Origin of the sequence: Streptomyces sp. NPDC052396, assembly GCF_044593195.1 — a bacterium.
Classification (GTDB): domain Bacteria; phylum Actinomycetota; class Actinomycetes; order Streptomycetales; family Streptomycetaceae; genus Streptomyces.
Genome location: NZ_JBIUAW010000003.1, coordinates 334,678 through 392,348 on the forward strand (window position 1 = coordinate 334,678; position 57,671 = coordinate 392,348).

Annotated in this window: 48 protein-coding genes (2 of these 48 only partly in view); 24 read left to right on the forward strand and 24 right to left on the reverse strand. The window is 71.7% G+C overall.

Translation table 11 applies throughout. The features are described from left to right. The 3 genes from murC to ACIHFE_RS09955 all read right to left on the reverse strand — a co-directional run. Window positions 1–1,379 carry the 5' portion of a UDP-N-acetylmuramate--L-alanine ligase gene (gene murC, locus ACIHFE_RS09945; RefSeq protein WP_400105334.1) on the reverse strand. It extends 19 nt beyond the left edge of the window, so the window shows 1,379 of its 1,398 coding nt (coding positions 1–1,379); the start codon lies at window positions 1,377–1,379; its stop codon lies off the left edge, out of view. A gap of 80 nt (window positions 1,380–1,459) precedes the next feature. Continuing rightward, window positions 1,460–2,092, reverse strand: a complete 633-nt coding sequence (locus ACIHFE_RS09950; RefSeq protein ID WP_400105335.1) for a response regulator — start codon at window positions 2,090–2,092, stop codon at window positions 1,460–1,462. Next, window positions 2,089–3,249, reverse strand: coding sequence for a sensor histidine kinase (locus ACIHFE_RS09955; RefSeq protein ID WP_400105336.1), 1,161 nt, complete (start codon window positions 3,247–3,249; stop codon window positions 2,089–2,091). The genes ACIHFE_RS09950 and ACIHFE_RS09955 overlap by 4 nt, the downstream gene beginning before the upstream one ends. 177 nt (window positions 3,250–3,426) lie before the next feature. On the opposite strand from ACIHFE_RS09955, the gene ACIHFE_RS09960 reads away from it, so the two are divergent. Further along, window positions 3,427–4,491 (forward strand): FtsX-like permease family protein, encoded by a 1,065-nt coding sequence (locus ACIHFE_RS09960; RefSeq protein WP_400105337.1) that lies wholly within the window; start codon window positions 3,427–3,429, stop codon window positions 4,489–4,491. A 32-nt stretch (window positions 4,492–4,523) separates the two neighbouring features. Beyond that, entirely contained in the window at window positions 4,524–5,207 is a 684-nt protein-coding gene (locus tag ACIHFE_RS09965; protein WP_400105589.1) for an ABC transporter ATP-binding protein, read from the forward strand. 9 nt (window positions 5,208–5,216) lie between these two features. Here ACIHFE_RS09965 and ACIHFE_RS09970 read toward each other — a convergent pair whose 3' ends face one another. Both ACIHFE_RS09970 and ACIHFE_RS09975 read right to left on the reverse strand, forming a co-directional pair. Continuing rightward, entirely contained in the window at window positions 5,217–5,687 is a 471-nt protein-coding gene (locus ACIHFE_RS09970) for an indole-3-glycerol phosphate synthase (RefSeq protein ID WP_400105338.1), read from the reverse strand. 171 nt (window positions 5,688–5,858) lie between these two features. Next, on the reverse strand, window positions 5,859–6,638 hold the full coding sequence (locus tag ACIHFE_RS09975) for a pyrimidine reductase family protein (protein ID WP_400105339.1): 780 nt from the start codon (window positions 6,636–6,638) through the stop codon (window positions 5,859–5,861). A 70-nt stretch (window positions 6,639–6,708) separates the two neighbouring features. Here ACIHFE_RS09975 and zapE point away from each other — a divergent pair, with 70 nt between their 5' ends. The 4 genes from zapE (at window position 6,709) to ACIHFE_RS09995 (ending at window position 9,913) form a co-directional block, all read left to right on the forward strand. After that, on the forward strand, window positions 6,709–7,809 hold the full coding sequence (gene zapE, locus ACIHFE_RS09980) for a cell division protein ZapE (RefSeq protein WP_400105340.1): 1,101 nt from the start codon (window positions 6,709–6,711) through the stop codon (window positions 7,807–7,809). 129 nt (window positions 7,810–7,938) lie between these two features. Further along, a complete protein-coding gene (locus ACIHFE_RS09985) occupies window positions 7,939–8,790 on the forward strand; it encodes a polysaccharide deacetylase family protein (protein WP_400105341.1) in 852 nt (283 codons plus the stop codon). A 42-nt stretch (window positions 8,791–8,832) separates the two neighbouring features. After that, window positions 8,833–9,558 carry a peptidyl-tRNA hydrolase gene (locus ACIHFE_RS09990; protein ID WP_400105342.1) on the forward strand — a complete coding sequence of 242 codons (726 nt, stop codon included), beginning with the start codon at window positions 8,833–8,835 and terminating at the stop codon, window positions 9,556–9,558. A 103-nt stretch (window positions 9,559–9,661) separates the two neighbouring features. Next, a complete protein-coding gene (locus tag ACIHFE_RS09995; protein ID WP_400105343.1) occupies window positions 9,662–9,913 on the forward strand; it encodes a BlaI/MecI/CopY family transcriptional regulator in 252 nt (83 codons plus the stop codon). Here the strand turns inward: ACIHFE_RS09995 and ACIHFE_RS10000 are convergent. The 4 genes from ACIHFE_RS10000 to ACIHFE_RS10015 form a co-directional block, all read right to left on the reverse strand. Further along, window positions 9,910–11,688 (reverse strand): phospholipase C, encoded by a 1,779-nt coding sequence (locus ACIHFE_RS10000; RefSeq protein WP_400105344.1) that lies wholly within the window; start codon window positions 11,686–11,688, stop codon window positions 9,910–9,912. The two genes, ACIHFE_RS09995 and ACIHFE_RS10000, sit on opposite strands and share 4 nt — an antisense overlap. A gap of 37 nt (window positions 11,689–11,725) precedes the next feature. After that, window positions 11,726–12,919 carry an iron uptake transporter deferrochelatase/peroxidase subunit gene (efeB, locus tag ACIHFE_RS10005; RefSeq protein WP_400105345.1) on the reverse strand — a complete coding sequence of 398 codons (1,194 nt, stop codon included), beginning with the start codon at window positions 12,917–12,919 and terminating at the stop codon, window positions 11,726–11,728. Continuing rightward, the gene (locus ACIHFE_RS10010; RefSeq protein WP_400105346.1) at window positions 12,916–14,109 is read right to left on the reverse strand and encodes an imelysin family protein; all 1,194 of its coding nucleotides are present in this window, start codon (window positions 14,107–14,109) and stop codon (window positions 12,916–12,918) included. Before ACIHFE_RS10010 ends, efeB begins: the two co-directional genes overlap by 4 nt. A 197-nt stretch (window positions 14,110–14,306) precedes the next feature. Next, window positions 14,307–14,996 carry a nuclease-related domain-containing protein gene (locus ACIHFE_RS10015; RefSeq protein ID WP_400105347.1) on the reverse strand — a complete coding sequence of 230 codons (690 nt, stop codon included), beginning with the start codon at window positions 14,994–14,996 and terminating at the stop codon, window positions 14,307–14,309. A gap of 168 nt (window positions 14,997–15,164) precedes the next feature. On the opposite strand from ACIHFE_RS10015, the gene ACIHFE_RS10020 reads away from it, so the two are divergent. Both ACIHFE_RS10020 and ACIHFE_RS10025 read left to right on the forward strand, forming a co-directional pair. Next, window positions 15,165–15,821: a DUF4142 domain-containing protein gene (locus ACIHFE_RS10020; RefSeq protein WP_400105348.1), complete on the forward strand. Its 657-nt coding sequence runs from the start codon at window positions 15,165–15,167 to the stop codon at window positions 15,819–15,821. 316 nt (window positions 15,822–16,137) lie between these two features. After that, complete coding sequence (locus ACIHFE_RS10025; protein WP_400105349.1) at window positions 16,138–17,709, forward strand: alpha/beta hydrolase; 1,572 nt, start codon at window positions 16,138–16,140, stop codon at window positions 17,707–17,709. A gap of 67 nt (window positions 17,710–17,776) precedes the next feature. On the opposite strand, the gene hemQ is transcribed toward ACIHFE_RS10025, so the two are convergent. Then, a complete protein-coding gene (gene hemQ / locus ACIHFE_RS10030; RefSeq protein ID WP_400105350.1) occupies window positions 17,777–18,499 on the reverse strand; it encodes a hydrogen peroxide-dependent heme synthase in 723 nt (240 codons plus the stop codon). Next, complete coding sequence (gene hemG, locus ACIHFE_RS10035; protein WP_400105351.1) at window positions 18,487–19,920, reverse strand: protoporphyrinogen oxidase; 1,434 nt, start codon at window positions 19,918–19,920, stop codon at window positions 18,487–18,489. Before hemG ends, hemQ begins: the two co-directional genes overlap by 13 nt. A gap of 136 nt (window positions 19,921–20,056) precedes the next feature. On the opposite strand from hemG, the gene ACIHFE_RS10040 reads away from it, so the two are divergent. The 3 genes from ACIHFE_RS10040 to pcaG all read left to right on the forward strand — a co-directional run bounded on the left by ACIHFE_RS10040 (window position 20,057) and on the right by pcaG (window position 22,602). Next, window positions 20,057–21,253, forward strand: a complete 1,197-nt coding sequence (locus ACIHFE_RS10040; protein ID WP_400105352.1) for a thiolase family protein — start codon at window positions 20,057–20,059, stop codon at window positions 21,251–21,253. A gap of 137 nt (window positions 21,254–21,390) precedes the next feature. After that, window positions 21,391–22,071: a protocatechuate 3,4-dioxygenase subunit beta gene (locus ACIHFE_RS10045; protein ID WP_400105353.1), complete on the forward strand. Its 681-nt coding sequence runs from the start codon at window positions 21,391–21,393 to the stop codon at window positions 22,069–22,071. Further along, window positions 22,072–22,602, forward strand: coding sequence for a protocatechuate 3,4-dioxygenase subunit alpha (pcaG, locus tag ACIHFE_RS10050; protein ID WP_400105354.1), 531 nt, complete (start codon window positions 22,072–22,074; stop codon window positions 22,600–22,602). 45 nt (window positions 22,603–22,647) lie between these two features. Here the strand turns inward: pcaG and hemE are convergent, their stop codons facing one another. Then, window positions 22,648–23,712 carry a uroporphyrinogen decarboxylase gene (hemE, locus tag ACIHFE_RS10055; protein WP_400105355.1) on the reverse strand — a complete coding sequence of 355 codons (1,065 nt, stop codon included), beginning with the start codon at window positions 23,710–23,712 and terminating at the stop codon, window positions 22,648–22,650. 89 nt (window positions 23,713–23,801) lie between these two features. Here hemE and ACIHFE_RS10060 point away from each other — a divergent pair, with 89 nt between their 5' ends. From ACIHFE_RS10060 to ACIHFE_RS10080, 5 genes are all read left to right on the forward strand, one after another. Then, window positions 23,802–24,458, forward strand: a complete 657-nt coding sequence (locus ACIHFE_RS10060) for a DUF3000 domain-containing protein (protein ID WP_400105356.1) — start codon at window positions 23,802–23,804, stop codon at window positions 24,456–24,458. 237 nt (window positions 24,459–24,695) lie between these two features. After that, window positions 24,696–25,355, forward strand: a complete 660-nt coding sequence (locus ACIHFE_RS10065; protein ID WP_400105357.1) for a LuxR C-terminal-related transcriptional regulator — start codon at window positions 24,696–24,698, stop codon at window positions 25,353–25,355. Window positions 25,356–25,440: 85 nt separating this feature from the next. Continuing rightward, window positions 25,441–26,715 (forward strand): HRDC domain-containing protein, encoded by a 1,275-nt coding sequence (locus ACIHFE_RS10070; protein ID WP_400105358.1) that lies wholly within the window; start codon window positions 25,441–25,443, stop codon window positions 26,713–26,715. 202 nt (window positions 26,716–26,917) lie between these two features. After that, a complete protein-coding gene (locus ACIHFE_RS10075; RefSeq protein WP_400105359.1) occupies window positions 26,918–28,132 on the forward strand; it encodes a thiolase family protein in 1,215 nt (404 codons plus the stop codon). Then, window positions 28,129–30,261 carry a 3-hydroxyacyl-CoA dehydrogenase NAD-binding domain-containing protein gene (locus tag ACIHFE_RS10080; RefSeq protein WP_400105360.1) on the forward strand — a complete coding sequence of 711 codons (2,133 nt, stop codon included), beginning with the start codon at window positions 28,129–28,131 and terminating at the stop codon, window positions 30,259–30,261. Before ACIHFE_RS10075 ends, ACIHFE_RS10080 begins: the two co-directional genes overlap by 4 nt. Before the next feature lie 141 nt (window positions 30,262–30,402). Here the strand turns inward: ACIHFE_RS10080 and ACIHFE_RS10085 are convergent, their stop codons facing one another. The 3 genes from ACIHFE_RS10085 to dxs all read right to left on the reverse strand — a co-directional run bounded on the left by ACIHFE_RS10085 (window position 30,403) and on the right by dxs (window position 35,323). After that, entirely contained in the window at window positions 30,403–31,494 is a 1,092-nt protein-coding gene (locus ACIHFE_RS10085) for a hypothetical protein (protein WP_400105361.1), read from the reverse strand. A gap of 144 nt (window positions 31,495–31,638) precedes the next feature. After that, complete coding sequence (locus ACIHFE_RS10090; RefSeq protein WP_400105362.1) at window positions 31,639–33,150, reverse strand: amino acid permease; 1,512 nt, start codon at window positions 33,148–33,150, stop codon at window positions 31,639–31,641. A gap of 238 nt (window positions 33,151–33,388) precedes the next feature. Then, window positions 33,389–35,323: a 1-deoxy-D-xylulose-5-phosphate synthase gene (gene dxs, locus ACIHFE_RS10095; protein ID WP_400105363.1), complete on the reverse strand. Its 1,935-nt coding sequence runs from the start codon at window positions 35,321–35,323 to the stop codon at window positions 33,389–33,391. A 279-nt stretch (window positions 35,324–35,602) separates the two neighbouring features. Between dxs and ACIHFE_RS10100 the strand changes: the two genes are divergently transcribed. Next, window positions 35,603–37,582 carry a putative Ig domain-containing protein gene (locus tag ACIHFE_RS10100; RefSeq protein WP_400105364.1) on the forward strand — a complete coding sequence of 660 codons (1,980 nt, stop codon included), beginning with the start codon at window positions 35,603–35,605 and terminating at the stop codon, window positions 37,580–37,582. 88 nt (window positions 37,583–37,670) lie between these two features. On the opposite strand, the gene ACIHFE_RS10105 is transcribed toward ACIHFE_RS10100, so the two are convergent. The 7 genes from ACIHFE_RS10105 to ngcE all read right to left on the reverse strand — a co-directional run bounded on the left by ACIHFE_RS10105 (window position 37,671) and on the right by ngcE (window position 46,278). Next, window positions 37,671–38,927 carry a sugar ABC transporter permease gene (locus ACIHFE_RS10105; RefSeq protein WP_400105365.1) on the reverse strand — a complete coding sequence of 419 codons (1,257 nt, stop codon included), beginning with the start codon at window positions 38,925–38,927 and terminating at the stop codon, window positions 37,671–37,673. Continuing rightward, complete coding sequence (locus ACIHFE_RS10110; protein ID WP_400105366.1) at window positions 38,924–39,712, reverse strand: ATP-binding cassette domain-containing protein; 789 nt, start codon at window positions 39,710–39,712, stop codon at window positions 38,924–38,926. Before ACIHFE_RS10110 ends, ACIHFE_RS10105 begins: the two co-directional genes overlap by 4 nt. 13 nt (window positions 39,713–39,725) lie before the next feature. Continuing rightward, window positions 39,726–40,832 (reverse strand): substrate-binding domain-containing protein, encoded by a 1,107-nt coding sequence (locus tag ACIHFE_RS10115; protein WP_400105367.1) that lies wholly within the window; start codon window positions 40,830–40,832, stop codon window positions 39,726–39,728. Window positions 40,833–40,996: 164 nt separating this feature from the next. After that, window positions 40,997–42,184 carry an ROK family protein gene (locus ACIHFE_RS10120; RefSeq protein ID WP_400105368.1) on the reverse strand — a complete coding sequence of 396 codons (1,188 nt, stop codon included), beginning with the start codon at window positions 42,182–42,184 and terminating at the stop codon, window positions 40,997–40,999. Window positions 42,185–43,017: 833 nt separating this feature from the next. Then, window positions 43,018–43,923: a carbohydrate ABC transporter permease gene (locus ACIHFE_RS10125; RefSeq protein WP_400105369.1), complete on the reverse strand. Its 906-nt coding sequence runs from the start codon at window positions 43,921–43,923 to the stop codon at window positions 43,018–43,020. Beyond that, window positions 43,923–44,840, reverse strand: a complete 918-nt coding sequence (locus ACIHFE_RS10130) for a carbohydrate ABC transporter permease (RefSeq protein WP_400105370.1) — start codon at window positions 44,838–44,840, stop codon at window positions 43,923–43,925. Before ACIHFE_RS10130 ends, ACIHFE_RS10125 begins: the two co-directional genes overlap by 1 nt. Window positions 44,841–44,847: 7 nt before the next feature. Further along, entirely contained in the window at window positions 44,848–46,278 is a 1,431-nt protein-coding gene (ngcE, locus tag ACIHFE_RS10135; RefSeq protein WP_400105371.1) for an N-acetylglucosamine/diacetylchitobiose ABC transporter substrate-binding protein, read from the reverse strand. Window positions 46,279–46,686: 408 nt separating this feature from the next. Here ngcE and ACIHFE_RS10140 point away from each other — a divergent pair, with 408 nt between their 5' ends. From ACIHFE_RS10140 to ACIHFE_RS10165, 6 genes are all read left to right on the forward strand, one after another. Continuing rightward, entirely contained in the window at window positions 46,687–50,562 is a 3,876-nt protein-coding gene (locus tag ACIHFE_RS10140) for a GH92 family glycosyl hydrolase (protein WP_400105372.1), read from the forward strand. Window positions 50,563–50,676: 114 nt separating this feature from the next. Beyond that, on the forward strand, window positions 50,677–51,558 hold the full coding sequence (locus ACIHFE_RS10145; protein ID WP_400105373.1) for an FG-GAP repeat domain-containing protein: 882 nt from the start codon (window positions 50,677–50,679) through the stop codon (window positions 51,556–51,558). 108 nt (window positions 51,559–51,666) lie between these two features. Continuing rightward, window positions 51,667–52,521, forward strand: coding sequence for an FG-GAP repeat domain-containing protein (locus tag ACIHFE_RS10150; protein WP_400105374.1), 855 nt, complete (start codon window positions 51,667–51,669; stop codon window positions 52,519–52,521). After that, window positions 52,428–52,907, forward strand: a complete 480-nt coding sequence (locus ACIHFE_RS10155) for a helix-turn-helix domain-containing protein (RefSeq protein ID WP_400105375.1) — start codon at window positions 52,428–52,430, stop codon at window positions 52,905–52,907. Before ACIHFE_RS10150 ends, ACIHFE_RS10155 begins: the two co-directional genes overlap by 94 nt. 126 nt (window positions 52,908–53,033) lie before the next feature. Next, window positions 53,034–53,702 carry a hypothetical protein gene (locus tag ACIHFE_RS10160; RefSeq protein WP_400105376.1) on the forward strand — a complete coding sequence of 223 codons (669 nt, stop codon included), beginning with the start codon at window positions 53,034–53,036 and terminating at the stop codon, window positions 53,700–53,702. Between the two features lie 183 nt (window positions 53,703–53,885). Continuing rightward, on the forward strand, window positions 53,886–54,818 hold the full coding sequence (locus ACIHFE_RS10165) for an FG-GAP repeat domain-containing protein (protein ID WP_400105377.1): 933 nt from the start codon (window positions 53,886–53,888) through the stop codon (window positions 54,816–54,818). A gap of 140 nt (window positions 54,819–54,958) precedes the next feature. Here the strand turns inward: ACIHFE_RS10165 and ACIHFE_RS10170 are convergent, their stop codons facing one another. Further along, entirely contained in the window at window positions 54,959–55,321 is a 363-nt protein-coding gene (locus ACIHFE_RS10170; RefSeq protein WP_400105378.1) for a hypothetical protein, read from the reverse strand. Window positions 55,322–55,379: 58 nt separating this feature from the next. On the opposite strand from ACIHFE_RS10170, the gene ACIHFE_RS10175 reads away from it, so the two are divergent. Next, a complete protein-coding gene (locus ACIHFE_RS10175; protein WP_400105379.1) occupies window positions 55,380–55,673 on the forward strand; it encodes a DUF1330 domain-containing protein in 294 nt (97 codons plus the stop codon). 100 nt (window positions 55,674–55,773) lie between these two features. On the opposite strand, the gene acnA is transcribed toward ACIHFE_RS10175, so the two are convergent. Further along, window positions 55,774–57,671, reverse strand: partial view of an aconitate hydratase AcnA gene (gene acnA, locus ACIHFE_RS10180; protein WP_400105380.1) — the 3' portion only. It continues 820 nt past the right edge of the window; 1,898 of the gene's 2,718 nt are visible here — the last part of the coding sequence; its start codon lies beyond the right edge, outside the window — the gene reads right to left on this strand; it ends in the stop codon at window positions 55,774–55,776.

Sequence of the window (57,671 nt, forward strand, 5' to 3'; positions counted from 1 at the left end):
AGGATCCTCGGGCCGAGGTCCGTGACATCGCCGGCGCCCATGGTGAGAACCAGGTCGCCGGGGCGGGCCATTCCCGCGATGGCCTCGGGAACGGCGGCCATGGTGTGCTCGGCGCGGACCTCGGCGCCGGCGGCGCGGGCGGCGTCGATGATCAGGGTGCTGGTGATGCCGGGGATCGGGTCCTCGCGGGCCGGGTAGATGTCCAGGACCACGGAGGCGTCGGCGAGGGCGAGCGCCTGGCCCATCTCGGTGCCGAGCTCCTGGGTGCGGGAGAAGAGGTGGGGCTGGAAGACCACCAGGATGCGGGAGCCGGGGCCGGCGGCGCCGCGGATGGCCTCCAGGTCGGCGGTCATCTCGGTGGGGTGGTGGGCGTAGGAGTCGATGACCTGGACGCCGGCCGCCTCGCCCTTGAGCTGCAGGCGGCGGCCCACGCCGGTGAACTTGCCGAGGGCGGTGGCGAGTTCGTCCGCCGGGATGCCCAGGGCGATGCCGGCCGCCAGGGCGGCGACGGCGTTGTGGGCGTAGTGGCGGCCGGGGACGGAGACCACGAAGGTGAGCTCGCGGCCCTTGAGGTCGATGGTGACCTCGCTGGTCAGGCCGCGGGGGACGACATCGAGGACCCGTACGTCCGCGTCCTCGGCCTCGCCATAGGTGACGATCTCGATGTCCGAACGGCCGGTGACGCGCGCGGTCAGCTCCCGGGCGCCGGCCTGGTCGGCGGCGATCACCAGGGTGCCGCCGGGGCGCAGGCGGCCGACAAAGGTCTCGAAGGAGTCGTGGATCTCGTCCATCGAGGCGTAGTTGGCGTGGTGGTCGAGCTCCACATTGAGGATGATCGCGACCTCGGGCGCGTACTTGTGGAAGCTGCGGTCGCTTTCGTCCGCCTCCGCCACAAAGATCTCGCCGGCGCCATGGCGGGCGTTGCTGCCCGGGCCGTCCAGGTCGCCGCCGATGGCGTAGGACGGGGCGAGGCCCAGCGCGTCCAGGGAGACGGCCAGCATGGAGGTGGTGGTGGTCTTGCCATGGGTGCCGGCCACGGCGATCGGCCGCAGGCCGTCCATCAGCCGGGCCAGCGCGTCCGAGCGGTGCACCACCGGGATGCCGCGCTCGGCGGCGGCCGCCAGCTCGGGGTTGTCCGGGCGGATGGCGCTGGAGACCACCACACAGGTGGCGTCGGCGGCCAGGTGGCCGGCGGAGTGGCCGATGTGCACCGTGGCACCGAGCGCGCGGAGCGCCTGGGCGGTGGCGGAGTCCTTGGCGTCGCTGCCCGCGACCTCGGCACCCCGCTGGGTGAGGATCTTGGCGATACCCGACATGCCGGCGCCGCCGATGCCGATGAAGTGCGGTCGTTCCATCGTGGCGGGGACGGCCGGTGCCATGTGCGGTGCTCCCTGGGGGTCGGTGGGCGTGGCTGCGGGTGAGCCACGGGTGCGGCTACAGGTGATTGTCTCAGACCGGCTCAGACAGACCGGATCAGGCCGCTCGCCAGACCCGCCGCGATGGCGGCGGTACGGCTGTCCACGCCGAGCTTGCCGTAGATATGCACCAGGTGGGTCTTGACGGTGGCCTCGCTGATGAACAGGCGGCGGGAGATCTGCCGGTTGGCCAGGCCCTCGGCCACCAGGGCCAGGATCTCGGTCTCGCGCGGGGTCAGGGCGGGGCGGCCGCCGGTGCGTACCCGGCCCAGCAGGCGGGCGGCCACCGGCGGGGCCAGCACGGTCTCGCCCCGGGCGGCGGCGTGCACCGCGGCGGCCAGTTCCTCGGGAGGCGCGTCCTTGAGCAGGTAGCCGGTGGCGCCGGCCTCCACGGCGGCCAGGATGTCGGCGTCGGTGGAGTAGGTGGTGAGGATCAGCACGGCGGGCGGGGCGGGGAGGGCGGTGATGCGGCGGGTGGCCTCCACGCCGTGCATACCGGTGCCCATCTGGAGGTCCATGAGGACCACGTCCGGGCGCGGCCCGGTCTCCAGCAGGCGCAGCGCCTCGGCGCCGTCGGCGGCCTCGCCGACCGCGGTGACCTCGGGGAGTTCGTCCACCAGGGCGCGCAGGCCGCGGCGCACCACGGGGTGGTCGTCGACCAGCAGGACGCGGATCACGGCGCCCCCACCGGCAGTACGGCGGCCACCGCGGTGCCCTCGCCGGGCGCGGACTCCACGCTGAGGGTGCCGCCCAGCTCGGCGATCCGCTCGCGCATGCCGTGCAGGCCGAAGCGGCCGGTGACGGTCCCCGGGGTGAAGCCCACGCCGTCGTCGTAGACGTCCAGGGTGATCTGGTCGCGGTGGAAGGCGAGGGTGACCGCGGCGTGCTCGGCCCGGGCGTGGCGGGCGACATTGGCCAGCGCCTCCTGGGTCAGCCGCAGCAGCGCCACCTCGGTCCGTACCGGCAGCGGGCGGGGGTCGCCGTCCAGGCGGAATGCGGCGCCCGGCAGCGTGCGCTCGGTGACCCGGCGCAGTGCCTCCGGCAGCGGTGCCCGCTCCAGCGCGGGCGGGGTGAGGTCCGCCACGAAGCGGCGGGCCTCGGCGAGGTTGTCGGCGGCGGTGCGCCCGATCTCACGCAGCCGCTCGCCCGCCGGGCCGCCCTCGGCGCCCTCGGCACCCTCCCCCGCCCTGGCCAGCAGGACGATGCTGGACAGGCCCTGGGCCAGGGTGTCGTGGATCTCGCGGGCCAGCCGCTGCCGCTCGGCCAGGCGGCCGGCCTCGCGCTGGGCGGCGGCCAGCTCGTCGCGGGTGCGCATCAGGTCGTCGATCAGGAGCTGGCGCCGGCTGCTCTCCCGGTAGAGCGCGGCATAGCCGTAGGCGGTCAGGATGGCCACCCCGGCGCCGGCCACCGGGCCGATCACCTTGGCGGTGGTCAGGCCGCCGGGCCCGGCGGCCTGGACGGCGATCACCGCGCCGGTGGCGGCGGCGATGGCGGGGTGCGCCCAGCGCACCGGCAGCAGGTGCAGGAAGAGGAAGAACAGCGGGAAGGTCAGGTAGCCGAAGCTCCGGTCCAGCAGCAGGAGCAGCAGCCACAGGGCGGTGACGGCGGCCAGCCAGGCCCGTGCCCAGGAGCCGGCCGGGCGGCGCCGCTCGCGGGCCACCCCCAGGCCGTACACCAGGCCCAGCAGCAGGCCCGGCGCCAGGGCGGGCAGCCCGGCGGTGGCCAGGCCCACGCCCAGCAGGACGTAGAACGCGCCGTGCAGCGCGTACCGCACCAGTCGCAGGGGCGAGCCGGCGGCCGGTGGGTGGGCGGTGAGCGGGCCGGGGTGGTTCACCTGATCGAGCGTACGGGTCCGGCGGCGGGCACCCGCTCCGTACTGCGTCAACCGTTCGATTGATTGTGGGGTGCACCGGACGGACGGGCTCCGGACCGCTCCTTGCCCTGATGGCGGCGGGCGCGCCACGGGCGAGGGTGGAGAGGTTGCTGTCCGAGGAGCCCGGGAGGGTCTGCGTTGTTTGTCGCGCTCCGTGACATTCGTTTCGCCCGAGGGCGGTTCGCCCTGATGGGCACGGTGGTGATGCTGATCACGGTGCTGGTGGTGTTTCTGCATGGTCTGACCGCGGGGCTGGCCCGGGAGGCCACCTCGGCGGTGGCCTCGCTGCCCGCCGGCCGGATCGTCTTCGGCGCCCCGGCCGGGGCCGCGCCCCAGGTGTCCTTCGCCAACAGCACGGTGGACGAGCGGCAGGCCGAGGCCTGGCGCACCGCCCCGGGCGTCCGCTCAGCGGAGCCCTTCGGGGTGGCCATGACCCGGCTGACCGCGCATGGCTCGGCGGCCTCGGTGAGCGTCTTCGGCAGTGCCGCGCGGCTGCGGCCGCCCCTGGTGTCGGGGGCGGCACCCGGGAACGGCGAGGTGGCGGTGGGTGAACGGATCGCCCGGGAGCATGGGCTGCGCATCGGCGAGCAAGTGACCGTGGGGGCGCGGCGGCTGACCGTCAGCGGCCTGACCGCCGACCGCAGCCATGGCCATGCGCCCAGCGTCTGGACCACCCTGGCCGACTGGCGGCAGATCACCCATCAGCCGCAGCCCACCGCCCTGGCGGTGACCGGCGACGGCCGCCCGTCCGGGCCCGCCGCCGGGGGCACCCGGGCGGCCGGCCGGGAGCAGGCGCTGGACGGGATCGACGGATATGCCGCCGAGCATGGCACGCTGCGCCTGATCCAGGGCTTTCTGCTGGTGGTCAGCGCCCTGGTGGTGGGGGCCTTCTTCACGGTGTGGACGGTGCAGCGGCGCCCGGATGTGGCCGTGCTCAAGGCCGTGGGTGCCGCCAGTGGCTATCTGGTCCGGGACGCGCTCGCCCAGGCGCTGGCCGTGCTGCTGGCGGGGACGGTGCTGGGCGGCGTGGTGGGGGCGCTCGGGGGCCGGCTGGCCGCCCGGGCGGTGCCCTTCGACCTGGACGCGGCCGGCGTGGCCGTCCCGGTGGCGGCCATGGTGCTGCTGGGGCTGGCGAGCTCGGCGCTGACCGTCCGCCGCATCACCTCCGTGGACCCGCTGACCGCTCTGGGAGCCGCCCGATGAACGCCCCTGTGAACACCTCGTCGAAGGCCCGGATGAACGCCGCCACCCACCCCCTGTGCCTGGAGTCCGTCACCCTCACCTACCCCGACGGCGACCGTCGGCTGACCGCCCTGGACGAGGTGTCGCTCCAGGTCGCGGCGGGCGAACTGGTCGCCGTGGTGGGCCCGTCGGGCTCCGGCAAGTCCAGCCTGCTGGCGGTGGCGGCCACCCTGCTGAGGGCGGACCACGGGCGGGTGACCGTGGCCGGCACCGAGGTGAGCGGGCTGAGCGCCCGGGAGCGCACCCGGCTGCGCCGGGAGCGGATCGGCATCGTGTTCCAACAGGCGAATCTGCTCCCCTCGTTGACGGCCGAGGAGCAGCTGCTGGCGGTGGCCCGGCTGCGCGGCGAGAGCCTCCGGGCCGCCCGGCCCAGGGCCCGCGAACTGCTGGAGTCGGTGGGACTGGAGAGCACCAAGTGGCATCGCCGTCCGCACCAGTTGTCGGGGGGTGAGCGGCAACGCGTCAATATCGCCCGGTCGTTGACCGGTGACCCGTCCGTGCTGCTGGTGGACGAGCCGACCTCGGCGCTGGACCATCAGCGCGGGGCACGGGTGGTGGAGTTGCTGACCGAGGTGACCCGGCGGCACGCCACCGCGACGGTGCTGGTCACCCATGACCGCGAGGTGTCCGGCTGGGCCGGCCGGCTGCTGACCATGGCCGATGGCCGGCTGCGCTGAACCGGTCGGCTATGCCTCGTCGTTGTGGGCGTAGAGCTTGAGCACCGGGACGCCGACCTTGTGCCGGGCCCGGGAGGCCCAGTCGCGGTGGAAGAACTCCTCCACCAGGTGCGGGGCGGTGAGCACGATCACCTCGTCGGCATGGGTCTGCTCGACCACCGAGCGCAGCAGGTCCAGCGGATGGTTGTCGATGATCTGGCCCACCGCCTCGCTGCCCGCGTCCCGCAGGGCGCGCAGCGAGTGTTCCAGGGCCAGGGCGGCCGGCCGCAGCGCCTCCTCCCCCTCCGGCTCGTCCGCCTCGTGCACGGCCTGTTCCAGTTCGCCGAGCGCCACATCGTCAATGGCCCGCAGCAGCCGGTCCTCATTGCCTCTGGGCTGCATCAGCACCACGAACGACAGGGTGTCGTCGTGCAGGCCGGTGACGAACTCGACATCGGTCGCCGACAGCGGCTGCTCGATCATCAATACGCTCGTGAACACGGTGGAAGCCCTTCTCCTCCGTGGGCCACCGGCCCAACAGAAACCATCCTGCGTGTGCTCCCCATGAACCGGCTCGTGCACCCGGATTGTTTGTGTCCCGCGCTCTCGGGGGAGCGTCAGAGTCAATTCTGCCCGGCGGGCAGAAAGCGGAACAGGGAATTCCGCCGATTGTCAGATCCTTCGGTAGGCGGTGAAGAGGAAGCCCTCCTCCTCCAGTACCGAATGCAGCGCAAACCGCTCGGGCACCAGCAGCGGCGGGCCGCCGGCGACCCTGGGCGCCTCACCCGCGGCGATCATCGGGGCCAGCGACAGGCACATCTCGTCCAGCACCCCGGCGCCCGCGAACTGGCCCAGCAGCCTGGGCCCGCCCTCGGTGAGCAGCCGGGTCAGCCCGCGCCCGGCCAGCACGGCCGGTATCCGCCGGACGTCCACCATCCGCCCCTCGCCGCACACGATCACCTCGGCACCGCTCGCCCGGGCCTCGGCCACCCGGTCCCCGGGCGCGGCGGCGCCGGTCAGCACCAGGGTGGGCACCAGCGGGGAGGTGAACAACGGAAGGCCGAAGTCCAGGTCGAGCCCGGCGCTCACCACCGCGATCACCGGCGCGGGCCCCTGGCCGCGCGCCGCACGCGCCGCGGCGAACGCCTCCCGGGCCCTGGCCGGCCGGTAGCCCTCCTGCCGCACCGTCTCCGCGCCCACCACCACCGCGTCGGCCAGGCCCCGCAGGGTGCCGAAGATCCGCATGTCGGCCGGGCAGGACAGCGGCTGGGAGCGGCCCTCGTGGTGGGCGGCGCCGTCCAGCGAGGAGACCATATTGGCGCGCAGCCAGCCACGGCCCTCGGCGGTGGTCCCGGGGTAGGCGTAGGCGTCCGCCAGTTCGTCCAGCCCCCATTCGCGGTCCTCGAGGTCGGCGGCGGCGGCAGAGGCCGGGGACGGGAACAGGCGTCGCATGGCGGCAGTGTGACATGCCTCGCCCCGCTCCGGGCGGCGGGTCCGCTATTACGCACTACCCTGGAGCGTTGTGTCGTCCTCCACCGCATCACCCGCAGCAGACGCCGGATCCCTGGACCAGGGACCGATAGCCCTGACCTCGCGCGCCCCCCAGGTGCCGGCCGACCGGCTGGTCGCCGAGCTGGTGCCGCCGCCGCGCTTTGACTCGGTCCGGTTCGACACCTACCTCCCCGACGCCAACCAGCCCAGCCAGGCCGAGGCGGTGCGCGTCCTGGACTCCTTCGCGGGCGGCCTGGGCGGCCCGGCGGCCGACGGGGCCGGGCGCCGGCGCTGGTTCCGGCGCGAGCCCAAGGCCGTCGCGGCCCCGGGGCCGCGGGGCGTCTACCTCGACGGCGGCTACGGCGTCGGCAAGACCCACCTGCTGGCCTCGCTGTGGCACGCCACCCCGGCGCCGGCCGAGCGCAAGTCCTTCGGCACCTTTGTCGAGCTGACCAACCTGGTGGGGGCGCTGGGCTTCCAGCAGACCGTGCAGACGCTCAGCGGCCACCGGCTGCTGTGCATCGACGAGTTCGAGCTGGACGACCCGGGCGACACGGTGCTGGTCTCCAGCCTGCTGGCCAAGCTGGTGGAGGCGGGCGTGGCGCTGGCCGCCACCTCCAACACGCTGCCCGGCAAGCTGGGCGAGGGCCGGTTCGCCGCGGCGGACTTCCTGCGCGAGATCCAGGGCCTGTCCGCGCACTTCCGCCCACTGCGCATCGACGGCGAGGACTACCGGCACCGGGGCCTGCCGCAGGCGCCGGACCCGTACCAGGACGAGACGGTCAAGCGGGTGGCGCACTCGGTCCCGGGCGCCTCGCTGGACGACTTCCCCGCGCTGCTGACCCACCTGTCCAAGGTGCACCCCAGCCGCTACGGGGCCATGTGCGACGAGGTCCGGGCGGTGTGCCTGACCGGTGTGGAGCCGGTGCCGGACCAGTCCACGGCGCTGCGGCTGGTGGTACTGGCGGACCGGCTGTACGACCGGGAGGTGCCGGTGATGGCCTCCGGACAGCCGTTTGACGCGCTGTTCAGCGAGGAGATGCTCAACGGGGGCTACCGGAAGAAGTACTTCCGGGCCATTTCGCGGCTGACGGCGCTGGCGCGCGACTCCCGGCGGCTGGTGGAGGGCTAGTCCGGACGGACGCGCCTCGCGTTTCGAGTGCGGGCCGTCTTGTGGCTGGTCGCGCCCACGCGGCGGAGCCGCATGGCACAGCCGCCCCGCGCCCCCTATGGGGCGCCCTGGTCCGGATAACGTGCCCGCATGCCCACCCTGAATCGCGCGGCAGCGCTTACGCTCGTCCTCGGCTGCGCGCTCGCCACGACGGCCTGCGGCGGCGGTCATGGCGAGCGCAAGCCCGCGGCCGCCCCCAGCCGCAGCGCGCCGGCGCCCTCCGCGTCGCCGGCCGCCACGCCCATACCCACCCTCCCGCCGAAGGCGGACGGCACCACCCCGGTCTTCGCGCACGGCGCGCGCGGCGCCAAGCGCATCGCCCTGACCTTCGACGCCGATATGACCGCCGACCAGGGCGCGCGCGCCGCCCGCGGCGAACGGTTCGACAACCCCCAACTGATCGCCACCCTGCGCCGGTTGAAGGTCCCGGCCACCATCTTTATGACCGGCAAGTGGGCCGACCAGTACCCGGAGGAGGCCCGGTCCATCGGCGCGGACCCGCTGTTCGAGGTGGCCAACCACTCCTACTCCCACCACGCCTTCGCCTCCCCCTGCTACGGCCTGCCCAAGGTGGCCGCCGGTTCCGCGCGGGACGATGTGGAACGCGCCTCCGACGCCTTCCGCCGCGCCGGAGTCCAGCACACCGTGCCCTACTTCCGCTTCCCGGGCGGCTGTTACAACGACTCGGTGCTCAAGGCCCTCGGCCCGGTCCAGGTGACCGCCGTGCAGTGGGACGTGGTCAGCGGCGACGCCTTCGCCCGGCATGCCGGCCCGGTGGCCGATGAAGTCCTGGCCAAGGCCCGGCCCGGCTCGGTGGTGGTGATGCACTGCACCCACAGCGCGGCCCCCGCCACCGAGGAGGCCGTGCGCACCATCGTGCCCCGGCTGCGCGCCCGCGGCTACCGGCTGGTGCGGGTCTCGGACCTCATCGGCGGCCGCTGACCGGCCGCCGGCCCCCTGGGGCACGGCTGGCAGACTGGACGGATGACCAGCTCCGACACCGCCACCACCGAGATCCCCGCCGACCCCCGGGACGCCGCTCCCCAGTTCGTCCTGCCCCTGGTGGTGCGCATCGAGAAGAGCGCGCCCCCGGCGCGTACCGATGCCCTGGAGACCGCGGCGCGCGCGGTGCTCACCCTGCTGTCGGACGAGCGGTCGCTGAGCCCGGGCGGCGTGGACGGCGAGTGGGCGCGGGCGGTACGGGACTGGCAGGACGCCCGGATCCGCAAGGTGGTGCGCCGGGCCCGCGGCGCCGAGTGGCGCAAGGCCGCCGCCCTGCCCGGGATCACCGTGACCGGCGCCACCGCCGAGGTGCGGGTCTTCCCGCCGGTGCCCCTGGACGGCTGGCCCAAGGAACTGATCAAGCTCCAGGTCTCGGGCACCGACCTGGACGATCCCGAGCCGCCCCGCGCGCCGCAGGACGACCGGCCGGTGCTGTGGCTCAACCCCCATCTGGCGATGTCGGCCGGCAAGACCATGGCCCAGGCCGGGCATGGCGCCCAGCTGGCCTGGTGGGCACTGGACGAGGCCGAGCGCGCCGCCTGGCGGGCGGCCGGCTTCCCGCTGGCGGTGCGCACCGCGCCGCGTGAGCGCTGGACAGAGCTGGCGGACAGCGGGCTGCCGGTGGTGCGGGATGCCGGGTTCACCGAGATCACTCCCGGCTCCTGCACCGTGGTCGCGGATCACCCGGCGCTGCGCGCCCGGCGGTAAGGGGTGCTGTGCCCGTACACTCGGTTACCGAATTTCCGGCCTTTCCGGCCTTTCCGGATTTCAGGCTTCCGGCAGCGGACCAGAGCAGAGGACCCCAGACGACATGCGATCGGGCACGACCGGTGTGGTGACACGGCTTCGGCGGCGCGCCAGCGGATCGCTGGAGTGCGAGGTACTGGCGACCCTGCAACGGGCCGGAGTGCCGCTCACCCCGCGTGAGGTGCAGAGCGAGCTGACGGGTGAGTTCACCTACTGCACGGTGCTGCGGATCCTGTCCCGGCTGCACGGCAAGCGGGTGCTGCGCCGGCTGCCGCGGGGACGGGCCTACGCCTATGCGCCGGAGCGGCTGGGCTAGCGCTTCGGCCGGCGGCCCGGCCGGCGCATGGCGTCCCGTACCCGCCACCGCATCACTCCCACCGCTCCCGCACCGGCCAGCATCACCCCGGCCGTGGGCGCCGTCAGGTCCGCGGGGCGCCGCGGGCGGCCCGGTAGCGGCCATGCCACCCGTTCCGGGTGGACCGAGCCGTCGGGGTTGAGCAGCAGCCGCCCCGCCCGCGGCCGGGTGAAGTCGAACAGGCCCAGCAGCGATCCGGCGCGGGCGTCGAAGGACCCGCCCCCGATGCGCCCCAGCCGCCAGTTGTCCTCGATAAAGCGCAGTACCGAGGTCTGCTCGGTGGGGGTGTGGTCCACCGTGTTGGCCTTGCTGTAGGGGGAGACGACCAGCAGCGGCAGCCTCGGCCCGGGGCCGCAGCGTCCGTGCTGCCCGTCGGCCGGGGCCGGGCCCGTCTGGCAGGCGGGGGCGTCCAGCGGGCGGGCGCCCGGGGTCCGGGCGCCGAGCCGGGAGCCGTTCAGCGGCCGGGCATAGACATGGTCGTACCAGCCGTCGGAGTCGTCGTAGGCGATCACCACCGCGGTGTCCGGCCACTGCGGGGAGCGCTGGATCCGGTTGAGCCAGTCGACCAGGAAGTGCTGCTCGTCCAGCGGGTCCGAGTAGCCGGCGTGCCCGTCCTGGTAGGCCGCGGCCTTGAGGAAGCTCACCGCGGGCAGCCGCCCGGTGCGCAGCGCGGTGTCGAAGTCGGCCAGGTCATAGGCGTGGTTGGCGGGCCCGGCGTGCCCGATCTCGGCCGGGGAGGCCGGTGGCAGGTGGTGCGGGTTGGCGGTGGAGCGGTAGTACTGGAACGGCGCGTGGTGCGGAATGTAGTCGATCACCTCGGCCCCGCCGAGGTTGGTGTGGGTACGGCCCGAGCAGCGGGCGTAGTGCCCGGCCCGCCCGTCCCACGGCCGGCTGGGCCGGAATCCGCCCTGGAACCAACCCCAGCTGATGCCATGGGAGTTGAGGAGGTCTCCGACGTTGCGGCCGCGCAGGGCGGCCAGTGCGCCGCGGCCGGTGTGGTCGGCGCCGGAGCAGTCGTCATAGGCCGGGTCCGGGTCGCCCAGCAGGGTGCCGGCCCCCCTGGCGTCCGGGGCGGTGACCACGGAGGGGTCGGTTTTGCGGGTCTGCCGGGGCCGTTCGGTGCCCGAGGCCGGGTCGGTGGCGACCACGCCATGGGTCTGGCCGGAGACCAGGTTGACGGCGCCGGGCGTGGAGGGGCCGTAAGTGGTGCCGAAGGAGCGGTCGTTGAGGGCGTAGTGCTGGGCGTAGTTCCACAGCGCGGTGACGGTGTTGCCGTCGTAGTAGTCCATCACCAGCCCCGGTTCCCCGAAGAGCGTGCCCGAACAGTGGCCGGAGTCGGTGAACTGGACATAGCGGTCGGCGGCGCCGCCATGCGCCGCGTACTGCTCGGGACCGTAGGAATGGTTCTGGTCGCAGGTCATGGCCTGGCCGGCGGACAGCCGCCGGGGCGGGTACTGGTTGGGGTTGCGGGTCAGCAGCCCGGCGGTGCGCAGGTTGTCGATGTCCGAGGGGGTGCCGGGCCGGGGCGTGAACGGGGTGCCGTCGGTGTTGGCCGCCCGGGGGTAGGTGGCGAAGTAGTGGTCGAAGGAGACGTTCTCGCCGAAGATCACCACCAGGTGTTTCACCGGGGTCGCGGGGCCGGCCGGGGCCGGCGCCAGGGCCGCTGCCGGGGCCAGTGCGGTCACGCCCAGCATGGCCAGGACGGCGAGCATCACGCCCGTTCCGGTGCCCTTCATGCGCCCTCTCCCTCTCTGTTCATGCCCGGTTGGCAGGTCACGCCCGGCTGACCAGGCCGCGTCCGAAGAAGTCGGCCTCGTCCCGCACGCCGGGCAGCGTGAAGAACCAGCCGCCGCCGAAGGGGGTGATGTAGTCGGTCAGCGGCTCGCCCGCCAGGCGCTGCTGGACGGCCGTGAACTGGCGCTCGGGGTCCTGCTGGTAGCAGCAGAAGAGCATCCCCATGTCCAGCTCGCCGGCGCCGTCCACGCCCCGGTCGTAGCTGTAGGAGCGGCGCAGCAGCCGCCGCGCCTGGCCGGCCGGGGTGCGCGGGTCGGCCAGCCGGATATGGCTGTCCAGCGCCACCACCTCGCCCTTGGGGTCCTGGGCGTAGCGCGGCGGGTCGTTCTCCCGGTCGCCGTCCAGCGGGGCGCCGGTGTCCCGCCGGCGGCCGATGATGCGCTCCTGCTCGGCGAGCGGGACCCGGTCCCAGAACTCCACCCGCATCCGGATCAGCCGTACCACCAGGTAGCTGCCGCCGTCCGCCCAGGCGGGCTCGCCGGAGTGCGGGCCGGCCCATACCAGGCGGTCCATCAGCCGGGCGTCGCGCACCTCGGGGTTGCCGGTGCCGTCCTTGAAGCCGAAGAGGTTGCGGGGGGCACCGCTGGGACGGGGCGGGGCGGTGAAGCCGTCCAGCCGCCAGCGGATCTGCATCCCGCCCCGGGTATGGCGGGTGAGGTCGCGCAGGGCGTGGAGGACGATGTCCGGGCTGTCGGCGCACAGTTGCAGGCCCAGGTCGCCATGGCACCAGGCCGCGTCCAGGTCGTCATCGGGGAAGACGGGCATGGGGCGCAGCCGGCGCGGGGCGCGGGCGGCCAGGCCGAAGCGGTGGTCGAAGAGCGAGGAGCCGACGGACAGGGTGAGGCGCACCGGGGTCCGTACCGCCGGGTCCGGGCCGAGCAGCCCGGAGTCGGGCGGCGGGGCGGTGATGCCGGTGGGCTCGGGGGCCCGGCCGGCGGTCAGCAGCCGGGCCCGCCGGGTGAGGGTGCGCAGCAGGTCGGTGAGTTCGGCCCGGTCGTCGGCGGTGACGTCCAGGGCGAGGAAGGCGGTGCAGCGGGCGGGCGGGGTCAGTACGGCCGGCTGGTGGTGGCCGTGGAAGGGCGGCGGGGCGGCGGGGCCGCGCTCGGCGAGCGGGGCGGGGAGCGCGGCGGCGGCCATCCCGTACAGAAAGCCGCGGCGGGGTACCGGGCTCATGCCGCTCTCCGTACCGCGCACACCGCGGCGACCTCGGCCAGCCGCTCCACCAGGTCGCCGAAGTCGGCGTTCAGCCGCCGGTGCTGGGCGGGGGTCGGGGGGGTGCCGGCCGCCGTGAGGTCGCGCCGGGCCCGGGCCATGCGCCGTTGGAGTTCGGGGAGTTGGGGGTAGCGGGTGCGCAGCAGGGGAAGCAGGGGGGCCAGCACCCGTCCGGTGGCGTCGAGTTGGGCGCGGGCGGTGGCCGGGCCGGTGCCGCTGCCGTGGTCGGTGCGGCCGGTGAGCTCCAAGTGCAGGGTGTCTTCCAGGATTTCGTGAACGCGCCGCACCAGGGCGTCCGGGGCCAGGCGGGTGTGCTCCCAGGTCCGGGCCAGGGCGCGGACGTCGGTGTCCAGGCGGGCGGCGGCCCGGCGCAGGGCCGGGCCGCGTTCGCCGTGCCACAGTCCGTACTCGACGCGGTGGAAGCCGGTGAAGCGGGGGTCCTGGCGGCCGCCGGGCAGGCCCGCGGCGGTGCCGTCGATGGCCCGGCCGGCCGCGCCGAAGGCGCCATAGGCGCCGCCGAGGCGGGCATAGCCGAGGTGGGCGGTGAGCCAGGCGCGGCGGGCGCCGTCCCGGTCGTCGTGGTCGACGGCGGTGCGCAGGGCGGCGGTGTCCCGGGCGAGGGCGGCCAGCCGGTCCGCGGTCCAGCGCTGGTAGTCCAGGGCCGCCGGGGTGAGGTCGGCCTGGGTGACGGGCCGGGCGGCGGGGCCGGGCGCGGTGCGGCCGCCGATGCGCGTCACCGGGCCGGTGACGGCGTCGGCGTCCTCGGGCAGGCAGGCGAAGGCATAGTGTCCGGCGCCCAGGCGGACCCGCAGCGGGCGGGTGGTGCCGGGGCCGACGCCCTCCACCTCGCCGTAGACCGCTCCGGTGCCGGGGTCGGTCAGCCGGGCGTCGACCGGGACGGCGGCGCCGTTGCGCAGGGCGAACTCCTGGATGCCGGGCTGCGGGCGGCGCCAGCCGGTGCCACAGGTGCCGGGGGTGATGTCGATGACGGTCACCCGCGGCGGGCCGGCGGGGGCGGCCTCGCCGGGCGGACGGGCGGGGGCCTGGTCCGGTGGGCGGGCGGGGGCGCAGGTGGCGAGGGCGAGCAGGGTGAGGGCCAGGGCACGGCGGCGTCCCGGCCGGGCCGGGGAGCGCCCAGGGGACCTCGGCATCCCCCCGGCACCCGCTCGCATCAGCCAGCCTCCCGCGTCCACGGTCGAACAGGGTCGATCAGGCCGTCATCGTAGGCAGCGCACCGCCGCACCCCCTCGACCGCCGAACCCGGCGGCCCCCGCTTCACTCGTCCGGGCAGCTCATCTGACGGTACGTCACCCGGCTGGGGGTGCTGGCTCTCATCGGGTGCCGGCCCTCATCCCCACAGCCACACCCGCCGGTTGCGGGCCACCGTGTGGATGCGGTCCACCCGTTCCGGGCGCAGCACCCCGCCCAGCGTCGCCAGCGCGGGCAGCTCGCGGTGGGTGAGCACCCGGACGTCCTCCGGCGCCGCCGCCAGGTCCGGGCGGGCGGCGCCGACCAGCACCACCACCGGCCATACCGGCACCGCGAACCCACAGCCCCGGGAGAGCACCTGGGCGGCGCGGGCCGCGTTCTGCCGGGCGCGGCGCAGGCTGGGGCGCGGGTCCCGTTCCCCGGGGACATGGACCGCTTCGGCGTCCACGCTCACCCCGCCCCGGCGGACCGGCTCGGCGCCCACGCCGAAGACACCGCCGGGCCCGATCAGCAGATGGGCGATCCGGGCGTCACCGGGCAGGGCGATGGAGTGCACCACCTCCCAGCCGCCGGGGGTGAGCGCCTCCAGGGCCGTACCCACCTGCTGTTCGGCGGCCAGCAGCCGGCGCCAGTGGTCCTCCGCCGGCCGGCGGCCCAGCAGCCGGGCCAGGAACAGGGCGTTCCGGGAGCGCGGGGCGGCGTCCAGCCGGACCCGCAGGGCCTCCCCCGGGCGGTTGGGGGCCAGGTCGTCGTCGGGGGGCAGGAAGAGCCGTTCCGGGTCGTACCCCTTGCCGTTCGCGCCGTTCTTCCCTGCCGGCCGCTCGCGCACGCCACCACCCCCATGGCCATCTTGCCGCAGCGGAGCGGGAACCAACCCGGGCCGCCGCCCGTTGCCCACCCGAGGCCCCGCGACGTCCCCCCGATCGCGGGGTCTCACCAGAGCCGCCGCGCACCAAGTGCGGCAAAGCCGCCCGGGGCACGGTGCCGGGCGGCTAGCGTGCGGTGCGCACTAGGAGGCCCCCTGCGCTCTGGCATCCGTGCCGGCACCGGCACCGCGCTGATCGTCACCGCCCTGCTGGCCACCGCGGCCGCGCTGCTGTTCCCCGTCTGGTCCTATCTCGACCGCACCGACACCGATCCGGCCGCCGACCTCACCGCCCAGGTGGCGGCCACCCACTACGGCCCGCTGTCCGCCGCCGACCGCGACTTCGTCACCCGGCTGCGCCAGGCCGGCCTGTGGCAGCGGCCGGCCGAGCGGCGGGCCGGGCAGCGGGGCGGCACGGCCGCGGTGCGGCGGGCCGGCGAGCGGCTGGCCGAGGCCGGTGACGCGCTGGACCGGCACACCGGCCGGACCGCCGACCGCCTGGGCCTGGCCCTGCCCGGCCGCCCCTCGGCGGGCCAGCGCTCCTCGCTGGCCCGGCTGACGGCGGCGCACGGGGCCGCCTACGACCGGGAGTTCGTGGACACCCTGCGCCGCGCCCAGGGCGAACTGTTCACGCTCACCGGCCGGATCCGCCCGGCCACCCGCAACACGGCGGTCCGGGAGCTGGCCGAGGACGCGAACCAGACGCTGCTGGACGGGTTGCGGGCGTTGGAGGACACGGGGCCGGCCGACGCCTGGCACCCGTCCGTGGTACGTGGACGGGCCCCATAAGACGCACGGGGCACCGGGCGGCCGGCCATGGACGGCCCGCGCCCGGAGCCGGTTGGCACGGCCGGCCGGGCCTCGCCCGCCGGGCGGCACGGGACCCCGGACCGCGCGCGGCGCCGGCCACCAGGCTTGACCGGCACCGGTGTTGAGCCATGTCATGGCGGCGACGGACCGCCCGCCAACCCCCTTTCCGGGATCGGTCACCCGCAAGTGTCCGTTAGCGGACCATTGCGGCCGTTCCGGCGAGGCGGTGCTTTACTTCACCAACCACCCCATCAAATATCCCTTTTGTCGCATCGGACAGGAAGGGACACACCCAGTGAGAGCAGCAGCCCTGTACGGAACCGTCGGATCCCTGGTCCTCACCGGGCTCGCCGCCCTCACCGCCGCCCCCGTCCAGGGCAGCGGCGACGGCTCCCTGGTCCCGGACGGCCGGGCCGAGGCCCGGGGCGTGGCGCTGGCCGCCGAGCGGGCCGCCGAGGAGGGGGTGGACTTCCACTCCTGCTCATCCGGCGAGGGGCTGCCCTCCCCCATCCAGTGCGGCAGCGTCTCCGTCCCGCTGGACTACACCCGGCCCAACGGCAAGCAGATCACCCTCACCGTCAGCCGCGGCCGGGCCACCGGCGGCCGCTCACAGCGGCAGGGCGCGCTGTTCTTCAACCCCGGCGGCCCCGGCGGCTCCGGCATGATCTTCCCGCTGCTGGCCGGGCTCCCGGCCTGGCACAAGCTGGCCGAGGCCTATGACTTCATCGGCTACGCGCCACGCGGCGTCGGCCGCTCCGCCCCGCTGTACTGCGCCGAGCCGGGCACCACCGACAAGGCCCCCGGCGACTCCCCCGAGCACCCCTCGGCCGCCTACAAAAAGCGCCGGATGGAGAAGGCCCGGGACTACGCCCGGGGCTGCGCCCGCCGGGCCGGCAACGACCTGCAGTTCTACAACAGCCGTAACAACGCCCGGGACTTGGACGTCCTGCGGGCCGCGCTCGGCGAGCGGCAGCTGAACTTCGTCGGGGCCTCCTACGGCACCTACTTCGGCGCCGTGTACGCAACCCTCTTCCCCGGGCACGTCCGCCGGATGGTCTTCGACAGCGTGGTCAACCCGGACCCGCGCAAGGTCTGGTACCAGAACAACCTGGACCAGTCGGCCGCCTTCGAGCGGCGCTTCGACGACTGGCGCCGCTGGGTGGCCCGCCATGACGACGTCTACCACCTGGGCCGTACCGAGCGGCAGGTGCTGGACTCCTATGAGAAGGCCAACGACCGGCTGGGCCGCCGGGCGGCCGGCGGCCGGGTGGGCCCGGCCCAGCTCCAGTCGGTCCTGCTGCGGGCCGGCTACACCGACAGCGGGTGGGCGCCGGCGGCCCGGATGATCAGCGCCTATCTGCGCGGCGACGAACGGCCGTTGGTGGCGGCCGCCGCGCCGGACCCGGCCGGGGCGCGCTCGGCGGAGAACAGCAACTCCGTCTACACCGCCGTGGAGTGCAATGACGCGTCCTGGCCACGGGCGTGGAGCGTATGGGACCGGGACAACACCCGGCTCGCTCGGCGGGCGCCCTTCGAGACCTGGAACAACGCCTTTATGAACCTGCCCTGTGCCTTCTGGCCGGCGCCCCGGCAGCGTCCGCTGGACATCCGGGCGGGGCGCGCTCTGCCGCCCACCCTGCTGCTGGCCGCCGAGCGGGACGCGGCCACGCCCTATCCGGGCGCGCTGGAGCTGCACCGCCGGCTGTCCGGGTCGGCGCTGGTCACCGAGCGGGACGCGGGCACCCATGGCATCGGCGGCGGCCCCAACGCCTGTGTGAACCGCTACTTCGAGAACTACCTGCTCAACGGCAGACTCCCGGGCCGCCGGGCGAGCTGCGCGGGCCGTCCGGAGCCCAAGGCGAGCTGAGCGCACCAAAAGGGGCCGGTCATGACCGGCCCCTTTCCGCTGCTCAGAGCAAGCCTCGGAGCAGCCCTCAGGCCAGTCCGGCCACCAGCTCGGCCACCGGCTTGCGGCGGCCGGTGAAGAACGGCACCTCCTCGCGGACGTGCATCCGCGCCTCCGAGGCCCGCAGATGACGCATCAGGTCCACGATCCGGTGCAGCTCGTCGGCCTCGAAGGCCAGGATCCACTCGTAGTCGCCCAGCGAGAACGAGGCGACCGTGTTGGCCCGCACATCGGGGTAGCCACGGGCCATCTTGCCGTGGTCGGCGAGCATCCGGCGCCGGTCCTCGTCCGGCAGCAGGTACCAGTCGTAGGAGCGGACGAAGGGGTAGACCGAGACATAGTCGCGCGGCGTCTCATCGGCCAGGAAGGCCGGGATGTGCGACTTGTTGAACTCGGCCGGGCGGTGCAGCGCCATGTTGGACCACACCGGCTCCAGCGTCCGGCCGAAGCGGGTGCGGCGGAACCGGCTGTAGGCGTCCTGCAGCGCGTCCGAGGTCTCGGAGTGCCACCAGATCATGACGTCGGCATCGGCCCGCAGCCCGGAGAGGTCGTAGATGCCGCGCACCGTGACGTCCTCCTTGGCGAGCTGCGCGAAGAGCTCCTCGACCTCCTCGGCGAAGCCCGAGCGGTCCTCGGGCAGCACCTCGCGCAGCTTGAACACCGACCAGAGGGTGTAGCGGATGACCTCGTTGAGGTCCTTGGCCTTCTTGCCGGCGTTCGGGATCTTCTGGGCGTCAGTCATGCCGTCCATTCTCCCTCTTCGCCCCCGGTGTCCTCCGCCAGGGTCGCCAGCAGCTCGTCGGCGGCCCGGTGGGCGGCCGCGATGCAGGCCGGGATGCCCACGCCGTCGTACTGGGCGCCGCACACCCGCAGCCCGGGCAGCGCGGCGACCGCCTCCCGGATCCGGGCGACCCGCGCCAGGTGGCCCACCGGGTACTGGGGCAGCCCGCCGTACCAGCGGGTGACCCGGCTCTGCAGCGGCCGGGCGGCCAGCCCCACCGCCTCGCCCAGGTCCCGCAGCGACAGGGCCACCAGCTCGGCGTCCTCCCGCTCCAGGTCGGCCTCGTCCCCGTAGCGGCCGAGTGAGGTGCGCAGTACGAACACCTCCGGGTCGGCCGAGGCGATCCAGCCCCACTTGTTGCTCGCGAAGGTGGACGCCTTGATCTTCCGGCCGTCCACCGGGGGCACCAGGAAGCCGCTGCCGTCGAGCAGGTGGGCCACCTCGGAGCGGCGGAAGGCCAGAGTGACCAGCGCCATGGAGGCGTACTCCACGGCGGCCAGCTCACCGGCGGCGGCCGGGGCCGGTCCGTTCAGCAGCCGGGCGGCGGCCGCGGCCGGAGTGGCCAGCACCACCGCGTCGGCGGTCAGATACCCGTCGCCGAGGTCCAGCCGCCAGCCGTCGGGGAGCCGGGTGAGGGCGCGCACCGGCGTACCGGTACGGATCTCTCCGCCGGCCCGGCGCACCGCCTCGGCGAGCGCCGGCGGCAGGGAGCCGATGCCGCCGTCGATGCCCATGAAGACCGGGCCGCCGCGGGCCGGCGCGGCGGCCTGGACCTCGCGCACCGCCTCGGTCAGCGAGGGGTGGCGGCGGGCGGCCGCGAACAGGGCGGGCACCGCGGCACGCATCGAGATCCGGTAGGCGTCGCCCGCGTAGACCCCGCCGAGCAGCGGCTCCACCAGGCGGTCCACCACCTCACGGCCGAACCGCTCGGCGACCAGGGCGCCGATGGCCACGTCCTCGCCCAGCTCGCTGCCCGGCAGCCCGGGCTCCCGGGCCATCCGGGCCAGGCCCTGCTCGGAGATCACTCCGGAGGCGGCCAGCGGGGCCAGATCGCCGGGGACGCCCATCAGATGCCCCTGGGGCAGCGGCCGCAGCCCGCCGCGGGTCCACACCCGGGCGCCGGCGGTGGCGGGCGGCTGCAGCCGCTCCGCCAGGCCCACCGCGCGGGCCAGCTCCACCGCCTCCGGCCGCCGGGCCAGCATCGACTCGGCGCCCAGGTCCACCGGTACGCCCGCGATCTCGCCGGCCAGCAGCTTGCCGCCCAGCCGGTCCCCGCCCTCCAGCACGGTGACCTCGGCGCCGCCCGCCACCAGCCGGTGGGCCGCCGCCAGACCGGAGATACCGCCGCCGATGACGGCCACCCGGGGCCGGTGAGGGTGCGCTGCGTTCATGGCCCCACTGTCTCAGACCGCCATGGACCCGCCGTCCCCACCCCATGGACGGACCACGGGCATTGACAGCCCCGGGCCACGCGCAAAGACTCGCCGCCAAGCGCGATCAACGGCCCCGAGCGTTTACGGAGACCCCATGAACGACCGCATCCGGGATGTGTACATCGTCGACGCCGTCCGCACCCCGGTCGGCAGGTACGGCGGCGCACTGTCCTCCGTACGGCCCGACGACCTGGCCGCGCGGGTGGTGCGCGCCCTGGTGGACCGGTCGCCCGCGCTGGATCCGGCCCGGATCGACGATGTGGTGCTGGGCAATGCCAACGGGGCGGGCGAGGAGAACCGCAATGTGGCGCGGATGGCCGTGCTGCTGGCCGGACTTCCGGTGTCCGTGCCCGGCGCCACCGTCAACCGGCTGTGCGCCTCCGGCCTGGAGGCGGTGGTCCAGGCGTACCGGGCCATCGCCCTGGGCGACGCCTCGGTGGTGCTCGCCGGGGGCGTGGAGTCGATGAGCCGCGCCCCCTATGTGCTGGCCAAGCCGGAGCGCGGCTTCCCGGCGGGCCACCAGCAGCTGTACTCCACCACGCTGGGCTGGCGGCTGACCAACCCCGCCATGCCGCCGCGCTGGACCGTCTCGCTGGGCGAGGGAGCCGAACTGATCGCCGCGAAGCATGGCATCACCCGGGCCGAACAGGACGCCTTCGCCCTGGCCAGCCATCAGAAGGCGGCCCGGGCCTGGCGGGAGGGCGACTACGCGGCCGAGGTGGTGCCGGTGCCCGGGGTAGACCTGCCGCGTGACGAGACCATCCGCGACACCACCTCCGCCGAGGCACTGGCCAAGCTGAAGCCCGCCTTCCGCGCCGAGGGAGGCACGGTCACCGCGGGCAACTCCTCGCCGCTCAACGACGGGGCCGCCGCGCTGCTGCTGTGTGACGAGGAGGGCCTGCGGGCCACCGGCCGGGAACCGCTGGCCCGGATCCGCGCCTCGGCCGCCACCGGCATCGAGCCCGACCTGTACGGCCTGGGCCCGGTCGAGGCGGTCCGCCGGGCGCTGGCCAGGGCCGGCCGCTCCTTCACCGACCTGACCCATATGGAACTCAACGAGGCCTTCGCCGCCCAGGCCCTGGGCTGCTTCGCCGAATGGCCGGAGCTCGACCCCGGCATCGTCAACCAGCGCGGCGGCGCCATCGCCATCGGCCACCCCCTGGGCTGCTCCGGCGCCCGGCTGGCCGGCGCCCTCGCCCACCAACTGGCGGCGGCGGGCTCCGGCACCGGTGTGGCGGCCCTGTGCATCGGCGTGGGCCAGGGCCAGGCCCTGGTCCTGGAACGCGACTAGGTTGCGTCCGACGGCCCCTGGACCTCAGGTGCGGGCCGTTGGTGGCTGTTCGCGCAGTTCCCCGCGTCCCTTAGGGGGCGCGCCCCGGCCCAATCCAACCGGCGTTCCCGGCCGGCACCGCTGGGTAGCTCTCCCCCATGACAGCCACGCCGCGCACCACCACCCCCGTCTACCAGGGCATCCCGGAACGCCGCCCCTTACACCCGCCCTATCCCCTGGCCCTCGGCCCGGAGGCGGTCGAGCTGACCGGCCCCGTCTTCGGACCGGCCGAGGTCGCCGAGGACGAGGCGGACCTGACCAACCGCCACCCCGGACAGCCGCTGGGTGAGCGGATCACCGTCTCCGGCCGGGTGACCGACCGTCAGGGGTGCCCGGTCCGGGGCCAGCTGGTGGAGCTCTGGCAGGCCAACGCGGCCGGCCGCTACACCCACCGGCAGGACGGGCACCAGGCCCCGCTGGACCCCAACTTCACCGGCACCGGCCGCTGCCTGACCGACGACCAGGGCCGCTACCGCTTCACCACCATCCGTCCCGGCGCCTACCCACTGCCGGGCCAGACCGCCTGGCGCCCCGCCCACCTGCACTTCTCCCTCTTCGGCAGCGCGTTCACCCAGCGCCTGGTGACCCAGATGTACTTTCCGGGCGACCCGCTGCTGGCGTACGACTCCATCTGGAACACCATCCCCGATGCCCGGGCGCGGCAGGCCCTGGTGGCCGCCTACGCCCCGGAGCTGGGCGAGCCCGACCGTTCGCTGGGCTACCGCTGGGATGTGGTGCTGGACGGCCCGGCCGCGACCTGGACCGAGGGGAGCCGCTGAGTGCCCGGCCACCCGACCCCGAGCCAGACCATCGGCCCCTACTTCGGGATCGCCCTGCCCTTCGCCGACGGAGGCGACCCGGCCCCCGCCGGACATCCCGCCGCGCTCACCCTGCATGGCGCGGTGTACGACGCCGAGGGCGCACCGGTGCCGGACGCCCTGTTGGAGTTCTGGCAGGCGGCCCCGGACGGCAGCCGGTCCGGCGCCCCCGGCAGCCTGCGCCGTGACGGCGTCACCTTCACCGGCTTCGCCCGGGTGCCGACCGATGACAACGGGCGCTACCGGCTGCGCACCCTGGCGCCGGGCGGGCCGCCGTACCTCGCCCTGTGCCTGTTCGCCCGGGGGCTGCCGGAGCACTTGTTCACCCGGGTCTACCTGGCCGTTCCGCCCGGCGACCCACTGCTGGCCGCCCTGCCGCCGGAACGGCGCGGCACCCTGCTGGCCACCGCGCAGGCCGATGGCTCACACCACTTCGACCTCCGCCTCGGCGGCCCGGCCGAGACCGTCTTCCTGTCCTTCCGGCCGGAGTGAGGCGGGCCGCTTGGTCCGGCCGCCGCGGCCCGGGGAGAGAAGTGGTCAGCGCGCCGTGCGCTCGTGGACGTACTCCACCAGGTGCGTCAGCGCCTGCGGATCCGTGTCCGGCAGCACGCCATGGCCCAGGTTGAAGACATGGCCCTCCAGACCGCGGGCGGCCTGAAGCACCTCGTCCGTCTTGGCCTCGACCGCCGCCCGGGGCGCGAACAGCACCGCCGGGTCCAGGTTGCCCTGCAGCGCCTTGCCGGGGCCGACCCGCCGGGCGGCCTCGTCCAGCGGAACCCGCCAGTCCACGCCGACGACATCCGCGCCGGCCTCGCCCAGCAGCCCCAGCAGCTCGCCGGTGCCCACCCCGAAGTGGATGCGCGGCACACCGTACCCGGCGACCGAGTCGAAGACCTTGGCCGAGGCGGGCATCACCAGGCGCCGGTAGTCGGCCGGGGCCAGCGCGCCGGTCCAGGAGTCGAAGAGCTGCACCGCCGAGGCGCCCGCCTCGATCTGCACCTTGAGGAAGGCGGAGGTGATGTCCGCGAGCCGGTCCACCAGCTCGGTCCACAGCTCCGGGTCGCCGTACATCAGCGCCTTGGTGTGCTCGTGGTTGCGCGAGGGCCCGCCCTCCACCAGGTAGCTGGCCAGCGTGAAGGGCGCGCCGGCGAAGCCGATCAGCGGGGTGGCGCCCAGCTCGGCGGTGAGCATCCGCACCGCCTCGGTGACATAGGAGACATCACCGGCCTCCAGCGGCCGCAGCCGCTCCAGGTCGGCGCGGCTGCGGATGGGCTGCTCCACCACCGGGCCGACGCCCGGCTTGATGTCCAGGTCGATACCGATGGCCTTGAGCGGCACCACGATGTCGCTGAAGAAGATCGCCGCGTCCACATTGTGCCGGCGCACCGGCTGCAGGGTGATCTCGGTGACCAGCTCCGGCCGCATACAGGACTCCAGCATCCCGACGCCCTCGCGGACCTTGCGGTACTCGGGCAGCGAGCGCCCGGCCTGGCGCATGAACCACACCGGCGTGTGCGGTACGGGCTCGCGCCGGCACGCCTTCAGAAAGGCCGAATCGTGTGCCGCGGTGCGGGCCGTCTGCTGCTGGCTGCGCTCACTCATGCCCCAAATCTTCGCACGGGCCGAACGAGTGACCCGCCGCGCGGTGTCCCTACCTGGAACCGAGGGTCCTTCCGCCTAGTCTTCCGGGCATGGCTGCGGCGCACGGACACCACTCGGAGAGTCCGGACGACGTGGGTGGGGAGGGTTCCCCGTCCGTCTTCCGGCAGGCGGTCGCCGGGCTGCAGGGTGTGCTCCTGCGGCCGGAGATCGAACTCGACGCGACCCCGCCACCCCAGCGGCTCGCCCCCTACTCCTACGCGCTGGAGGCCGCGGTCGTGGTGGACGACCAGGAGCTGGCCGACGGGCGGCTGATCCTGCTGCACGATCCGGCCGGCCATGAGGCCTGGGGCGGGACCTTCCGGCTGGTGACCCTGGTCCATGCCGACCTGGAGGAGGAGATGGCGGCCGATCCGCTGCTCCCCGAGGTGTGCTGGTCCTGGCTGACCGGCGCGCTGGAGGCGCGCCGGGTGCCCTATGCGGCGCCCAGCGGCACGGTGACCCGGGCCGGCTCGCACTACTTCGGCGGTCTGCGCGAGCGCCGCCCGTCCACCCAGATCGAGATCCGGGCCTCCTGGTCACCGGTGGAGCCCAAGGGCATCGGCGAGGCGCACCCGGCGCCGGACACCGCGGCGCACCTGGCGGCCTGGTGCGATCTGCTGTGCCAGATCGCCGGGCTGCCGCCGGGCGGCGCCCCGGACGCGGGGATTGTGACGCTCCCTCAGCGGCGGGGGCCGCAGAGTCGCTGAGCAGGGCGTCCGTACCGGGCCCCGAACGGGGTGGCGGGCCGGCCGGGGACCGGCCCGCCACCCGCACCACTGACCGGACAGTGGCCTGAATTGCCCGAATTGTTACTCATCAATTCGTGATCATTCCCTAAAGCCGGGCGGTTTGACTGCCGAAGGAGCTTGTGACCCTTTCTGTACGGATCGCCCCGGCTTACCCACAAGTCGGCACCCGTCCCCGCCACTCCCCCTGGAGGCCTGGTGTCCGTTCTCCTCGAGCAACCGGCGAGCCTCGCCTACCGCCCGACCAAACCGACCGCCATGGTGGTCGTCGCCGACCCGCGGGTCCGCTCGACCGTCACCCGCCATCTGTGGGCCCTCGGTGTACGCGATGTGATCGAGGCCTCGTCCATCGCCGAGGCCCGCCCCCGCATCGGCAATCCGCGCGACATCTGTGTGGCCGATGTCCATCTCCCCGACGGCTCCGGACTGACCCTGCTGTCCGAGACCCGCGCCGCGGGCTGGCCCAACGGCCTGGCCCTGTCCGCCGCCGATGACATCGGCGCGGTACGCAACGCGCTGGCCGGCGGCGTCAAGGGCTATGTCGTCACCGGCACCCGCACCAACCTCGGCATCCCCGGCCGTCCCGGCATCTCCCCCATCGGCGCCGCCGCGGCCCGGATGCAGCGCCGCCCGCCCGGCGCCCCCGGCCACCCCGGCGGCTACCGGGAACTGTCCGGCCGCGAGGTCGAGGTCTTGCGGCTGGTTGCGGAGGGCCAGTCCAACAAGGCCATCGGTGTCTCGATGGGCCTGTCCGCACTCACCGTCAAGAGCCACCTGGCCCGGATCGCCCGCAAGCTGGGCACCGGCGACCGGGCCGGAATGGTCGCCGTGGCCCTGCGCACCGGCATCATCCACTGAGTCCACCGAGCCCGCCACACCCCCGACGCCCGCCGACGGAACGTTCCGTCGGCGGGCGTCCGGCATCCCCGGATACCCTTGACGGGTGACCGACGCCCAAGAGACCGCAGCAGACCCATCACTGCGAACCCCCGGGGGCGGCCCCCCGGACGACGTCGAAACGGCGCCGATCCCCCTACTGGAGCCACGTGAGGGCATTCCGCCGGTCGCGGCGGACGCCAACGCCCTGGCCAATATCGTGGCCGCCTTCGCCACCGGCACCGGCCCAGTGGCCGTGGACGCCGAACGTGCCTCCGGCTACCGCTACGGCCAGCGCGCCTACCTGGTCCAGCTGCGCCGCGAGGGCGCCGGTTCCGCCCTGATCGACCCGGTGGGCTGCCCCGACCTCTCCGCGCTCGGCGAGGCCATCGGCGACGCCGAGTGGGTGCTGCACGCCGCCACCCAGGACCTGCCCTGTCTGCGCGAGATAGGGATGACGCCCACCCGGCTGTTCGACACCGAGCTCGCCGGCCGGCTGGCCGGTTTCGCCCGGGTGGGGCTGGGTGCCATGGTGGAGAACGTGCTGGGGTACGCCCTGGAGAAGGGGCACTCCGCCGTCGACTGGTCCACCCGCCCGCTGCCCGAGCCCTGGCTGCGCTATGCCGCGCTGGATGTGGAGCTGCTGGTCGACCTGCGGGACGCGCTGGAGACCGAGCTGGACCGCCAGGGCAAGCTGGACTGGGCCCACCAGGAGTTCGCGGCCATCGCCGCCGCGCCGCCCGCCCCGCCGCGCAAGGACCCCTGGCGCCGCACCTCCGGCATGCACAAGGTCCGCCGCCGCCGGCAGATGGCCGTGGTGCGCGAGCTGTGGACGGTTCGCGACCAGATCGCCCGGCGCCGGGACGTCTCGCCGGGCAAGGTGCTGGGGGACGGCGCCATCATCGAGGCCGCGCTGGGCCTGCCCGCCCATGTCAACGCCCTGGCGGCGCTGCCCGGCTTCGGGCACCGGATGGGCCGTCGCCAGCTGGAGCAGTGGCAGGCCGCCGTCGACCGGGCCCGGGCGGTGCCGGAGTCCGAACTGCCGCAGCCGGGCCAGCCGCTGACCGGCCCGCCCCCGCCGCGCGCCTGGGCCGACAAGGATCCGGCCGCCGCCGCCCGGCTGTCCGCGGCACGGGCCGCGGTGACCGAGCTGGCCGAGCGGCTGACGATGCCCCAGGAGAACCTGATCACTCCGGACACCGTGCGCCGGCTGTGCTGGGAGCCGCCCGGCCGGCCCACCGCGGACCTGGTGGCCGAGGCGCTCGCCGGCTATGGCGCCCGCCCCTGGCAGGTGGAGCAGGTGACCCCGGTGCTGGTGAAGGCGCTGACCACGGCGGCCTGACGCCCGACGGAACACGAACGCCCTGGCGGTGGCCAGGGCGTTCGGCGTATCCGCGGGGACATCCGGGATGTGACCTTCACCGCTGGGCAGGGGGACTGTGCAGCATGGTTACTCGTAAGTAGCATGACGGTGAGTCCCGCGCCGTGGCGTACCCCGATTCCGGCATGCCCGCGCAGCGATCCGCACCTGGAGGAGAGCCAACGTGCCTCGTACCGCTAGGGACGTCGTCTTCGTCGACGGCGTCCGCACCCCGTTCGGCAAGGCGGGCCCGAAGGGCATCTACCACGAGACCCGCGCCGACGACCTGGTCGTCAAGTGCATCCGGGAGCTGCTGCGGCGCAACCCGGACCTCGACCCGGCCCGGATCGACGAGGTCGCCATCGCCGCCACCACCCAGATCGGCGACCAGGGCCTGACCCTGGGCCGTACCGCGGGCATCCTGGCCGGCCTGCCGCAGTCGGTGCCCGGCTACTCCATCGACCGCATGTGCGCGGGCGCCATGACGGCCGTCACCTCGGTCTCCGGCGGTGTGGCGCTGGGCGCCTATGACATCGCGCTGGCCGGCGGTGTGGAGCACATGGGCCGCCACCCCATGGGCGAGGGCGTGGACCCCAACCCGCGCTTTGTCTCCGAGAAGCTGGTCGACGAGTCCGCCCTGTTCATGGGCATGACCGCGGAGAACCTCCACGACCGCCTCCCGCACATCACCAAGCAGCGGGCCGACGAGTACGCGGTGCGCAGCCAGGAGAAGGCCGCCAAGGCGTACGCCGACGGCAAGATCCAGGCCGACCTGGTGCCGATCTCGGTGCGCCGCACCTCCGCCGACGCCGGCGAGACCGGCTGGGGCCTGGCCATCGCGGACGAGCCGATGCGCCCGGGCACCACGCTGGCGGGCCTCCAGTCGCTGAAGACCCCGTTCCGTCCGCACGGCCGGGTCACCGCGGGCAACGCCGCCGGTCTCAACGACGGTGCCACCGCCTCCCTGATCGCCGCCGAGGATGTGGCGCGCGAGCTGGGGCTGCCGGTCAAGATGCGCCTGGTCTCCTACGCATTCGCCGGTGTGGAGCCCGAGGTCATGGGCATCGGCCCGGTGCCGGCCACCGAGAAGGCGCTGGCCAAGGCGGGTCTGTCCATCGAGGACATCGGCCTGTTCGAGATCAACGAGGCCTTCGCGGTACAGGTGCTCTCGCTCCTGGACCACTACGGCATCGCCGATGACGACCCGCGGGTCAACCAGTACGGCGGCGCCATCGCCTTCGGCCACCCGCTGGCCTCCTCCGGTGTCCGTCTGATGACCCAGCTGGCCCGGCAGTTCGAGGAGCAGCCGCAGGTCCGTTACGGCATCACCAGCATGTGCGTCGGCTTCGGCATGGGCGGCACGGTCATCTGGGAGAACCCCCACTGGGAGGGCAAGTGAGTACCACCGCTGAGCTGTTGAAGGGGGCGGCCGAGCTGTTCCCGGGCGAGGTCGTCACCCAGGCGCACGTCCGGCACCTCGAACTCCCGCACGGCGCGGGCCGGTTCGCGCTGATCACGCTGGACAACGGCTTCGACCACACCAAGCCGACCACCTTCGGCCCGCAGTCGCTGGCCAACCTCAACACCGCGATCGACCAGGTCGAGGCCGAGGCCAAGGCCGGCGAGATCGTCGGTGCCGGCATCACCGGCAAGCCGTTCATCTTCGCGGTCGGCGCCGACCTCAAGGGTGTTGAGCTGCTGGCCCGGCACGAGGACGCGCTGGCCATCGGCAAGGGCGGCCACGACGTCTTCAAGCGCCTCTCCGCGCTGGCCGTGCCCACCTTCGCGTACTACAACGGCGCGGCCATGGGCGGCGGCGTCGAGGTCGGCCTGCACTGCACCTACCGCACGGTCTCGGCCGCGGTGCCCGCCTTCTCGCTGCCCGAGGTCTTCCTGGGCCTGGTCCCGGGCTGGGGCGGCTGTGCGCTGCTGCCCAACCTGATCGGCGCGGACCGCGCGGTGAGCGTGATCATCGAGAACTCGCTCAACCAGAACCGTCAGCTCAAGGGCAAGCAGGTCTTTGAACTCGGCATCGCGGACGCCCTGTTCGAGGGCGCCGACTTCCTGGAGCGCTCGCTGGACTGGACCGCCTCGGTCCTCAAGGGCGACACCGAGGTGGTACGGGCCGAGGTGGACCGCGGCGAGGCCTGGGACCTGGCCGTGGAGCGCGGCCGCACCATCGCCGACTCCAAGGTGCACGGCGCCGCCCCGGCCGCCTACCGGGCGCTGGACATCATCTCCGCCGCCAAGAACGGCGACCTGCGCCAGGGCTTCGACGCCGAGGACCAGGCGCTGGCCGACCTGATCATGGGCGGCGAGCTGCGCAGCGGCATCTACGCGTTCAACCTGGTGCAGAAGCGCGCCAAGCGGCCGGCCGGCGCGCCGGACAAGTCGCTGGCCCGTCCGGTGAACAAGGTGGGCGTGGTGGGCGCCGGCCTGATGGCCTCCCAGCTGGCGCTGCTCTTCCTGCGCCGTCTGGAGGTGCCGGTGGTGCTCACCGACATCGACCAGGAGCGTATCGACAAGGGCGTAGGCTATGTCCACGGCGAGATCGACAAGCTGCTGGCCAAGGGCCGGATCAACCAGGACAAGGCCAACCGTCTCAAGGGCGCGGTCTCCGGTTCGCTGGACAAGGCCGCCGCCTTCGGTGACGCCGACTTCGTGATCGAGGCCGTCTTCGAGGAGATGGGCGTCAAGCAGCAGGTGTTCGCCGAGGTCGAGGCGGTGGTGCCGGAGCACACCATCCTGGCCACCAACACCTCCTCGCTGTCGGTCTCCGAGATGGCGTCCAAGCTCAAGCACCCCGAGCGGGTCGTGGGCTTCCACTTCTTCAACCCGGTGGCCGTGCTGCCGCTGCTGGAGATCGTGCGCGGCGAGCGCACCGACGACGCGGCGCTGGCCACGGCCTTCGCGGTGGCCAAGAAGCTGAAGAAGACGGCGGTGCTGGTCAAGGACGCCCCGGCGTTCGTGGTCAACCGGATCCTGACCCGCTTCATGGGCGAGATCCAGAATGTCATCGACGAGGGCACGCCGATCGAGACCGCGGAGAAGGCGGTGGAGCCGCTCGGTCTGCCGATGTCCCCGCTGGTGCTGCTGGAGCTGGTCGGCCCGGCCATCGGCCTGCATGTCTCGGAGACCCTGCACGGCGCGTTCCCGGACCGCTTCAAGGTCTCGCCGAACCTCGCGGCGGTCGTCAAGGCCGGCAAGCGCGGCTTCTACGTCTACGACTCCGGCAAGCCGGAGGTGGACCCGGAGGTGCTGGCGCTGCTGGAGCAGGGCGATGCGGTCCTCACCGAGGAGCAGGTGCGCGACCGGGTGCTGGACGCGGTCGCCCAGGAGATCGGCCTGATGCTGGACGAGGGCGTGGTCGCCGAGGCGCAGGACATCGACCTGTGCCTGATCACCGGTGCGGGCTGGCCCTTCCACCTGGGCGGCATCACGCCGTACCTGGACCGTGAGGGCGTCTCGGAGCGGGTCAACGGCAAGCGGTTCCTGGAGCCGGGGGTCGCGAGCGTGCCGGTCGCCTGACCGGCGGGGTACATGGATGAGGGCCGCCCTCCCGGGAGTTGTTCTCCCGGGCGGGCGGCCCTTCGCTTTGCCTTTGGGTGCGGGTTGGTGGTGGCTGATCGCGCAGTTCCCCGCGCCCCTGAGGGGCGCCCCGCACTCGGCCTACACGCGCGCCCAAGCCCCCATGGCCAGGCCCGGTTCGTCCGGCTGCTGGCGGGCCACCCGCAGGCCGCCGTCCGGGGCCAGGGCCGCCAGCACGATCAGCCCGTTGGCGTCCAGGGCCAGGGCGGGAGCCCCCACGCACTCCTCGCCGGTCTCGGACCAGCCGGCCAGGGTGGGGAGCTCCCCGGTCGGGTAGGCGGCCACCGCGGGCAGCCCGGCGGCGGACCGCTGGGCGAGCACCGTGCAGTCCTGGCCGTCGATGGGTGTGCGCAGCACGGCCACCGGGCCGGTGCCGCCGGCCGCCAGGGAGCCCAGTGGCGCGGGGCCGGGCCGCTGTTCCTCGTCCGCCGGTACGGCGGGGTCGGGGGTGTGGACGATCAGCGCCGACTCCGCGGCGTCCCGCCAGTAGCAGACCACCCGCCCGTCCCCGGCGTCCGCCAGGGTGGACGAGCAGGCCAGCGGCTTGGCGGGGATGTTGCGGACCCGTCGCAGGTCCCCGCCCGGCTCGTCCTGCCGCCAGAACTGCACCATCTCGCTGGACAGTGCCAGCAGTTCCACCCGCCCGTCCCCGGTGGCGGCCGCCGAGAGGGTGTCCAGCAGCTGATAGCCCTTCATGTCCGTCCAGGGCCCCCAGACGCCCTTGGCGTCCTGGCGCCGCCCGCACACCCCGCCACCGGCGTTGCGGATGAAGACCCAAAGGCCGGTGCCGTCCACCACGGTGGTGGGGGCGCCGATCTTCGCGGCCCGGTCCCAGTCCTGGCCGTAGGGGGTGCCGATGGACCGCCAGGGGGTCGGCGCCCGCCCGGACTGGAACTGGGTGGCGTAGACGACCTCGGTGATGGTGCGTCCGTCATCGGTGGTGCGGGTGCGCACCCCGGTGAGGTACACATAGCCCTTCGGGGTCTGCGATATGGACAGATACGGCTCCAGGCCGGGCACTGCCAGGTGTTCGGGTGCGCTCCACTCCGGGCCGCCGGGACGGGTCTCCGTCCAGCGCAGCAGACCGTCCTCCACGGGCGCGTAGGCCGTCAGCCGGCCGTCCTTTCCCCGCATCAACCAGCCGGTGGTGGGGGTGGCCGTCCGCACTGCCATGACTCGCTGCCAGCCTTCCTCGCGGGCCAATTCCGCATTCCGCGGAGCTGTTTCATCGAATTTTTCCGACCCTCGACGATAACATTCCGCGCCCGCCCGGGAATTCCGGCCGAATTGCGCACCATGGGAGCGCCGGCGGGAGCGCTACCGGAGATCCGTGGCGCCCACCCGGCTGTGCCGCCGCCCGTAGAGGAAGTACACCAGAACGCCGATCACCATCCACACCGCGAACCGCAGCCAGGTCTCCGCCGGCAGGTTCAGCATCAGCCACAGCGAGGCCAGCACCGACAGCACCGGTACCACCGGGACGAACGGGGTGCGGAATGCCCGGGGCAGATCGGGCCGGGTGCGGCGCAGAATGACGACACCCAGGGCGACCACGATAAACGCGAACAGCGTGCCGATATTGACCAGTTCGGCCAGCACGTCGATCGAGGTGAAGCCCGCGACCACGGCGACCACCGCACCCAGCGCGACGGTGGAGCGGTAGGGCGTGCCGAACTTCGGGTGCACGATGGCGAAGAAGCGGGGCAGCAGCCCGTCCCGGCTCATGGCGAAGAACACCCGGCTCTGGCCGAGCAGCAGGATCATGCACACCGAGGTCAGGCCGACCACCGCGCCAAAGCTGATCAGCCCGGCCCAGAAGGGATGGTTGACGGCCTTGAAGGCGTCGGCCAGCGGGGCGTCCACGGTGAGCTTGGTGTAGTTCTGCATCCCGGTGACCACGACGGACACCGCCACATAGAGCACGGTGCAGATGAGCAGCGAGCCCAGAATGCCGCGGGGCACGTCCCGTTGCGGATTGCGGGTCTCCTCGGCGGCGGTGGCCACGATGTCAAAGCCGATGAACGCGAAGAAGACCACCGCGGCGGCGGCGAAGATGCCCATCACACCGAAGTTGGACGGGGTGAACCCGAACATCAGCTGCATCAGCGGCGCGGTGAGACCGTTGCCGCCGCCGGTGCTCTTCGAAGGCGGGATGAAGGGATGGTAGTTGGCACCCTTGATGAAGAAGGACCCGGCGATGATGACGATGAGGACGACGGTGACCTTCACTCCGACCACCACCGCGGTCACCCGGGAGGAGAGCTTCATGCCGGCCACCAGGATGGCGGTGAGCAGCAGCACCAGCAGACAGGCCAGCAGGTCGAAGCCGAAGTGCCCGCTGTGCACACCGCTGAGCGCGGCGGGCAGGTGCCAGCCCGCGGTGTCCATCAGTGAGCGGATGTAGCCGGACCAGCCGACGGCCACCACCGCACAGCCCAGGGCGAGTTCCAGGATCAAGTCCCAGCCGATGATCCAGGCGGGGAGTTCGCCGAGCGAAGCGTAGGAGAAGGTGTAGGCGGAGCCGGCGACCGGCACGGTGGAGGCGAACTCCGCGTAGCACAGGGCCGCCAGCGCGCAGACGACGCCGGCCAGGACGAAGGACAGGGCCACCGAGGGGCCGGCGTTCTCCTTGGCCACCTTGCCGGTGAGCACGAAGATGCCGGTGCCGATGACCACTCCGACCCCGAATACGGTGAGGTCGAGGGCGGAGAGGGACTTCTTCAGCGCGTGTTCGGGCGCTTCGGTGTCGCGAATGGATTCCTCGACGGTCTTGGTCCGGAACATCCCGCCCCGGCCGCGGCCGCCACCGGCGGGTCGCTGTGTGCTCATCGGGTCACCTCCACCTGCTCGGCGTGCACGCGTCGTCCTCAGTTCCCGAACTGAGCGAGTGTCCGCGATGATCCGGGCCAGGACGGGGCGGCCACAGCCTCCCTCCTGGGGATTCACCCGATGGAGGGCAGACGGCCCCATGCCAAGGGGCCGGCCGGACCACCCTGATAGGGGGTGTTCCCGCCGGCCCCTGGCCGATGCGCCATGCTCCGGTGCGCGGTGTTCCGGTGCGCCGCGGTCAGTCCCGGACGGCCTCGGCGGCCACCGCGATGTCGTCGCCGGGCTCTTCGAAGCGGCCGTCCAGCCTGGCCACCAGGCCGGTCACCTGGCGGGCGATGTCCGGGGCGGTGAGCCCGATCTCGGCCATGACCTCCTTGCGGGAGGCGTGGTCCAGGAAGCGCTGCGGAATGCCGAAGTCGCGCAGCGGCACATCCACGCCCGCGTCGCGCAGCGCCTGGGCGACGGCCGAACCGACGCCTCCGGTGCGGCCGTTGTCCTCGACCGTGACCACCACCCGGTGCCGCTGGGCCAGGCCCGGCAGCTCCTCGTCGACCGGCTTGACCCAGCGCGGGTCGACCACCGTGGTGGAGATGCCCTGCTTGTCCAGCAGGTCGGCGATCTCCAGGCACATCGTGGCCAGCGCGCCGACCGAGACGATCAGGACGTCCGCGGCCTTCCCGTCGTGGCGGCGCAGCACATCCATGCCGCCGATCCGGCCGACCGCCTCCACGGCCGGGCCCACGGTGCCCTTGGAGTAGCGCACCACGGTGGGCGCGTCCTTGACCTCGACGGCCTCGCGGAGCTGGGCGCGGACCTGGTCGGCGTCGCGCGGGGCGGCGATCCGCAGGCCCGGCACCACCTGGAGGATGGACATGTCCCACATGCCGTTGTGCGAGGCGCCGTCGTCACCGGTGACGCCGGCCCGGTCCAGGACGAAGGTCACTCCGCACTTGTGCAGGGCGACATCCATCAGCACCTGGTCGAAGGCGCGGTTGAGGAAGGTGGCGTAGACCGCGAACACCGGGTGCAGCCCGCCGGTGGCCAGGCCGGCGGCCGAGGTGGCCGCGTGCTGCTCGGCGATGCCCACGTCATAGACCCGGTCGGGGAACTCCTTGGCGAACTTGCCCAGGCCCACCGGCTGCATCATGGCGGCCGTGATGGCCACGATGTCCGGGCGCTCATGGCCGAGCCTGACCATCTCGTCGCCGAAGACGGAGGTCCAGCTGGCGCCGCCGGCCGAGACCGGCAGGCCGGTGTCCGGGTGGATGACGCCGATGCCGTGGAAGCGGTCGCCCTCGTGCTGCTCGGCGGGCTTGTAGCCGCGGCCCTTCTGGGTGAGGCAGTGCACGATGACCGGGCCGTTGAAGCGCTTGGCGCGCTGCAGGGCCGACTCCAGGGCCTCGATGTCATGGCCGTCGATGGGGCCCACGTACTTCAGGCCCAGGTCCTCGAACATGCCCTGCGGGGCGATGAAGTCCTTGAGCCCCTTCTTGGCGCCGTGCAGGGTCTCGTAGAGCGGCTTGCCGACCACGGGGGTGCGCTCCAGCAGGTCCTTGCCGCGGGCCAGGAAGCGTTCATAGCCGTCGGTGGTGCGCAGGGTGGCCAGGTGGTTGGCCAGGCCGCCGATGGTGGGCTCGTAGGAGCGCTCGTTGTCGTTGACCACGATCACCAGCGGGCGGTCCTTGGCGACCGCGATGTTGTTGAGCGCCTCCCAGGCCATACCGCCGGTGAGCGCTCCGTCACCGATCACCGCGACCACGTGACGGTCGTCACGGCCGAGCACCTGGTTGGCCTTGGCCAGGCCGTCGGCCCAGCTGAGCACGGTGGAGGCGTGGCTGTTCTCGATGACGTCGTGCTCGGACTCGGCACGCGAGGGGTAGCCGGACAGGCCCTCCTTGCTGCGCAGCCGGGAGAAGTCCTGCCGCCCGGTGAGCAGCTTGTGGACATAGGACTGGTGCCCGGTGTCGAAGAGCACCTTGTCCGTCGGTGAGTCGAACACCCGGTGCAGGGCGATGGTCAGCTCCACCACACCGAGGTTGGGCCCGAGGTGTCCGCCGGTCTTGGAGACTGCATCGACAAGGAAGGACCTGATCTCGGCGGCGAGCCGGTCGAGCTGCTCGGGGCTCAGCCGGTCCAGATCGCGCGGTCCCGTGATGCGGGTCAGCAGCGCCACCCGTGCCTCCTTTAGCTGTCGGACGTGGCCGGTCCGTCGAGTCTAATGTTCCGTTCGGCGCGCCGTTGATCGGGTGATGCCCTCGGGGTCCCGCGATCGGCCCAGTGGCACCTGGTGCCGTTGATGGCAAGCCTTTGCCGTTCCTTCGCTTGTCGGCCAGGAAGGGCCGTCGCTACGTTCAACGCACGCCACCACCCACCGGGGTGGCGCTCTTCCACCGAAGATTGTCATGCGCACGACACCCTCATGCTCTTTCAACCCCCCATGGAGGGCACTTCCGTGCAGACGAACAGATCCTTCGGCTCCAGACGGCTCACCGGCACCGCGACGGCACTGCTGTCGCTGGCCGCACTGGTGACCGGCGGCCTGATAGCCGCCGCGCCCGCCCAGGCCACGGCCCCCACACCCGGCGGCGCCAAGGCCCGGCACCTGTGCTCCCAGAGCACCGCCCGCCACCGGATGTCCTGCCTGGCCCTGGCCCGGACGGACGTCAGACAGCACCTCGGCCTGGGCCACGACATCCTGCCCTCCGGCTACGGCCCCGCCGATCTGCAGAGCGCCTACGCGCTGCCGGCCGGCGCCGGAGCCGGCACCACGGTCGCCATCGTGGACGCCTATGACGACCCCAGCGCCGAGCAGGACCTGGCCACCTACCGCTCGCAGTACGGCCTGCCCGCCTGCACCACGGCCAACGGCTGCTTCCAGAAGGCCGACCAGAACGGCGGCACCAGCTACCCCACCGCCGACGCCGGCTGGGCCGGGGAGATCTCGCTGGACGTGGACATGGTCAGCGCCGTCTGCCCGCAGTGCCACATCCTGCTGGTCGAGGCCAACAGCAACAGCATGGACGACCTGGGCGCCGCGGTGAACCGGGCGGTGACCATGGGCGCCAAGTACGTCTCCAACAGCTACGGCGGCGCCGAGGACAGCACCGACCCCACCTCCGACAGCAGCTTCTTCAACCACCCCGGCGTGGCCATCACGGTCAGCTCCGGGGACAGCGGCTACGGCGTGGAGTACCCGGCGGCCTCCCAGTACGTCACCGCCGTCGGCGGCACCTCGCTCAGCCGGGCGAGCAACGCCCGCGGCTGGACCGAGTCGGCCTGGGGCTCCAGCGCCGGCGGGCAGGGCGCGGGCTCCGGCTGCTCCCAGTACGACCCCAAGCCCTCCTGGCAGCAGGACAGCGGCTGCGCCAAGCGGACCGTGGCCGATGTCTCGGCCGTCGCCGACCCGGCCACCGGCCTGGCCGTCTACGACAGCTACCAGTCCGGCGGCTGGAACGTCTACGGCGGCACCAGCGCCTCCTCGCCGATCATCGCGGCGGTCTACGCGCTGGCCGGCACCCCGGCGGCGGGCAGCTACCCGGCCTCGTACCCCTACGCCCACCCCTCGGCGCTCAATGACATCACCACCGGCGCCAACGGCAGCTGCACCCCGGCCTATCTGTGCACCACCGGCCCCGGCTACGACGGACCGACCGGCCTGGGCACCCCCAATGGCACCGCCGCCTTCACCTCCGGCACCACCGGTGGCAACACCGTCAAGGTGACCAACCCGGGCGCCCAGACCAGCACGGCCGGCGCGGCCGTCTCGCTCCAGGTCCAGGCCACCGACTCGGACGCCGGCCAGTCACTGACCTACTCGGCCACCGGGCTGCCGCCCGGCCTGGCCATCAGCACCGCCGGGCTGATCAGCGGCAAGCCCACCACCGCGGGCAAGTACAACGTCACGGTGACCGCCCAGGACGCCACCAAGGCCAGCGGCAGCGCCTCCTTCACCTGGACCGTCAACGGCCCGGGCGGCGGCTGCACCCCGGCCCAGCTGCTGGGCAACCCGGGCTTCGAGACCGGCAAGGCGGCCCCCTGGACCGCCACCTCCGGAGTGATCGACAACAGTTCCTCGGAACCCGCCCACTCCGGCAGCTGGAAGGCGTGGCTGGACGGCTACGGTTCCCCGCACACCGACACCCTGGCGCAGAGTGTGACCATCCCGGCCGGCTGCCATGCCACCCTGAGCTTCTGGCTGCTGGTGGACACCCAGAAGTTCTCCGGGACCGCGGATGACACGCTCGGCCTCCAGGCCAACTCGGGCTCCGTGGGCTCCTGGTCCAACCTGGACGCGAGCAGCGGCTATGTGCAGAAGACCGTCGACCTGTCCTCCTACGCGGGACAGAAGGTGACCCTGAAGTTCACCGGCACCGAGGACGGTAACGGCGCGACCAGCTTCGTCATCGACGACACCGCGCTCAATGTGAGCTAGGCGAAAGGGCGGTGGGCCCGGACCGTGTCAACGGTCCGGGCCCACCGGCATGTTGAAGGGCGCTTGACGGGCCGCTCGAAGGGCCGCGCTACGCCCGTCCCGCCGTCTTCTGGGTCCGGCGCGAGACCGAGTCGATCACCACCGCGGCCAGCAGCACCGCACCCGTGATCATGTACTGCACCGCGGAGGCGATGCCCAGCAGCGCCATCCCGGAGGCGATCGACTGGATCACCAGCACACCCAGCAGCGCCGACCAGGTCTTGCCCCGGCCGCCGAACAGGCTGGTGCCGCCGATCACCGCCGCCGCGATGGCGTTCATCAGCAGGCTGCCCGCGCCCGAGGACTGGTTGGCGGCGTTGATCTGCGAGGCCAGGAACATCCCGCCGAGCGCCGCCATCGTCCCGGACAGCGCGAACACCGAGACCCGCACCAGCGGGACATTGATGCCCGCCCGGCGCGCCGCCTCCACGCTGCCGCCCAGCGCGAAGACCTTGCGGCCGTAGGAGGTGCGGCGCAGCACCAGGTCGAAGGCGACCACCACCCCGACGAAGATCACCACGGCCAGCGGCAGGCCCTTGTACTGGTTGAACAGCCAGGCCGCGGCATAGGCCGGCACCGCCAGCCCGGCGGTGCGCGCCGCGACCTCGCTCATCGGACGGCCGGGCACCCCGGCCGCCTCGCGCCGCCTGGAGTCCCGGAAGGACGCCAGGAAGTAGCCCAGCACCGCCAGGGTGGCCAGGCCGTAGGCGGCGGCCACATCACTGAAGTAGTAGTTGGTCAGGTCGGCGACCAGGCCGGAGTCGTCCAGGTTGATGGTGCCGTTGGAGCCCAGCACCTGGAGCATCAGGCCGTTCCAGCCCAGCAGTCCGGCCAGGGTGACCACAAAGGCGGGCACCCCGATCCGGGCGAAGAAGAAGCCGTGCAGCGCGCCCATCACGGTGCCGGTGAGCACCGCGAGGATCAGCGCCAGCCACTCGGGCATGCCGTGGTGGACGTTGAGCACCGCGAAGACCGCGGCGGCCAGTCCGCTGACCGAGCCCACCGAGAGGTCGACCTCGCCCAGGATCAGTACAAAGACGATGCCGACCGCGATCAGGCCGGTGCCCGCGGCGGTGACAAAGAGGTTGGAGAGGTTCTCCGCGCCCAGGAAGGCGCCGTCCTGGAGCTGGAAGACCAGGCAGATGACGATCAGCCCGGCCACCACCGGCAGCGAGCCCAGGTCACCGCTGCGCAGCCGGCGGACGAACTCCTGCCAGTACCCGGCGAAGCCCGCCTCGCGGACCAGCAGCCGGGGGTCGGCCGGCGGCACGGTCACGGCGTCCTCGGAGGACAGGTCGGTGGTCACTTCGATGCCTCCGCGGTGCGGGCCTTGCGGCGGGTGACAGCGTTGTCGGTGGCACCGGTGATGGCCGAGATGATCTCCTCCTGGGAGGTGCTGCGCACCTCGAAGGTGCCGTTGTTGCGGCCGAGCCGCAGCACCGCGACCCGGTCGGCGACCGCCTTGACATCGGCCATGTTGTGGCTGATGAGGATCACGCCCAGGCCGCGCTCGCGCAGCCGCTCCACCAAGTCCAGTACCTGGGCGGTCTGTTCGACGCCCAGGGCGGCGGTGGGCTCGTCCAGGATGACCACCTTGGGCTCGCCCAGCAGCGAGCGGGCGATGGCGACCGTCTGCCGCTGGCCGCCGGAGAGCGAGGCGATGGGGATGCGGACGCTGGGGATGCGGATGGACAGGGTGGACAGCAGCTCGCGGGCCCTGCGTTCCATCTCCACCTCGTCCAGCACTCCGGCGCGGACGATCTCCCGGCCCAGGAAGAGGTTGCCTACGACATCGATGTTGTCGCACAGCGCCAGGTCCTGGTAGACGGTGGCGATTCCCAACTCCTGGGCGGTGTGCGGCCGGTCGATGCGGACCGGCTTGCCCTCCCATTCGATGACTCCATCGTCCGCGGGGCTCGCCCCCGCGATCGTCTTGACCAGGGTGGACTTTCCGGCGCCGTTGTCGCCGACCAGGGCGACCACCTCGCCCGAGTGGATCTCCAACTCGACTTCGGTGAGCGCCTGTACGGCACCGAAGCGCTTGGAGATCCCGCGCAACGCCAGTACGGGCGTAGCGGACACGTCGATCACTTCCTTCCCGGCGCTACTTCAGTCCGGCCTTGTCGCACTGCGCCTTGTACTTGTCAGTGCAGAGCTCGCTGAGGGAGTAGAAGCCTTCCTGGCCGACGTACTTGCCGATGTCGGCCTTGGTCAGCGCGACCGGGGTGACGATGATCGAGGGGATCTTCTTCTGGGTGCCGCTGTCCGTGGTGGAGGTGGCGACGGAGCCCAGCGCCTTGCCCTGGGCCAGGGTCACGGCCAGGGTGGCGGCGGCGTCGGCCTCGGGCTTGTAGGGCTTGTAGACGCTCATGAACTGCTCGTCCGCCAGGATGCGCTGGACACCGGAGAGCTCGGCGTCCTGGCCGGTGACCGGCGGGAGCTTGTCGTAACCGGCCGCGCGCAGCGCGGTGATGATGCCGCCGGCCATGCCGTCATTGGCCGAGTAGACGCCGACGATGTTGTCCTTGCCGAGCGCGGAGATGGCGCCCTTCATGTTCTCGTTGGCGTTCTCCGGCTTCCACTCCTTGGTGTCGTACTCCTTGCCGATCTTGACCTTGCCGTCGAGAACGGAGTGCGCGCCGTCCTTGAACATCTTGGCGTTGGGGTCGGTGATGGAGCCGTTCATCATCACGATCTGGCCCTTGGCGGCGTTGTCGCCCAGCTCCTTGAGCAGCGCCTCGCCCTGGATCTTGCCGACCCGCTCGTTGTCCACCGAGGTGTAGGCCTTGACCGGGCCCTCGGCGAGGCGGTCGTAGGCGACCACCGGGATGTTCTTGTCGGTGGCCTTCTTGACCGAGCTCGCTATCGACTTGGCGTCCACCGCGTCCACGATCAGCGCGTCGACCTTCTTGGTGATCATGGTGTCGACCTGCTGCTGCTGAACGGAAGCGTCCTGCTTGGCGTTCTCGTAGAGCACGGTGGTGCTGGTGCCCGCGAGTTCCTTGATCTTCTTCTCGATGAGCGGCTTGTCGAAGCGCTCATAGCGGGCGGTCTGGTTCTCCGGCAGCAGCAGCCCGATGGTCAGCGAGCCCTTGGCGTCCGTCTTCTTGTCCCCGCCGCCGGCCTCCTTGGCCTTTCCGCAGGCGGCAAGGCCGGTGGCCATCGACACGGCGGCCAAGGCCACCACGGCACGACGCAGTTGCGTGTTCACTTACGGATACCTCCCTGACGAGGCCGCGTCCTTGCGACCGAGGTGGCAGGAAGTCAAGCCGCACGTCAACGAAGCGTCAACTAGTGAAGCGATTTCGAGTTGGCAACGATGCCATTCGTTATCAGGGTGAACTCAAGGGACAGGGCAGGTCGGGACGTTCGGCCTCAGCCGGGAAGACTGTCGTCCAACAGGGAGGAATCACCCATTTCGCTCAGCACCAGGGCCAGCGCGCCCAGCACCTCGGCCCGGCCGCCCAGTGCGCCGGGCACCACCTCCAACTGCCGTGCCGCACTGGGGATGGCATAGCGGGAGACCGACTCCCGGATGGGCGCCAGCACCAGCTCTCCGGAGTCCGCCAGGTCCCCGCCGAGCACCACCCGGCTGGGGTTGAGCAGGTTGCACAGGCTGGCCACGCCGCTGCCGATGTGCCGGCCCACGTCCGCGATCACCCGCCGGCAGCCGGCGTCGCCGTCCTGCGCCAGGCGCACCATCCGGGCCACGGTCAGATCGGTGCCGTGCGCCGAGTGCAGCAGCGGCAGCACATAGCGGTTGGCGGTGAAGGTCTCCAGGCAGCCGCGGTTGCCGCAGCGGCAGACCGGGCCGGACTCGTCCAGGGTGATGTGCCCGATCTCACCCGCGGTGCCGCCCGGCCCCCGGTAGATCTGCCCGTTGATCACCAGTCCGGCGCCCACACCGCTGGCGACCTTGATGTACGCCAGGTCGGCGGCCCCGCGTCCGGCGCCCCACACCAGCTCGCCCAGCGCGCCGAGGTTGGCATCGTTGTCGACGTAGACCGGGACGTCCAGGCGGGCGGCCAGGTCGTCACGGGGATTGGTGCCGGCCCAGCCCGGCAGGATGGCGGTGGAGCCCAGCACCCCGGAGGCCACATCGATGGGGCCGGGCACGCCCAGGCCCACCCCGACGATCTTGCGCGGGCTGATGCCGGAGCCCGAGATCAGGCTTTTGACCAGGAACTCCGCCCGGTCCAGGCCCTGGGCCGCGGAGGCGTCCACATCCAGCGGCTCGGCCTCCTCGGCCAGCACCCGGTGGGCCAGATTGCCGATGGCCACCCGCAGGTGGGTGTGGCCGAAGTCCACCCCGACCACGATCCCGGCGTCCCCGGAGAGCGAGACGCTACGGGCCCGCCGGCCGCCGGAGGAGGTGGGTGTCACCTCGACGGTGCCGTTGTCCTTCAGCTCCCGCACGATATTGGAGACGGTGGCCGCGGACAGCCCGGTGGACCGGGCGATCTCGGCCTGGGTGAGCGCGCCCGCCATACGTACCGCCCGGACCACGCGCTCCAGGTTGGCCCGGTGCAACGAGGACTGCGACCCCGGAGTCTCCACGCCCATTCACTCCCACCTCGTCGGCACGGCAGAGCCGGTCGTCCATACAACCTATGAAGCTAAGCTCAGCCGCATGGCGTAGATCACGTCAAGGGCCTGACAGCGGTCCCCGGCGACTACGCGGCTCCCTCATCGTACGAGCGCCCGCCCGGAGGCTGAACCAGGGCCTCGCTCCGCGATCACCGTCCCGGCCGCCCCGCCGCGCCGGAGGCGCCCCGGATACGGCCCGGATACCTCGTACGGGCGAACCCGGCCGCCCCCGCCCCGCTCCCGGCGGCCGTGTCCGGCGCCGCCGCTCCCGGCCGCCGGCGATGCCCGATGGTTGAACGCTTCCGGCGCCCGCCACCGGCCACAACCCCTCAGCCCGCTCAGGAACGGAGCCCCGCATAGGGGAGGACCACCAACCGACCACCGACGACTGGTGGTACACCCTCCGGATCCCCGCCCAGCCCTGGATGATCAGCCTGGTGCGCGGCTCGCTCCGGCTCGCCCTGCAGCGGCATGGGCGCCCCGAACCCGCCGGCACCGCCTGTCTGTTGGCCACCGAGCCGGTCACCAACACCGTGGTGCACACCGCCTCCCCGGTGACGGTCGACGGCTGCGCCACGGCCTGGGGCGTGACTCCGGCGGCCCAGGGCGCCGGGAAGACGGTCTGGTTCACCCTGGAGTCAACTGCCGTCCGTCAACCAGTGGCCCTGAAAGCAAGGTTGGGCAGTCGGGCGGTCGCCGGCCACACCGAGGGGGCGGTGCCGCACGGCAGAACCGGGCGTCCCCCCGGGCACGTCACACCCGTCGGCCGGCCATGGTCAAGGAGTGCGGGAACTCGCCCGACTCCGGGGCTACTTCAGCGACCCCGCGGTCAGCCCCGCCTGCACCTGCCGCTGGAAGACGATGTACGCACCCAGCACCGGCAGCATCGCCATCACCAGCCCGGCGAACAGCCCGGACCAGTCGCCCTTGTACTGCTGGCTGGCCGCCAGGGCCACCAGCCCCTGGGGCAGCAGCCGTTTGTGCTCGTCTCCCACATTGAGCACGGTGGGCAGCAGATACTGATTCCACTGGCCCAGGAAGTTGAAGATGCCCACGCTGATCAGCCCGGGCTTGGCCATGGGCAGCATCACCTGGAAGAAGGTGCGGGTGTGCGAGGCCCCGTCGATCAGCGCCGCCTCGGCGACCTCGGTGGGCAGCGTTCTGAAGAACCCGGTGAGGAAGAAGACCGTGAACGGCAGCGAATAGGCGATATAGACCAGGATCAGCCCGGGATAGGTGTTGAGCAGCTGCATGTTCTTCATCACAAAGAACAGCGGGACCAGGGCCAGGATGACCGGGAAGCTCATGCCGCCGATGAACAGGAAGTAGATCAGGCGGTTTCCGGGGAACTCGAAACGGGCCAGCACATAGGCCGCCATCGCCCCCAGCAGCATGGTGCCGGCCAGCGAACCGGCCACCACGATCAGGGAGTTGAGGAAATACTGGCTCATATGCGCCGTGGTCCAGGCGCGCTTCCAGGCGTCCAGATGCAGGGTCTTGGGCAGCGCCCAGGGCGAGGTGAAGATCTCGTTGTCCGTCTTGAAGGCGCTCATCACCGCCCACAGCAGCGGCATGGTCACCATCAGGCCCCAGATCACCAGGACGCCATGCGAGAAGACATTGAGGATCCGGCCCTCGCTGCCCATCCGCCCCTGGGGCGAGTCGATCACCGGTCGCCCGGCTTCCGGGGCCTTGGCCTCGGTGGATACGGACATCAGAACTCCAGCCGTTCGCGGCGCCCGAGCTTCATCACGATGCCCGCGAAGATCATGGTGACGATGAGCAGGGCCACGCCCACCGTGGTGGCGTATCCGGCCTGCCCGTCACGGAACGCCTTGGTGTAGAGGTAGTAGGACAGCAGCTCGGTGGAGTAGTCCGGCCCGCCCGGCCCCATGGTCATGATCTGGACGAAGGCGAAGCCGTCCAGCGCCATGATGCCCATATAGACCCAGCCGGTCTGCACCGTGTCCCACAGCAACGGAAGCGTGATGCGGAAGAAGGTCTGTATCCGGTTGGCCCCGTCCAGCAGCGCGGCCTCGTAGAAGTGCCGGGGTATCGAGGCCATTCCGGCGGAGAACAGCACCACATAGAAGCCGACATTGCTCCACACCATCACCGCGGTGACACACCACAGCGCCAGCTTGGGATCGCCCAGCCACTCGGGCCGCACGGAGTCCAGGCCGATGGCGCCCAGAAAGGAGTTGATGGCGCCGCTGTTGGGGTTGTAGGCGAACTGGAAGAGCAGGGCCACGATGGCCAGCGAGAGCACCTGCGGAAAGAAGTAGACGATTTTGTAGACGCCCGACCCGCGCACCCCGGCCACCACCGCGTTCTTCCGCCGCCGCCCGCCGACATTGAGCATAAAGGCGAAGAACAGCCCCATGCCCAGCGTCACCAGCGGCAGCACCAGAAGCAGCAGCACATTGTGCCCGACGGCCTTCCAGAACACCTCGTCGTGCCACAGCCGTTGGTAGTTGTCGAAGCCGGTCACCCTGAAGTGGCCGCTCAGACCGCTCCAGTTGGTGAACGAGTAGTAGATGGCCTGGACAAACGGCGAGACGACAAAGACTCCGTAGATCGCCAGCGGAACGAGCAGGAACCCGGCGATAAAGCGGTACTTACCGTGCTGCATGGCCGCCCTACTTGTGCGTGTACTTCTTGACCGAGCTGTCCTTGGCGGTGTCGTCCGCGTACTTCTGGATCTTCTTGATGGCCTCGTCCGGAGTCAGCCGGCCGGCCATCATCTCGCCCAGCGCGCCCACCCCGATCTTCTCCTTCTGCAGGGCCACATACCAGTCCTGCAGCCGGGGGTTGAGCACGTTCCTGCCCGCCTTGTCCAGCGCCTGCTGGGAGGAGGCCAGCCCGGGCGGCAGCACCAGGCCCTCGGTACCGCCGTTGAGCGAAGTGAGCGAGGAGACCGCCTTGATGAAGTTCTGCGAGGACTTCCTGCCCAGCATGATGCGCAGCAACTCCATGCCGCCCTGCGGGTTCCTGGCGTTCTTGGGCACGATGAAGGGCTCGCCGCCGGAGGCCCACAGGGTGCCGAACGGAAGCTTGTCGTTCTTGTCCAGACTGGACGGCGCGCCCACCGCCATCCGGAAGTCCTTGGGGGTGGTCTTCTTGGACTCGTTCTCCACCCAGGAACCATTGGGGATGAACAGCGCCTTGCCCTCGTTCCAGGCGGTCTGCGACTGGATGTGGTCCAGGCCCGGGGTGCCCTGGAGGATATAGCCCTTCCGGTAGAGCTCGTAGTACGCCTCGAAGGCGGCCTTGACGGCCGGGTCCTTCCAGGCGTTGGGCTCCAGGTTGTCGATCCGGTTGAGCACCTCCACTCCGCCGATCTTGCCGATGAAGGGGTAGAGGCTGAACGGGATGTAATACGGGTACTTGCCGGCGTACGTCCAGCCGGCGATGCCCTTCTTCTTGGCCGCCTCACAGACCTTGAGCATGTCGTCCCAGGTCTCCGGGTACTGGGCGTCCAGCTTCTGCAGATTGGTCTGGGAGTACCAGACGCCGTAGACGGTGTAGGCGTAATAGAGGATCCAGGTCTCCTCGCCGTCGAACCGGCCCATCTCCACCACGCCCGGGCGCAGGGTGTCGCGCACCTTCTTGCCGGGGTCGTCCACCGAGGGCGCGTCCAGCAGGGCGTTGAGGTCGGTCAGCTGCTTCTGGCTCACCAGGGTGCCCATGTCCATCTGCTTGGCACCGGAGTTGTCGATGAGGTCGGGCGGGGTGCCGCCGTTGAACCTGGGCTGGAGCTGGGGGGCGATGTCCTGGGTGGCGGAGTGCTTGACCTCGGCACCGGGGTAGGCCTTCTTGTACTCGGCCTCGGCGTCCTTGGCGTACTGCTGGCCGAAGCCGCCGTCGAAGATGACCACGTCCAGGGCGGCCTTCTCATTGACGGCCAGCGGGTTCTTGGCGCTCTTGGTCCCCTTGTCCACCTGCTTGTTGTCGTCGTCGCCCCCACTGGCGCAGGCGCTCAGCACACCCATCGCGGGCACCGCCGCCACGCCGAGCGCCGCGGCCCGCCTGATGAGCTCGCGACGACTGAATTCCGAGGTGGATCCCATGCTCAAGTCCTCCGGGACTCAGGCGGTGTGGCGGTCTCCCCGTGCTCACTCGCCGACGACGAAGGGCCCGACACCGCGGGTCGGTTGAAGCCTGGTGTGCTGGGTGTGCGCCGGGACGAGGCGCCCGGACCCGCTGGTCCGCCGCCCTCTTCCCCCGGTCCGGCCTGGTGCTGCCAAGTCGCCCCGGACGTCGACAGGTATAGTCCACCGCGCCTCAACTGGGCAAGATCGAGGAGGCATTGACCTTCAGCCTTTCCCTAGTTGAGACCTCACCGACACCCCGCGACACCACCTGCCGAGAGCCTTGACAGCACTGGCCGCACAGGAGCTACTTAGGGCGCCACCAACACTCCGCCAGCATTGCGCAACTCGGGTGACAACGTTGTCAGCGTCCTTGGGAGGCAAGGGATGAGACACCGACTCAGATATGGCCGCCGCCTGCTCGCCCGCCCCACCGCGCTCCTGTCGGCCGTCTTGATGGTGACGCTCACTCAGATCGGGCCCACGGGCGCCCTGGCGGCCCCCGGCGACCGCCCCCGGCCCGCGGCCGCCACCGACCGCTTCGGCTCCTCCTTCGAGCCCGGCCAGCCGCAACCCGACTGGCGCAACACCGCCGAGACCGGCCGGGACGGCCGCCCGCTCTCCAGCGGCGTCGACGGCGGCGACTCCTCCGGCATCCCCGGCTCGGTCACCGACAAGATCACCGCCGTCCGGGCCAGCGGGGAGAACCGGGAGGGCGGGGAGGTCAAGGAGAACCTGATCGACGGGGAGATCAGCACCAAATGGCTGACCTTCCAGAAGACCGCCTGGCTGGAGTTCGAGCTCTCCGAGCCGGTCAAGGCCGTCCGCTACGCCCTGACCTCCGCCAATGACGCCCCCGGCCGCGACCCCCGGACCTGGACCCTCAAGGGCTCCGACGACGGCCACACCTGGACCGTCCTGGACACCCGCACCGATGAATCCTTCGAAAAACGGCTCCAGACCCGGGAGTTCACCTTCCCCAACACCACCCCCTACCGGCAGTTCCGCCTGGACATAACCCATAACAACGGCGATGAGCTCACCCAGCTCGCCGAGGTGCAGTTCGCCACCGCGGACAGCGGCCCCCCGCCCCAGGCCGGGATGCGCACCTATGTCGACAACGGTCCCACCGGCTCGCCAACCGCCAAGGCCCGCGCGGGATTCACCGGTGCCCATGCCCTGCGCTACGCGGGCCGCCAGACGGGCACCGGGCACGCCTACGCGTACAACAAGGTGTTCTCGGTGCACACCAAGGTGACCGCCGGGACCCTGCTGTCCTACAAGGTCTTCCCGGCCATGCCCGAGCGGGACCAGAACTATCCGGCCACCCATGTGGCCGTGGACCTGGCCTTCACCGACGGCACCTACCTCAGCCGGCTGGGCGCCCGGGACCAGTACGGCGCCCCGCTGACCCCGCAGGGCCAGGCGGACGCCAGGACGCTCTATGTCAACCAGTGGAACAACCGCCAGTCGCCCATCGGCCAGGTCGCCGCGGGCAAGACGGTGGCCCGGGTGCTGGTCGCCTATGACTCCACCGCCGGGCCGGGGAACTTCCGGGGCTGGATCGACGACATCTCCCTGGCCCCCGCCCCGCCCGAGGACCACCCGGCACATCTCGCGGACTACGCCCTGACCACCCGGGGCACCCTCTCCAGCTCCTCCTTCTCCCGGGGGAACACCTTCCCCGCCACCGCCGTCCCCCATGGCTTCAACTTCTGGACGCCGGTGACCGACGCGGGCTCGCTCACCTGGCTCTACCAGTACGCGGCCGGCAACAACGCGGACAATCTGCCCACCATCCAGGCGTTCGGCGCCGGCCACCAGCCCAGTCCCTGGATGGGCGACCGGCAGACCTTCCAGGTGATGCCCTCGGCGGCCGGCGGCGTCCCCAACGCCTCGCGCACCGCCCGCGCGCTGCCCTTCCACCACGACCGGGAGACCGCCCGCCCGCACTACTACGGCGTCACCTTCGACAACGGGCTCAAGGCCGAGCTCACACCCACCGACCACGCCGCGATGATGCGCTTCACCTTCCCCGGCGCCAATGCCTCGGTCATCCTGGACAACGTCAGCAACCAGGGCGGTCTGACCCTGGACGCGGCCCGCGGCGAGTTCAGCGGCTGGTCCGACATCAGGAGCGGACTGTCAACGGGCGCCGGACGCCTGTTCGTTCACGGTGTCTTCGACCGCCCGGTGGTCTCCAGCGGCCGGCTGCGCGGCGGTGGCGGTGACGATGTCACCGGCTATCTGCGCTTCGACCCCGGGGCGAACCGCACCGTCACCCTGCGCATCGCCACCTCCCTGATCAGCGCCGACCAGGCGCGGGCCAACCTGGAGCAGGAGATCCCGGCCGGCACCTCCTTCGACCGGGTGCACGACCGGGCCCGGGCCGCCTGGGACGCCCTGCTGGGCCGGATCGAGGTGGAGGGTGCCACCCATGACCAGCTCACCACCCTCTACTCCAGCCTCTACCGGCTCTTCCTCTATCCCAACTCGGCCTCCGAGAACACCGGTACCGCCGGCCGCCCCCACTACCAGTACGCCAGCCCCTTCTCCCCGCCACGCGGTGAATCCACCCCAACCCACACCGGCGCCAAGGTGGTTGACGGCCAGGTCTATGTCAACAACGGTTTCTGGGACACCTACCGCACCGCCTGGCCCGCCTACGCCCTGCTCTCCCCCCGGCAGGCGGGCCGGATGGCGGACGGCTTCCTCCAGCAGTACAAGGACGGCGGCTGGACGGCCCGTTGGTCCTCCCCCGGCTATGCCGACCTGATGACCGGCACCAGTTCGGACATCGCCTTCGCCGACGCCTACCTCAAGGGCGTACCGCTGGACGCCGAGACCGCCTACCAGGCGGCGGTGAAGAACGCGACCGTACTGCCCACCGATCCCGGCACCGGCCGCAAGGGCATGGACACCTCGGTCTTCCAGGGCTACACCAGCGCCAGAACCCCCGAGGGCATGTCCTGGGCCATCGACGGCTATATCAACGACTTCGGCATCGCCCAGCTGGGCCGCGCCCTCTACGACAGGACGCACCAAACCCGCTACCGCGAGGAGTCGGACTACTTCCTCAACCGCGCCCGGAACTACATCAACCACTTCGACCGGCGCATCGGCTTCTTCCAGGGGCGCAAGGAGGACGGCTCCTGGCGGCTGTCCCCCGGCGACTACGACCCCCGCGTCTGGGGCTATGACTACACCGAGACCAACGGCTGGAACTTCGCCTTCACCGTCCCCCAGGACACCCATGGCCTGGCCAACCTCTACGGCGGACGGGCCGCGCTGGCCCGGAAGCTGGACACCTTCTTCGCCACCCCGGAGACCGGCTCCCCCGAGTTCGCCGGCTCCTATGGCGGCGTCATCCATGAGATGACCGAGGCCCGGGACGTCCGGATGGGCATGTACGGCCACAGCAACCAGCCCTCGCACCACATCGCCTACCTCTATGACGCGGCCGGGCAGCCCTGGAAGACCCAGGAGAAGGTCCGCGAGGTGCTCTCCCGCCTCTACCTGGGCAGCGAGATCGGCCAGGGTTACCCCGGCGACGAGGACAACGGCGAGATGTCGGCCTGGTATGTCTTCAGCGCCCTGGGCATCTACCCCCTGGTGATGGGGCGTCCCGAGTACGCCATCGGCTCCCCCCTGTTCACCAAGGCCACCCTCCATCTGGAGAACGGCCGCGATCTGGTCATCAAGGCCCCGCACAACAGCGCCCGCAACATCTATGTCCAGGGCCTGAAGGTGAACGGAAAGCCCTGGAACTCCACGGCACTTGCGCACTCGGTGGTGACGGCCGGCGGCACCCTGGAGTTCGACATGGGCCCCCGCCCGTCCTCCTGGGCCACCGGCAAGAAGGCCGGACCGACCTCCATCACCACCGACGACCGGGCCCCCGAGCCACTGTCCGATGTGACGGTGCCGGACGGCTCCCCGCTCACCGACCGCTCCTCGCGCACCTCGGCCTCGTTCACCGCCGCCCCACTGGAGGTCGCCCCCGGCTCCCGGATCACCTCCTACACCCTCACCTCCCCCGCCGACCGCACCAAGGCCCCGCATGACTGGGTCCTGGAGGGCTCGGACGACGGACACGACTGGACCGCAACCGATCAGCGGTCCCGGGAGTCCTTCACCTGGGACAGACAGACCAGGGTCTTCGCCTTGCGCACGCCCGTCTCCTATCGGCACTACCGGCTACGGGCACTGGGCGGCGAAGCGGCCCTGGCCGAGGTGGAGTTGTTGGGTACGCCACAGAGGTAGTCGATACCTGAACTCCCAAAAAATATGCAAAGATCGGCAATGGTCGCTGGTGCCCTCCTTGCCCGGAGGGCACCGGTTTTTCTGTCTTTCTTGGTTTTCTTTGGGGGGAGTCCTATGGCTCGCACGTCCGGGCGCGCGCTGTCGCACCTTGTCACCGCCGCCGTCACGGTCGCTCTGGCCGGGGGGACGGCCGGTACGGCCCTGGCCGACGGCGTGGCACTGGTGCAGCCGGCGAAGAAGCCGAGCGTTTCCGCTCCGGTGTTCCCGATCGGCGCTGTCACCAAGGCCAACAAGTTCTACTTCTACGAGGCCGACGGCAAGGGCGGGCTGAAGCAGCGCGTCGGCGGCGGCGACTGGAAGAACATCCTCACCGCCACCCAGGTCAACCGCTACGCGGACGGCCGCCACGACGGCGACTACTACATCGACAGCAAGAAGGACCTGTACTTCCAGGGACTGACCGGCCACGCCCGCAAGGTGGTCCCCGACTTCGGCCACTTCTACGACACCATCCTCTCCCCGGGAGCCCTCGGCGGCGCCCGGACCACCAGCCTCCTGGCATTCAGCCACCGCACCGGCCGGCTGGAGATGTACACGGTCAAGGAGAACGGCACCTTCACCAATGGCGGTGTACTGGTCGGCTCCGGCAAGGAGTGGGGCCAGTACGACCAGATCGCGGGCCGTGGCGACCTCACCGGCGACGGCAGGACGGATGTGGTCGCCCGCGACAGGAACGGCGTCCTCTGGCTCTACAAGGGCACCGGCGACGCCCGCAAGCCCTTCGCGGCTCGCGTCAAGGTCGGCGGCGGCTGGGGCAAATACACCCGCATCTTCTCCAATGGCGACCTCAACGGCGACGGCCACAGCGACCTGCTGGCCATCGACGGCAAGGGCGCGCTGTGGCTGTACCCCGGCACGGGCAGGGCGTCCGCCCCCTTCAAGTCCCCGGTGAAGATCGGCAACTCGGGCTGGAACCAGTACCGCCTGGTGTTCTGAGCCTGCCCCACTGCTTACCGGCACCCCTTCCAGCCTTTTGGTTCAGACCTTGTGGGCGGGGCAGACCGCCGCCGGTTCGTCCTGCCCACTCACCCTCTGGAGTTCCCAGTGAAGTACCTTTCCCGCCTGGCCACCGTGGCCACGGCCGTCGCCCTGGCCGCCACGGCCGCCGGTACGGCCGTCGCCGACGCCCCCACGGCGTCCGCAGCCAAGGCCGGGTCGCACAAACCGACCCCCGCCGCGTCGTTCTTCTTCCTGTCCGGGATCAGGCCGTCGGGCCAGATGATGGTCTATATGAACGACGGCAAGGGCGGTTTCGACACCCCGTCGGGCGGCTACGTATGGCCGCACTTCAGGTACGGGATATCGATCGACCCTGATCTGACCGGTTTCCAGGACGGCTCGTATCACGTCATGGACGACGGCACGCTGAACCTGTGGCGTAACGGGCGCCTCAAGAAGGTGGCCTCCGGCTGGGGCCGGTACAACGTTGTCTTCTCGCCCGGCACCCTGGGCCATGCCAAACACCCCGACCTGCTGGCCCGCGACAAGCAGGGTGTCCTCTGGCGCTTCCAGACCAAGGCGGACGGCACACTGGCACCGCGCGTCGAGATCAGCCCTGGCTGGAACCAGTACACCCAGATCACCGGCCAGGGCGACCTGAGCGGCGACGGCAAGGCGGACATCGTGGCCCGCGACAGGCAGGGGGTTCTCTGGCTGTACAAGGGCACGGGGGATCTGCGGAAGCCGTTCGCGTCCCGGGTGAAGGTGGGCGGCGGCTGGAACCAGTTCAACAAGCTGGTGGCCACCGGTGATGTCGACGGCGACGGCCACAGCGACCTGCTCGCCCGCGACCCCAAGGGCAACCTGTGGCTGTACAAGGGCACCGGCAAGGCGTCCTCGCCCTTCAAGTCCCGCGTCAGGATCGGCACCGGGTTCAACCAGTACCGCGACCTGTTCTAACAGCCCCTACGTGGTGCGCGGTTCGCGCTACGCTCGGTAGCGCGCCCCAGGACCCCTACGCGGACCCACGAGCGTTCTACGGTTCCGAGCTGTGCCGTCTGCGTGCGGAGGCAGGCCTCACGCAGACGGCGCTCGGCGAGCTCGCGTTCCGCTCCGGCTCGTACGTCGGCCGGTTCGAAACGGCGGCACGGCGGCCGCAGTTGGAGTTGTCGAAGCTGTTCGACGAGATCCTGGGCAGTGGGCAGCACTTGCGGCGGTTGTGCCGGCCGGCTCGGGCGTCGAAGGTTGCGGACTACTTCGCGGATGCGGCGGATCTGGAGCGGCAGGCGGCCGCGATCAGTGCGCACCCTCAAGCACGGAGCACTGCGAGCCCAACGAAACCGTAACCCAAGCCACCCCCAAGATCGTCCCAAGCTCGGACCAACGCCCCTTGGCCAGAGCTGAATCGGCCTCGTGCCTCGCTAGCCTCCCCATGTAAAGACCACAACACCATCACGGGGGAGCACACACAGATGCACATCCGCCATGCCCGAATACCCGCCACCGCCGCGGCGATCCTGACCCTCGCCGTGACCGGTTGCGCCAGCGCCGCCGCCCATGACTCGGCCGCGTCCGCGTCCTCGTCAATGGACCTGCGCGCCCAGCCGGTTGCCAAGGCGACCTCCATCCCCACCGGCCCCGGCCCCCAGCGCCACTACACCGTCCAGCACCAGCCGGCGCCCGGCACCTGCCACGTCCGCTACACCCGCGACAAGCAGCCCCTGCCCGACCCCAAGTGCACGCCGGGCGCGCTCAACCCGGATGTCACCCCGGCCACGCTGGATTCCACCATCTGCCGGCCGTCCGGCTACACCAAGGGAATCCGCCCGCCGTACTCCATCACCGGCAAGGAGAAGCGGGCGAACGCCCAGTCCTACAGCTACAACGGACCGCTGGCCGACGCCGAGTACGACCACCTGGTCAGCCTGGAGCTCGGCGGTGACCCCAACGACCCGCGCAACCTCTGGGTGGAGCCGCCGTCCCCCGGCCACCGGCCCGGAGCCGGGGCCAACAACCCCAAGGACGTGGTGGAGAGCAAGCTGCACGCTGCCATCTGCTCCGGCCAGGTCCAGCTCCGACCGGCCCAGGTGGCCATCGCGACCGACTGGACCACGGCCCTGAAGCGGCTCGGTATCCGATAGGACGCTGGGGGATCCGGTGCGGAGGGGCCCAGTCATCGGCCTCTTAACACGCCTCTGACGCAACTCCCGCCCCAGAGGTTGCAACCGTTGGGCGTCCTTGGGAGTCACACACTGATGTGTGGGGCCTTGGTTGTTGTCAGCAATGGGCCCGCATCCTTATCCAATACACGTATGGAGTTCTGCGTGAGCAACCTTCGGCGCGGACGCGCCCTGTCGCGTCTCGTCACCTCGGCGGTCGCCGTGACCCTGGCCGGCGCGACCGCCGGTACCGCCATGGCCGACAGCGGGAACGCTCCCCTGGCCGCCGCCGCCCGGCAGAGCCTGCCCACGGCCGGCGCCGCCGCCAAGGCCGGCGCCGAGCCGACCGGCTCGGCCCCGCAGTTGACGATCGATGCCGTCAACGACAAGGGCGAGTTCTTTTTCTACGAGCCCGACGGCAAGGGCGGCCTGAAGCCCCGCAAGGCCGGCAAGAACACCAAGAGTTCCAAGGCCGCCTGGAAGCACATGAAAATGGTGACCCAGGTCCACGACCGCTGGGGCCTGCACAGCGGCTTCCTCTTCCTCGAGGACGACAACAACGTCTACTTCGCCAGCGATGCGGGCTCCTACAAGGTCGGCAACAACTGGCGTCAGTACGACACCTTCTTCTCCCCCGGTGACCTCGGCGGCTCCAAGGACTCCGATGTCATCACGCGTGACAAGTCGGGTGTCCTCTGGCTCTACGAGGGCGACATCATCGGCAAGGTCGGCGCCCGGAAGAAGATCGGCGGCGGCTGGAACCAGTTCACCCAGATCGTGGGTCGCGGCGACCTGACCGGTGACGGCAAGACGGACATCGTCGCCCGCGACAAGCAGGGTGTCCTCTGGCTCTACAAGGGCACCGGCAACGCCAACAAGCCCTTCGCCGGCCGCACAAAGATCAGCGGCGGCTGGAACCAGTACACCAAGCTGGTCTCCACCGGTGACGTGGACGGCGACGGCCACAGCGACCTGCTCGCCGTGGACAAGAAGGGCGCCCTCTGGCTCTACAAGGGCACGGGCAAGGCGTCCTCGCCCTTCAAGTCCCCGGTGAAGATCTCCAACTCGGGCTGGAACAACTACCGTCTGGTCTTCTGATCCGGCCGCGTGAACGCATTCGGTTCGCCCCGTCGCCTGCGCGGCGGGGCGAACTGCCGTCCGCCGGGCCCCTGTTCCCGGGCGAGTTCGCCGGACCTTACCGTCGCAGCCGATCCGCCCGGGCCGCTGCGGCGGACGCATCACACGGGGCGTCTCACAGGCCGCAGCGCGGCGAGGCCGGCAGTGGCGAGCAGCAGTGAGCCGCCCGCGACGACAAAGGACAGCCGAGGCGCCGCGTGGTAGAGCGGCAGCAGGGCGAGCGGAACCACCGCCGCGCCGCCGAACCGGAAGGCGGAGACCGCGGAGAGCGCGCCGCCCCGGTTGCTCGGCACCTCGCGGACGGTGAGGTTCTGCAGGGAGACATTGAGCATCGAGTAGGCGATGCCCGCGCCGGTCCAGCACACCACCAGCGCCGGGAGGCTGTCCGTCGAGCCGGTCAAGGCGACCAGCACCGCCCCCAGCCCGGCGGCGATCCCACCGCAGCGGCGCGCCGAAGCGGTCACCGAGTGAGCCCCAGCTCGCGCCCAGCAGCAAGCCCGGAGAGAGTGAGAGGTGATCGGCATGGCCAAGGGCTATCTGGTGGGTACGTATCGGTCGGTGCGCGACCCGGAGAAGCTTGCCGCCTATGGGAAGCTGGCCAAGCCCGCGTTGGAGGCGGCCGGTGGCCGTTTTCTGGCCCGGGGCGGCCGGGTGACCGCCTTTGAATCGGGGCGGTCCGAACGTACGGTGCTGATCGAATTCCCCAGCTATGAAGCCGCCGTCGCGGCGTACGAGAGCGCGGAGTACCAGCAGGCCCTCGCCGTGCTGGACGGCGGCGCGGAGCGGGAAGTGCGGGTGGTGGAAGGGCTCGACTGACCCACGCCCCACGACAAACGGCGGCCCCGCAGGACCTCAAAGGTCCCGGGGGGCCGCCGTCGTGTCAGCGGGCGCCGCGCCAACGCGCGGCGCCGGCCTGCTACTTGCGGATCAGCGAGCGCAGCACGTACTGCATGATGCCGCCGTTGCGGTAGTAGTCCGCCTCACCGGGGGTGTCGATGCGGACCACCGCGTCGAACTCCACACCGGTGTCGGTGGTGACCTTGACCGTACGCGGCGTCCGGCCCTCGTTGAGCTCGGTGACGCCGGTGAAGGAGAAGGTCTCCTCGCCGGTCAGGCCGAGGGACTCGGCCGAGGCGCCCTCCGGGAACTGCAGGGGCAGGACGCCCATGCCGATCAGGTTGGAGCGGTGGATGCGCTCATAGGACTCGGCGATGACGGCCTTGACGCCGAGCAGCGCGGTGCCCTTGGCCGCCCAGTCGCGGGACGAGCCGGAGCCGTACTCCTTGCCGGCCAGGACGACCAGCGGGATGCCGGCGGCCTGGTAGTTCTGCGAGGCGTCGTAGATGAACGACACCGGGCCGTCGGCCTGGGTGAAGTCGCGGGTGAAGCCGCCCTCCGTGCCCGGCGCGATCTGGTTGCGCAGACGGATGTTGGCGAAGGTGCCACGGATCATGACCTCGTGGTTGCCACGGCGCGAGCCGTAGCTGTTGAAGTCGCGGCGCTCGACGCCGTGCTCCGTGAGGTACTTGCCGGCCGGGGTGTCGGCCTTGATCGCACCGGCCGGGGAGATGTGGTCGGTGGTGACCGAGTCGCCCAGCTTGGCCAGGACGCGGGCGCCGTTGATGTCCGTGACGGGAGTGGTCTCCATCGTCATGCCCTCGAAGTACGGGGGCTTGCGGACATAGGTGGACTCGGCGTCCCACTCGAAGGTGTTGCCGGTCGGGATCGGCAGGGCCTGCCACTGGGCGTCGCCCGCGAAGACGTCCTGGTAGGACTTGTTGAACATGTCCTCGCCGATGGCGTTGGCCACGACGTCGTTGACCTCGGCCTCGGAGGGCCAGATGTCCTTCAGGAAGACCGGGTTGCCCTCGGTGTCCGTGCCCAGGGCGTCACGCGTGATGTCCACCTTCATGGAGCCCGCGATGGCGTACGCGACGACCAGCGGCGGGGAGGCCAGGTAGTTCATCTTGACGTCGGGGTTGATCCGGCCCTCGAAGTTACGGTTGCCGGACAGGACCGAAGTGACGGCCAGGTCATGGTCGTTGACGGCCTTGGAGACCTCCTCCGGCAGCGGGCCGGAGTTGCCGATGCAGGTGGTGCAGCCGTAGCCGACGAGGTTGAAGCCGACCTTGTCGAGGTAGGGGGTCAGGCCCGCCTTGTCGAAGTAGTCGGTGACGACCTTGGAGCCCGGGGCGAGGGTGGTCTTGACCCACGGCTTGCGGGTCAGGCCCTTCTCGACCGCCTTCTTGGCCACCAGCGCGGCGGCGACCATGACATAGGGGTTCGAGGTGTTGGTGCAGGAGGTGATCGCGGCCACGGTGACGGCACCGTGGTCGATCGTGTAGGTCGTGCCGTCGGGGGCGGTGACCTGGACCGGGTTGGAGGGCCCACCGTTGGGGTGGACGGCCGGGGCGTCGGAGGCCGGGAAGGACTCGACACCCGCCTCGTCGGCGGTGGAGACGTAGTTGAGGACGTCACGCTCGAACTGGGCCTTGGCCTCGGCCAGGATGATGCGGTCCTGCGGGCGCTTGGGGCCGGCGATGGAGGGGACGACCGTGGAGAGGTCCAGCTCCAGCTTCTCGGAGAAGTCCGGCTCGGCGGCCGGGTCCAGCCACAGGCCCTGCTGCTTGGCGTAGGCCTCGACCAGCGCGACCTGCTGCGCGCTGCGGCCGGTCAGGCGCAGGTAGTTGAGGGTCTCGTCGTCGATCGGGAAGATCGCGGCGGTGGAGCCGAACTCCGGCGACATGTTGCCGATGGTGGCGCGGTTGGCCAGCGAGGTGGCGGCGACGCCCTCGCCGTAGAACTCGACGAACT

Coding starts and splice junctions, on each gene's coding strand:
- ACIHFE_RS10085 (WP_400105361.1), bottom strand. CDS start 31,494: ATGGCAGTGCGGACGGCCACCCCCACCACCGGCTGGTTGATGCGGGGA.
- ACIHFE_RS10045 (WP_400105353.1), top strand. CDS start 21,391: ATGACAGCCACGCCGCGCACCACCACCCCCGTCTACCAGGGCATCCCG.
- ACIHFE_RS10175 (WP_400105379.1), top strand. CDS start 55,380: ATGGCCAAGGGCTATCTGGTGGGTACGTATCGGTCGGTGCGCGACCCG.
- ACIHFE_RS10010 (WP_400105346.1), bottom strand. CDS start 14,109: ATGCCGAGGTCCCCTGGGCGCTCCCCGGCCCGGCCGGGACGCCGCCGT.
- ACIHFE_RS10145 (WP_400105373.1), top strand. CDS start 50,677: ATGGCTCGCACGTCCGGGCGCGCGCTGTCGCACCTTGTCACCGCCGCC.
- ACIHFE_RS09990 (WP_400105342.1), top strand. CDS start 8,833: ATGACCAGCTCCGACACCGCCACCACCGAGATCCCCGCCGACCCCCGG.
- ACIHFE_RS09985 (WP_400105341.1), top strand. CDS start 7,939: ATGCCCACCCTGAATCGCGCGGCAGCGCTTACGCTCGTCCTCGGCTGC.
- ACIHFE_RS10090 (WP_400105362.1), bottom strand. CDS start 33,150: ATGAGCACACAGCGACCCGCCGGTGGCGGCCGCGGCCGGGGCGGGATG.
- ACIHFE_RS10125 (WP_400105369.1), bottom strand. CDS start 43,923: ATGTCCGTATCCACCGAGGCCAAGGCCCCGGAAGCCGGGCGACCGGTG.
- ACIHFE_RS10160 (WP_400105376.1), top strand. CDS start 53,034: ATGCACATCCGCCATGCCCGAATACCCGCCACCGCCGCGGCGATCCTG.
- ACIHFE_RS10040 (WP_400105352.1), top strand. CDS start 20,057: ATGAACGACCGCATCCGGGATGTGTACATCGTCGACGCCGTCCGCACC.
- ngcE (WP_400105371.1), bottom strand. CDS start 46,278: ATGGGATCCACCTCGGAATTCAGTCGTCGCGAGCTCATCAGGCGGGCC.
- ACIHFE_RS09995 (WP_400105343.1), top strand. CDS start 9,662: ATGCGATCGGGCACGACCGGTGTGGTGACACGGCTTCGGCGGCGCGCC.
- ACIHFE_RS10120 (WP_400105368.1), bottom strand. CDS start 42,184: ATGGGCGTGGAGACTCCGGGGTCGCAGTCCTCGTTGCACCGGGCCAAC.
- hemG (WP_400105351.1), bottom strand. CDS start 19,920: ATGAACGCAGCGCACCCTCACCGGCCCCGGGTGGCCGTCATCGGCGGC.
- ACIHFE_RS10060 (WP_400105356.1), top strand. CDS start 23,802: ATGGCTGCGGCGCACGGACACCACTCGGAGAGTCCGGACGACGTGGGT.
- hemE (WP_400105355.1), bottom strand. CDS start 23,712: ATGAGTGAGCGCAGCCAGCAGCAGACGGCCCGCACCGCGGCACACGAT.
- hemQ (WP_400105350.1), bottom strand. CDS start 18,499: ATGGACGGCATGACTGACGCCCAGAAGATCCCGAACGCCGGCAAGAAG.
- ACIHFE_RS10000 (WP_400105344.1), bottom strand. CDS start 11,688: ATGAAGGGCACCGGAACGGGCGTGATGCTCGCCGTCCTGGCCATGCTG.
- ACIHFE_RS10130 (WP_400105370.1), bottom strand. CDS start 44,840: ATGCAGCACGGTAAGTACCGCTTTATCGCCGGGTTCCTGCTCGTTCCG.
- ACIHFE_RS09975 (WP_400105339.1), bottom strand. CDS start 6,638: ATGCGACGCCTGTTCCCGTCCCCGGCCTCTGCCGCCGCCGCCGACCTC.
- ACIHFE_RS09965 (WP_400105589.1), top strand. CDS start 4,524: ATGAACGCCGCCACCCACCCCCTGTGCCTGGAGTCCGTCACCCTCACC.
- ACIHFE_RS10140 (WP_400105372.1), top strand. CDS start 46,687: ATGAGACACCGACTCAGATATGGCCGCCGCCTGCTCGCCCGCCCCACC.
- efeB (WP_400105345.1), bottom strand. CDS start 12,919: ATGAGCCCGGTACCCCGCCGCGGCTTTCTGTACGGGATGGCCGCCGCC.